46 protein-coding genes, 1 tRNA gene and 2 pseudogenes (1 of these 49 cut by a window edge) are annotated in these 57,671 nt (G+C 37.6%); 24 read left to right on the top strand and 25 right to left on the bottom strand.

Annotated features, from left to right (window positions below; genetic code table 11):
• Nucleotides 1–430 precede the first annotated feature (430 nt).
• The 6 genes from QWU_RS08575 to QWU_RS08550 all read left to right on the top strand — a co-directional run bounded on the left by QWU_RS08575 (nt 431) and on the right by QWU_RS08550 (nt 7,789).
• Entirely contained in the window at nt 431–2,056 is a 1,626-nt protein-coding gene (locus QWU_RS08575) for an ABC transporter substrate-binding protein (RefSeq protein WP_017196595.1), read from the top strand.
• Nucleotides 2,057–2,415: 359 nt separating this feature from the next.
• The gene (locus tag QWU_RS08570) at nt 2,416–4,032 is read left to right on the top strand and encodes an ABC transporter substrate-binding protein (RefSeq protein WP_006590148.1); all 1,617 of its coding nucleotides are present in this window, start codon (nt 2,416–2,418) and stop codon (nt 4,030–4,032) included.
• Nucleotides 4,033–4,136: 104 nt separating this feature from the next.
• Nucleotides 4,137–5,210: an ABC transporter permease gene (locus tag QWU_RS08565; RefSeq protein WP_006590149.1), complete on the top strand. Its 1,074-nt coding sequence runs from the start codon at nt 4,137–4,139 to the stop codon at nt 5,208–5,210.
• A 2-nt stretch (nt 5,211–5,212) separates the two neighbouring features.
• A complete protein-coding gene (locus QWU_RS08560; RefSeq protein WP_006590150.1) occupies nt 5,213–6,142 on the top strand; it encodes an ABC transporter permease in 930 nt (309 codons plus the stop codon).
• Complete coding sequence (locus tag QWU_RS08555) at nt 6,135–7,010, top strand: ABC transporter ATP-binding protein (RefSeq protein ID WP_006590151.1); 876 nt, start codon at nt 6,135–6,137, stop codon at nt 7,008–7,010. Before QWU_RS08560 ends, QWU_RS08555 begins: the two co-directional genes overlap by 8 nt.
• Nucleotides 7,007–7,789 (top strand): ABC transporter ATP-binding protein, encoded by a 783-nt coding sequence (locus QWU_RS08550; RefSeq protein WP_006590152.1) that lies wholly within the window; start codon nt 7,007–7,009, stop codon nt 7,787–7,789. Before QWU_RS08555 ends, QWU_RS08550 begins: the two co-directional genes overlap by 4 nt.
• A 941-nt stretch (nt 7,790–8,730) precedes the next feature.
• Here the strand turns inward: QWU_RS08550 and QWU_RS09515 are convergent.
• Nucleotides 8,731–11,802, bottom strand: coding sequence for an autotransporter outer membrane beta-barrel domain-containing protein (locus QWU_RS09515; protein ID WP_050980790.1), 3,072 nt, complete (start codon nt 11,800–11,802; stop codon nt 8,731–8,733).
• A 413-nt stretch (nt 11,803–12,215) separates the two neighbouring features.
• Nucleotides 12,216–12,289: transfer RNA gene (locus tag QWU_RS08535), tRNA-Met, on the bottom strand.
• Between the two features lie 209 nt (nt 12,290–12,498).
• Here QWU_RS08535 and QWU_RS08530 point away from each other — a divergent pair.
• Complete coding sequence (locus QWU_RS08530) at nt 12,499–13,455, top strand: Gfo/Idh/MocA family protein (protein ID WP_006590155.1); 957 nt, start codon at nt 12,499–12,501, stop codon at nt 13,453–13,455.
• Between the two features lie 49 nt (nt 13,456–13,504).
• The gene (locus QWU_RS08525) at nt 13,505–14,623 is read left to right on the top strand and encodes a DegT/DnrJ/EryC1/StrS family aminotransferase (RefSeq protein WP_006590156.1); all 1,119 of its coding nucleotides are present in this window, start codon (nt 13,505–13,507) and stop codon (nt 14,621–14,623) included.
• A 182-nt stretch (nt 14,624–14,805) separates the two neighbouring features.
• Here the strand turns inward: QWU_RS08525 and QWU_RS08520 are convergent, their stop codons facing one another.
• Together QWU_RS08520 and QWU_RS08515 are read right to left on the bottom strand one after the other, a co-directional pair.
• Entirely contained in the window at nt 14,806–15,456 is a 651-nt protein-coding gene (locus tag QWU_RS08520; protein ID WP_006590157.1) for a hypothetical protein, read from the bottom strand.
• Between the two features lie 26 nt (nt 15,457–15,482).
• Nucleotides 15,483–16,079: a DUF1134 domain-containing protein gene (locus QWU_RS08515; protein ID WP_006590158.1), complete on the bottom strand. Its 597-nt coding sequence runs from the start codon at nt 16,077–16,079 to the stop codon at nt 15,483–15,485.
• 213 nt (nt 16,080–16,292) lie between these two features.
• Between QWU_RS08515 and chpT the strand changes: the two genes are divergently transcribed.
• The gene (chpT, locus tag QWU_RS08510) at nt 16,293–16,931 is read left to right on the top strand and encodes a histidine phosphotransferase ChpT (RefSeq protein ID WP_006590159.1); all 639 of its coding nucleotides are present in this window, start codon (nt 16,293–16,295) and stop codon (nt 16,929–16,931) included.
• A 207-nt stretch (nt 16,932–17,138) separates the two neighbouring features.
• Here chpT and ctrA read toward each other — a convergent pair whose 3' ends face one another.
• Nucleotides 17,139–17,840, bottom strand: coding sequence for a response regulator transcription factor CtrA (gene ctrA / locus QWU_RS08505; RefSeq protein ID WP_006590160.1), 702 nt, complete (start codon nt 17,838–17,840; stop codon nt 17,139–17,141).
• 571 nt (nt 17,841–18,411) lie between these two features.
• Here ctrA and QWU_RS08500 point away from each other — a divergent pair.
• A complete protein-coding gene (locus QWU_RS08500; protein WP_017196592.1) occupies nt 18,412–18,798 on the top strand; it encodes a hypothetical protein in 387 nt (128 codons plus the stop codon).
• Nucleotides 18,799–18,929: 131 nt separating this feature from the next.
• Here the strand turns inward: QWU_RS08500 and sciP are convergent, their stop codons facing one another.
• Entirely contained in the window at nt 18,930–19,205 is a 276-nt protein-coding gene (gene sciP / locus QWU_RS08495) for a CtrA inhibitor SciP (RefSeq protein ID WP_006590162.1), read from the bottom strand.
• A 360-nt stretch (nt 19,206–19,565) separates the two neighbouring features.
• Here sciP and mnmA point away from each other — a divergent pair, with 360 nt between their 5' ends.
• Nucleotides 19,566–20,768: a tRNA 2-thiouridine(34) synthase MnmA gene (mnmA, locus tag QWU_RS08490; protein WP_017196591.1), complete on the top strand. Its 1,203-nt coding sequence runs from the start codon at nt 19,566–19,568 to the stop codon at nt 20,766–20,768.
• A 17-nt stretch (nt 20,769–20,785) separates the two neighbouring features.
• Here mnmA and QWU_RS08485 read toward each other — a convergent pair whose 3' ends face one another.
• Nucleotides 20,786–21,655 carry a TrmH family RNA methyltransferase gene (locus QWU_RS08485; protein ID WP_017196590.1) on the bottom strand — a complete coding sequence of 290 codons (870 nt, stop codon included), beginning with the start codon at nt 21,653–21,655 and terminating at the stop codon, nt 20,786–20,788.
• A 708-nt stretch (nt 21,656–22,363) separates the two neighbouring features.
• On the opposite strand from QWU_RS08485, the gene QWU_RS08480 reads away from it, so the two are divergent.
• Nucleotides 22,364–23,272, top strand: a complete 909-nt coding sequence (locus tag QWU_RS08480) for a cation diffusion facilitator family transporter (protein ID WP_006590165.1) — start codon at nt 22,364–22,366, stop codon at nt 23,270–23,272.
• 368 nt (nt 23,273–23,640) lie between these two features.
• Here QWU_RS08480 and QWU_RS08475 read toward each other — a convergent pair whose 3' ends face one another.
• The 5 genes and pseudogenes from QWU_RS08475 to QWU_RS08450 form a co-directional block, all read right to left on the bottom strand.
• The gene (locus tag QWU_RS08475) at nt 23,641–24,543 is read right to left on the bottom strand and encodes a metallophosphoesterase family protein (protein WP_006590166.1); all 903 of its coding nucleotides are present in this window, start codon (nt 24,541–24,543) and stop codon (nt 23,641–23,643) included.
• A 246-nt stretch (nt 24,544–24,789) separates the two neighbouring features.
• A complete protein-coding gene (locus tag QWU_RS08465) occupies nt 24,790–26,886 on the bottom strand; it encodes a glutamine amidotransferase (protein ID WP_006590167.1) in 2,097 nt (698 codons plus the stop codon).
• Nucleotides 26,883–29,683, bottom strand: a pseudogene (locus tag QWU_RS09510) (DUF4159 domain-containing protein). The gene QWU_RS08465 and the pseudogene QWU_RS09510 overlap by 4 nt, the downstream one beginning before the upstream one ends.
• Entirely contained in the window at nt 29,680–30,591 is a 912-nt protein-coding gene (locus QWU_RS08455; protein WP_006590169.1) for a DUF58 domain-containing protein, read from the bottom strand. Before QWU_RS08455 ends, QWU_RS09510 begins: the two are co-directional and overlap by 4 nt.
• Nucleotides 30,592–30,593: 2 nt before the next feature.
• Entirely contained in the window at nt 30,594–31,625 is a 1,032-nt protein-coding gene (locus QWU_RS08450) for an AAA family ATPase (protein ID WP_006590170.1), read from the bottom strand.
• A 245-nt stretch (nt 31,626–31,870) separates the two neighbouring features.
• Here QWU_RS08450 and QWU_RS08445 point away from each other — a divergent pair, with 245 nt between their 5' ends.
• On the top strand, nt 31,871–33,127 hold the full coding sequence (locus QWU_RS08445; RefSeq protein ID WP_006590171.1) for a CCA tRNA nucleotidyltransferase: 1,257 nt from the start codon (nt 31,871–31,873) through the stop codon (nt 33,125–33,127).
• Nucleotides 33,128–33,433: 306 nt separating this feature from the next.
• Here QWU_RS08445 and QWU_RS08440 read toward each other — a convergent pair whose 3' ends face one another.
• The gene (locus tag QWU_RS08440) at nt 33,434–33,901 is read right to left on the bottom strand and encodes a tRNA (cytidine(34)-2'-O)-methyltransferase (RefSeq protein ID WP_006590172.1); all 468 of its coding nucleotides are present in this window, start codon (nt 33,899–33,901) and stop codon (nt 33,434–33,436) included.
• 629 nt (nt 33,902–34,530) lie between these two features.
• Between QWU_RS08440 and petA the strand changes: the two genes are divergently transcribed.
• The 4 genes from petA to QWU_RS08415 all read left to right on the top strand — a co-directional run bounded on the left by petA (nt 34,531) and on the right by QWU_RS08415 (nt 37,770).
• Nucleotides 34,531–35,079 (top strand): ubiquinol-cytochrome c reductase iron-sulfur subunit, encoded by a 549-nt coding sequence (petA, locus tag QWU_RS08430; protein ID WP_026017347.1) that lies wholly within the window; start codon nt 34,531–34,533, stop codon nt 35,077–35,079.
• Nucleotides 35,080–35,083: 4 nt separating this feature from the next.
• The gene (locus tag QWU_RS08425; RefSeq protein ID WP_006590175.1) at nt 35,084–36,340 is read left to right on the top strand and encodes a cytochrome b; all 1,257 of its coding nucleotides are present in this window, start codon (nt 35,084–35,086) and stop codon (nt 36,338–36,340) included.
• Complete coding sequence (locus QWU_RS08420; protein WP_006590176.1) at nt 36,334–37,212, top strand: cytochrome c1; 879 nt, start codon at nt 36,334–36,336, stop codon at nt 37,210–37,212. The genes QWU_RS08425 and QWU_RS08420 overlap by 7 nt, the downstream gene beginning before the upstream one ends.
• Before the next feature lie 117 nt (nt 37,213–37,329).
• On the top strand, nt 37,330–37,770 hold the full coding sequence (locus QWU_RS08415; RefSeq protein WP_006590177.1) for a PRC-barrel domain-containing protein: 441 nt from the start codon (nt 37,330–37,332) through the stop codon (nt 37,768–37,770).
• Between the two features lie 335 nt (nt 37,771–38,105).
• Here the strand turns inward: QWU_RS08415 and ychF are convergent, their stop codons facing one another.
• Nucleotides 38,106–39,209: a redox-regulated ATPase YchF gene (gene ychF / locus QWU_RS08410; protein WP_017196587.1), complete on the bottom strand. Its 1,104-nt coding sequence runs from the start codon at nt 39,207–39,209 to the stop codon at nt 38,106–38,108.
• 260 nt (nt 39,210–39,469) lie between these two features.
• Between ychF and QWU_RS08405 the strand changes: the two genes are divergently transcribed.
• Entirely contained in the window at nt 39,470–40,213 is a 744-nt protein-coding gene (locus QWU_RS08405) for a L,D-transpeptidase (RefSeq protein WP_006590179.1), read from the top strand.
• 270 nt (nt 40,214–40,483) lie between these two features.
• Here QWU_RS08405 and pth read toward each other — a convergent pair whose 3' ends face one another.
• Nucleotides 40,484–41,062: an aminoacyl-tRNA hydrolase gene (pth, locus tag QWU_RS08400; RefSeq protein ID WP_006590180.1), complete on the bottom strand. Its 579-nt coding sequence runs from the start codon at nt 41,060–41,062 to the stop codon at nt 40,484–40,486.
• Nucleotides 41,063–41,145: 83 nt separating this feature from the next.
• Nucleotides 41,146–41,772, bottom strand: a complete 627-nt coding sequence (locus QWU_RS08395) for a 50S ribosomal protein L25/general stress protein Ctc (RefSeq protein WP_006590181.1) — start codon at nt 41,770–41,772, stop codon at nt 41,146–41,148.
• A gap of 280 nt (nt 41,773–42,052) precedes the next feature.
• Here QWU_RS08395 and QWU_RS08390 point away from each other — a divergent pair, with 280 nt between their 5' ends.
• The gene (locus QWU_RS08390) at nt 42,053–43,552 is read left to right on the top strand and encodes a helicase HerA domain-containing protein (RefSeq protein ID WP_006590182.1); all 1,500 of its coding nucleotides are present in this window, start codon (nt 42,053–42,055) and stop codon (nt 43,550–43,552) included.
• On the opposite strand, the gene QWU_RS08385 is transcribed toward QWU_RS08390, so the two are convergent.
• The 4 genes and pseudogenes from QWU_RS08385 to lgt form a co-directional block, all read right to left on the bottom strand.
• Complete coding sequence (locus QWU_RS08385; protein WP_006590183.1) at nt 43,549–44,481, bottom strand: ribose-phosphate pyrophosphokinase; 933 nt, start codon at nt 44,479–44,481, stop codon at nt 43,549–43,551. The two genes, QWU_RS08390 and QWU_RS08385, sit on opposite strands and share 4 nt — an antisense overlap.
• A 445-nt stretch (nt 44,482–44,926) precedes the next feature.
• Nucleotides 44,927–45,712 carry a peptidoglycan editing factor PgeF gene (pgeF, locus tag QWU_RS08380; RefSeq protein ID WP_006590184.1) on the bottom strand — a complete coding sequence of 262 codons (786 nt, stop codon included), beginning with the start codon at nt 45,710–45,712 and terminating at the stop codon, nt 44,927–44,929.
• 79 nt (nt 45,713–45,791) lie between these two features.
• Nucleotides 45,792–46,870, bottom strand: a pseudogene (locus QWU_RS09505) (class I SAM-dependent methyltransferase).
• Nucleotides 46,845–47,723, bottom strand: coding sequence for a prolipoprotein diacylglyceryl transferase (gene lgt / locus QWU_RS08370; protein WP_006590186.1), 879 nt, complete (start codon nt 47,721–47,723; stop codon nt 46,845–46,847). Before lgt ends, QWU_RS09505 begins: the two are co-directional and overlap by 26 nt.
• Nucleotides 47,724–47,993: 270 nt before the next feature.
• On the opposite strand from lgt, the gene QWU_RS08365 reads away from it, so the two are divergent.
• Together QWU_RS08365 and QWU_RS08360 are read left to right on the top strand one after the other, a co-directional pair.
• On the top strand, nt 47,994–48,257 hold the full coding sequence (locus QWU_RS08365) for an accessory factor UbiK family protein (RefSeq protein WP_006590187.1): 264 nt from the start codon (nt 47,994–47,996) through the stop codon (nt 48,255–48,257).
• Between the two features lie 360 nt (nt 48,258–48,617).
• On the top strand, nt 48,618–49,118 hold the full coding sequence (locus tag QWU_RS08360) for a type III secretion system chaperone family protein (RefSeq protein WP_006590188.1): 501 nt from the start codon (nt 48,618–48,620) through the stop codon (nt 49,116–49,118).
• A gap of 48 nt (nt 49,119–49,166) precedes the next feature.
• Here the strand turns inward: QWU_RS08360 and QWU_RS08355 are convergent, their stop codons facing one another.
• Together QWU_RS08355 and QWU_RS08350 are read right to left on the bottom strand one after the other, a co-directional pair.
• Nucleotides 49,167–50,507 carry an ATP-binding protein gene (locus tag QWU_RS08355; RefSeq protein ID WP_026017346.1) on the bottom strand — a complete coding sequence of 447 codons (1,341 nt, stop codon included), beginning with the start codon at nt 50,505–50,507 and terminating at the stop codon, nt 49,167–49,169.
• Between the two features lie 7 nt (nt 50,508–50,514).
• A complete protein-coding gene (locus QWU_RS08350) occupies nt 50,515–51,219 on the bottom strand; it encodes a response regulator (RefSeq protein ID WP_017196585.1) in 705 nt (234 codons plus the stop codon).
• Between the two features lie 144 nt (nt 51,220–51,363).
• Here QWU_RS08350 and QWU_RS08345 point away from each other — a divergent pair, with 144 nt between their 5' ends.
• Nucleotides 51,364–52,014: an MBL fold metallo-hydrolase gene (locus QWU_RS08345; RefSeq protein WP_006590191.1), complete on the top strand. Its 651-nt coding sequence runs from the start codon at nt 51,364–51,366 to the stop codon at nt 52,012–52,014.
• 63 nt (nt 52,015–52,077) lie between these two features.
• Here the strand turns inward: QWU_RS08345 and QWU_RS08340 are convergent, their stop codons facing one another.
• From QWU_RS08340 to QWU_RS08330, 3 genes are all read right to left on the bottom strand, one after another.
• Complete coding sequence (locus QWU_RS08340) at nt 52,078–52,764, bottom strand: BA14K family protein (RefSeq protein ID WP_006590192.1); 687 nt, start codon at nt 52,762–52,764, stop codon at nt 52,078–52,080.
• 636 nt (nt 52,765–53,400) lie between these two features.
• Nucleotides 53,401–55,719 (bottom strand): excinuclease ABC subunit UvrB, encoded by a 2,319-nt coding sequence (gene uvrB / locus QWU_RS08335; protein WP_017196584.1) that lies wholly within the window; start codon nt 55,717–55,719, stop codon nt 53,401–53,403.
• Between the two features lie 252 nt (nt 55,720–55,971).
• Nucleotides 55,972–56,292: an SH3 domain-containing protein gene (locus tag QWU_RS08330; RefSeq protein ID WP_006590194.1), complete on the bottom strand. Its 321-nt coding sequence runs from the start codon at nt 56,290–56,292 to the stop codon at nt 55,972–55,974.
• Between the two features lie 340 nt (nt 56,293–56,632).
• On the opposite strand from QWU_RS08330, the gene greA reads away from it, so the two are divergent.
• On the top strand, nt 56,633–57,106 hold the full coding sequence (gene greA / locus QWU_RS08325; protein ID WP_006590195.1) for a transcription elongation factor GreA: 474 nt from the start codon (nt 56,633–56,635) through the stop codon (nt 57,104–57,106).
• 6 nt (nt 57,107–57,112) lie between these two features.
• On the top strand, nt 57,113–57,671 hold the 5' portion of the coding sequence (locus QWU_RS08320; protein ID WP_006590196.1) for a glycosyltransferase family 4 protein. 500 nt of this gene lie beyond the right edge of the window; only the first 559 of its 1,059 coding nucleotides appear in the window; it begins with the start codon at nt 57,113–57,115; its stop codon lies off the right edge, out of view.

Below are 57,671 nucleotides of genomic sequence, written 5' to 3'. Positions count from 1 at the left end.
TTTTTATTGGCTACGATCTTTTTGGAAAAATACCTTTTAGAGAGTCAGTATTTCTCATTGCTATTTTATCTCTGTTGACTCATTTAGGAGCATTTATAAATAAGAGAGATTTTCTTTTGTGTTTTAATTTCAATAGGTTAAGCGGTTTTTTATGGGTAGCAAAATTTTAGCGGAGCTGTTTTTTGTGTTTTGCTGCTTTATTCGATTTTGAAATAGCTATAGTTTAATGAGGAGTGCGAAGATATTAGGATGTAGTCTGGTCGGAGGAAGATATATTGTGTGTCTACTATAGTTTAATTAAACTAAAACTCATGTGATGAGTAAGTATATAGTATGGTCAATGTGTATTTATTCAATCTTTGGTGTATAAAATTGCTATGTTATTTCATAATAATTAATTTAATATAATAAATTTTAAAAGGAAAAGTCTATGAACGTAAAAAGAAAAATATTGAAAAGGAGCAGTTCTTTTGTTTCTGCTGTTATTGCACTGGGGATGTTTGTGCAACAAGTTTCAGCGAAAACACCTGCCGATACGCTCGTGATGGCTTGGAATCTCGATGCAATAAGTACATTTGATCCTGCGCAGCTTAATGATGTTTATGCAGCTGAAATTTTTGACAATGTTTGTGATAGTTTGGTCAGTCCGGCTTCGGATGATTCAGCCAAAATGGTTCCTTCTTTGGCAACACATTGGGATGTTTCAGGAGATGATCAAAGTACAGTGCTTACTTTTCATTTGCGCGATAGTTTAAAGTTTAATGATGGTCGTCCTGCTAACGCTCATGATCTTGTTTGGAGCATGAAGCGGATTGTCAAATTGAAGTTGGCTACTGCAGCATCATTTAATGAATATGGGATTACAGAAAAAAACTTTGATTCTGTTATTCAAGCACCGGATGAGAAAACGGTGGTGATGAAATTTGATAAGCCTTATCCAGCAGAGCTTATTCTTAACGATCTCGTTGCGGGTCGTGCTACTGCTTTGCTTGATCGTGAAACGATTATGAAGCACGAAAAAGATGGTGATATGGGAAATAGGTATTTAGCCAGTCATGCGGCTTGTGTTGGTCCTTATCAGATAAGTAGGTGGCGTCCTGGGGAAGCCGCTTTATTGCGTATAAGCTCTAATTATTGGGGTAAAACGCCTAAATTGAAGAAAATTTTAATTCGCCATGTTTCGGAACCTGGAACGCAACGTTTATTGTTACAAAAACACGATATCGATGTTGCACGTGATTTGATACCAGAGGATTTGGTAGATCTCCAAGCAAAAACAGATATTAAAGTTGAAAGAATGTTGGAGCCAACCATGATGTATTGGGGCTTTAATACGACAAATCCAATTTTTTCCAATGAAAAAGTGCGTTTGGCGATGCGCTATCTTATTGATTATGAAGGACTTGGTAAGGGTGTTCTCAAAGGTGTTGGTATTCCACGTGCAAGCTTTATTCCTTTTGGTAATTTTGGAGCTTTGGATGAAAAAGAAGGACAACCCTTTAAACTCGATCTTCAAAAAGCAAAACAGCTTTTAACGGAGGCGGGTTATCCTAAAGGATTTAAGGCCAATTTTTTAGTGGGAAGTTCACATTATGCTTTGCCTATTGCTCAGTCTTTGCAAGATAATGCAAAAAAGGTAGGGGTAAATCTTAAAGTTGAACGTTTGGCAGGTACGCTGTTGTTTTCAAAAGTTTATGCACGTGCTTTTGATACAATTTTTGTTGGATGGAATAGCGATTCTGCTGATCCTCATTCAATGGCTTTGCGTCTTGTTTATAATCCTGATAATCGGTTTGAAGCGAAAAATACAGCTTATCCAAGTTGGCAGCATGGGTATTTTGATGAAGCTATGAATAAAAAGGTGGAAGACGCGTTGTTTGAAAAAGATTCACAAAAACGGGCGCAAATGTATGCTGATTTACAGCGTGAACTTATGCAAAAAGGACCCTATGCTTTTATCTTTCAGAAATATAATGTTGTCGCTATAACGCCTGATGTCAAAAAATGGGTTTGGAATAATGCGTCACGTATTTTTTATAATGCAATTGAAAAATAAATGCATATTAGATGTTATAAAGTACAAAAAGAACGTGATCATAATATGAATAATAAAAATATCCTCCCGCAAGAGTTTTTTAAACTTAAGGTATGAAATTGCGGGGGGCTTTTACCGTATGCTTAAGGTTATTGATAGAAACAGTGGGGTTGATAAGTATGGGAAGTGATAATTTTTTGAGCTTTTTGCTTATCGTGGTACAGATGGTATGAATTTCGGTTATAAGTTAGTGTGTGAGAGATTTGTCTTTGGATGTTTTATTAGTAAAGTTGATAATGCTGTGTTGCTGAGGAGATAAAAAAGATCTCAAAGTATTTTATGTGAGAAAGATAACATAAAATGCAAAGGATAATGCTAAAATGAGAAAAAAAGGAATGTTGAAAAACTTTTGTATTTTGTTAAGCACAATCGGCTTTTTGAATGGGGCTATATCATCAGCATTCAGCACGTCATCTAAAGATACCTTGGTGATGGCATGGAATATTGATTCCATTAGTAGCTTTGATCCAGCTCAAACGGTTGAGGTTGTCACGAGTGAATTGTTGACGAATATTTGCAGCGCATTAGTACAATATGATAAGCATGATCCCACGAAAATTCGTCCTGCTATGGCCCAATCTTGGGATGTTTTAGACGACGGGAAAAGAATTGTTTTTCATCTTCGTGATGACTTAAAATTTGATGATGGAAGAAAGGCAACAGCGCAAGATCTTGCGTGGTCAATGCAACGTATTATTAAATTAGGATTGAGTTATGCTCAATCTTTGATGGATTATGGGTTCACTAAAAATAATGTTGAAACAAATATTCAAGCTCTTGATGATAAAACTTTACAACTGAAGTTGGATAAGCCTTATCCCATCCAACTTATACTGACAGTAATTGGACAGTCTTATGCTTCTGCTTTGCTTGATCGGAAAACAATTGAAGCAGAGAGTATTGACGAGGATATGGGTAATAAATATTTGGCTACGCATTCGGCTTGTGTTGGACCTTATAAATTGGTACGTTGGAGCCCTGGAGAAAAAGTTGTTTTACAAGCAACCAGACATTATTGGGGGGACATCCCTAAAATTAAGCAAATTGTTGTGCAACACGTTGCTGAATCAGCGAGTCAGAGACTTCTTTTGGAAAAAGGTGATGTGGATATAGCGCGTGATCTTTCTTCAGAAGATGTTTTGGATATTGAAAAACAGAAGGGAGCTGTTAGAATTAACCGTGTTTTGCGACCCCAGATTATTTATCTATCGCTGAACAATAAGAATGCAGTTTTTGCTAACGAAAAGGTGAGATTAGCATTTCGTTATTTGATTGATTATAAGGGGCTTGGAAACACCATTTTAAAGGGTATTGCAATTCCACGTGCAAGTTATATGTCATTGGGAATTCCTGGCGCGTTAGATGAAAAAGAGGGATTGCCTTTTAAGTTAGATTTAGAAAAAGCAAAACGTTTGATCCGTGAAGCCGGTTATCCTCAGGGTTTTAAGGTTAATCTTTTAGTTGGCAGCCTTAGTTATATGTCATCTGTTGCGCAGTCTATTCAAGCCAATGCGCGCAAAATTGGTATTGAGCTCACAATTGAAAAAATGGCACAAAATCAATTGTTAAATCGTGTGCGTGGTGGGAATTATGATACTGCTATTATGGGGTGGGGAAGTGCTGATCCTGATGGACATCCAGCTTCCTTAAATCATGTGTTTAATCCTGATCCAACATTTACAAAAAAACACAATATGTATTTGGCGTGGCGTGCTGGGTATTATGATGAAAATGTTAACAAAATGGTGATAAATGCTTTGTTTGAACAAGATCAAAATAAGCGTATTTCACAGTATCGTGCTCTACAGCATTATGTGTTTGAGCATGGTCCTATGGTCTATTTATTTCAGACATATTATACCGTTGGTATGGGACCAGCAGTAAAAAAGTGGGTTTGGAATAGTTTTAGACTTTACTACAATGATGCGGCAAAATAGAGCGTGTTATAAAGAAGAGTGTAGGGCGTGCTTGATGAGGCTTTTCTTTATTATGTAAAAAGGTGTTAGCTTGATGTTTGGTAGCTATGGAGGGGGAGATTATAATGGTTTTGCCATTTTCAGAATCTGAAGGAGTAGTGTTACAAAAGCAGAAAAAATTAGTCGTATGGGACTTTTTTTTCAAGGTATTAAAGTTGCTTATTTCAGTTTTTTTCACGCTGCTTGGTTTGGTAACAATCACCTTTTTTATTGGTCATATGCTTCCTTTAGATCCCGTTCTTGCTATTCTTGGTGATAATATCAGTCAGGAGGCTTATGATGCGATGTTTCATAAGTTGGGTCTTGATAAGCCGTTAATCGTACAGTATTGGAATTATCTTCGTAATATATTTTTGTTTGATTTTGGGGATGCTTTAACCTCGGGGCGTCCTGTCTTAGAAGATATTATGCGTGTGTTTCCAGCAACATTGGAGCTTGCTACAGTTGCTATTGTGATTGGTACGAGTCTTGGTATTCCCTTTGGTGTTTTTGCGGCAATGTATCGCGATTCATTTATTGATTATTTTGTCCGAACTTTTACTCTCTTAAGTTATTCCACTCCAACCTTTTGGCTTGGATTAATGGCGTTATTAATCTTTTATGCTAAGCTTGGTTGGATTGGTGGTCCAGGACGTATTGATTTTATTTATGAATATTCTTTTGAGCCCAAAACAGGATTTTTTCTTTGGGATACTGCTCGTCAGGGACAGTGGGAAGCTTTTGGGAATGCTTTTAGTCATATTATTATGCCTGCTTTAATCTTAGCTTTCGGTGCTATGGCCTATATTAGTCGTATGACTCGTGGGTTTATGATTGAACAGCTTAATCAGGAATATATTATTACTGCGCGTGTGAAGGGGTTATCGTTGGCACGAACGGTTTGGGGACATGCTTTTCGTAATGCTGCAGTTCAGGTTATCACTGTTGTTGCACTTTCGTATGCTTTTTTATTGGAAGGCGCTGTGTTAACAGAGACAGTTTTTGCTTGGCCTGGTTTTGGGCATTACTTGACGAATGCTCTTTTAGCTGGAGATATGAATGCAGTTGTTGGATGTACGCTGCTTATAGGGTTTCTCTTTGTCATTATTAATTTATTTTCTGATTTGCTTTATCGAATTTTTGATCCAAGGACACGTTGAATATGGCAATAATTAATCATCATAAATCGCAATCGTCATTTTCTTTTGGTCGTTGGTTAAATGAATCTGTTCCTCGGTCAGTATTCCAGGCAAATGCACAAAGAATTTATCATGCATGGATTAAATTTTCTCGTAATTTTTCGGCTCTATTTGGTCTGATTATTATTTTTATTATTGTTTTATGTGCTATTTTTGCTCCTTGGATTGCTACTAATGATTTTGTTAGCAATGACCTTACGCATCGATTGCAGCCACCCTCTATGTTACATTATTTAGGAACAGATGAATTAGGGCGGGACATTTTTAGTCGTCTCGTTTTTGGTGCACGTATTACGCTTTATGTTGTTTTTCTCACTACAATTATCGTTGGACCAATAGGACTCATTGTTGGAACTGTCTCTGGCTATATAGGGGGATGGGTTGATACCGTTCTTATGCGTATTGTTGATATTTTTCTTGCTTTTCCAGCTTTGATTTTAGCGCTTGCTTTTTCGGCGGCGTTAGGTCCAGGTATTGAAAATGCATCGATTGCAATTTCAATTGCGGCATGGCCGCCAATAGCGCGTTTGGCACGTGCTGAAACTTTGACAATACGTTCATCCGATTATGTTTCTGCAGTTCGTTTGCAAGGGGCATCTGCTTTACGGATTATTTTATTTCATGTTGCACCGATGTGTATTCCTTCAGTGGTGGTACGCTTAACATTAGATATGTCTGGAATTATTTTGACGGCTGCAGGTCTTGGTTTTTTAGGGCTGGGAGCTCAACTCCCGAGTCCTGAATGGGGAGCAATGCTTTCGACAGGTCGTGAATTTATGATGACAAATTGGTGGTTAGCGGCGATACCAGGTTGTGCAATATTGTTAGCAAGCCTTGCTTTCAATTTGTTGGGTGATGGGCTTCGTGATGTATTGGATCCACGCAATGGTTAAAAAGTTATTAGAGATAGAAGATTTACGTATCGCTTTTCCTACAAGATCTGGCATTTCAGAAGTTGTGCGCGGCGTTAGCTTTTCTATGGGAAAGGAAAAAATTGGAATTGTTGGTGAATCTGGGTCTGGAAAATCGATGACTGGGCGTGCAATACTCAAATTGAGTCCAAGAGCAGCCATTGTTAAAGCTAAAAAAATGCGCTTTGATGATATTAATTTATTGCGTGCAAGTGAACCTCAGATGCGAACTATTCGGGGTAAACGTATTTCAATGATTTTACAGGATCCCAAATATTCACTTAATCCATTAATACGGATTGGAGAACAGATTATGGAGGCTTACCGTATTCATTATCGTGTTTCAAAAGTTGATGCACGGAAGCGGACAATTTCTATGTTGGAGTCTGTTCATATTCGTGATCCAGAACATGTGATGCGCCTTTTTCCTCATGAAATATCAGGTGGTATGGGGCAGCGTGTGATGATTGCGATGATGCTTATTCCTAAACCTGATTTAATCATTGCAGATGAGCCAACTTCTGCGCTTGATATTACAGTAAGACGTCAGGTTTTATCGGTATTGGATGAGCTTGTGACCAAATCTGGAACGGGGCTTATTTTTATTAGTCATGATTTGAATATGATTGCTGATTTTTGTGATCGTGTTTTAGTTATGTATGCAGGTCGTGTGTTAGAAGAATTGCCTGCGTGCGATTTAGCTCGCGCTTGTCATCCTTATACTAAAGCGTTGCTAGCGAGTTTACCACGGCTTGATAATCCTGTTGATGTTTTAGCTGTTCCCGAACGCGATCCTGATTGGTTGCATAACCCTACAATTGTTAATGGTGTTGAAGGAGTTACCTCGTGACCAATTGTAAGAATATCCTCGATGTTTCTAATTTATCTGTGACTTTTGGGCATAATCATAAGGCAGTAACAGTTGTAAAAAATGTCAACTTTTATATTAAGCGCGGTGAAGCTTACGGTTTGATTGGTGAATCAGGATGTGGAAAATCAACCATTTTGAATACATTGGTTGGGCTTATTTCAGATTATAGTGGGCGTTTCATTTTTGATGGAGAAGAAGTTGCAAAGAAAAGAGATAAGAATTTTCTACGCCGTATTCAAATGGTTTTTCAAGATCCTTACGCTTCGCTTCATCCAAGAAAAATGGTTCATACCGTTCTTTCTGAGTCTCTCAAGATCCATGGGATGGATAATCCAAAGGAACGGGTGCGTGATGCTTTAGATTCTGTTGGTTTAAATACTTCATTTCTTTATCGTTATCCGCATGAGTTATCTGGAGGGCAACGTCAGCGTATTGCTCTTGCACGTGCTCTCATTATCGAGCCAGAGGTTTTGTTGCTTGATGAGCCAACATCTGCATTGGATGTGTCGGTACAGGCTGAAATTTTAAATTTGTTAAAATCGTTACGAGAGGAAAAAAAGCTTACTTATTTGATGGTATCCCACGATCTTGCTGTTGTTGCACACATCTGTGAACGTGTTGGAATTATGCATAAAGGGATTATTCTTGAAGAGCTTAGCAATAATGATTTGCGCAATTTACATGCTCAGCATCACTATACGAAGATGTTTTTTGAAGCCAGTATTGAGCCGATTGTTCATAAAGAACAAAGAGCATGATCAATTTTGCAAAAGAGGAAATACAATTTTGTTTATTTTGAAGTTTCTGGAGATGTTTGGTGGCATTTTTAACAGCGAAGGGGGATAATAGGATTTTTTTAGTATGAATTTGCTGGGCAGCGTTTAAGTTATAATATTTAAAATCCTATTAGAATTTCGGTTATGAAATGTACAACTGACTTTAGCATAAATTCTTTGTCCTGGTAGTGTTTTACCGTTTTTTGCTTATCATTTTATGTTCAGCAGTTTTATTTTGGAATTTTGAGTATTAAAATAATAGAAGATAATAATGCCGTATTTTCCGGAAAAGCTTCCCATTATTGTATAATATCGTCTTATTTTTAGTCGTTTTTAAATAGTTTAGACATTATTCATCGAAAAATGCTAAGCTTTGTTCTTTATAAAAATTTTCTCATGATAAATGGCAGCCTTAAAATATTTTGCTGTTTTACCAATGAGGGCATTTGTGATCTCTTTTTTCATGATTCCATAGGATAACAGCGTATCAAGATAAAAGCCATTGTCATATTGTACGATTCCATAAACTGTGAGTAACTATTAATCAATAGTGTTTTTCCCAGCATCTTGCATATCTTTTTGGGTAAAAGAGAGTTGGCTATAGGTTCTAACAAAATCGGGATATGTTGTGGTATTTTGCTCTTTCAGTGCTGTAAAGTTAATATTTCCATGTAAAGCGGTATAACAAAGATAGATATCGCTATAACTATATTTACAAGGAGTTCTTTCAGAGGATAATATTCCCATGCTTTCGTAGGTGTATAAGAAAAGCTGTTGTTTTGTCCTTGTCTTGTTTCTATGGCAAATGTTCTGATATTGGCTAACAATGCATTTTACTCGGTCATATCGGCCAATCTATTATAGAAGAGAGCATCTGGCATGAGCAAATAGCTTTTTATTTATGGCACAACAGCTTTTATTGTTTAGTTACTATCAAGAAGTACTGGCTGTAAGCGAAAATCCCAAAAATTTTTATTTTCTTTTAAAAAGTTTTGTTTAGTATTTGTTTTCCTATGGTTTGATGTTGGTGCATAAGCTTTCAGTATATATTTATAAGGTGAACCACTTATTGTGATATAACCATTTGCGAGTTTAAAAGAATTCTGACTTGCTTTTCCAAAGACTTTAATCAGTGAAAAACCATGTATATCGCTGGGAGTAGAAGTATTTACTTTAATATTGTTCTTTTTTAAATGGTCAGTGACATAAACCAATGTAGTACCTAAAACATCACCATGAATCAGAAGATGGTCAGCTTTTTGTTTGTTTATGGCAGCGCTATCACTCCATTCGATGTTAAAATGAATTTCTGCTTTTCCTTTAGCCTTGTAGACTTTTGTAGTATTAGGTCTGCCAGATCCTATGTGCAACGTGTGATAATGTTCTTCTGTTGGTTCTTTAAAAACAATAGAGCTGTTATTGAGACTAAGGACAGAAATATCAGAGCGTGCTCTTTGAGCAATATCAAGTGATTTTTCATTTTGACTTTTTGCATTTGTGCTTGTTTTTAATATCCATTTCGTATGATTTTGCAAATCAAAGATTGTTTTGAATTTTTTTTCAGTATTTACGCTGCCTTCTAATATGGAATGATCAGCGTTTAATGTAAGAATAAAATTATTTTTTTTAGCTGAATCTTTGGTTACTAGTAAAATATTGGCACGGATTTCTGAATTTTTGAGATTGGCTTTACCAATTGATTCATTTGCATTAATTCCTGTACCGTTTTTAATGTGAAGTTTTGTATTGATTAAATTGATTTCTGACGTTTTATTGTTCTTAGATTTTGCAAATGCTATACCTCTATCTTCTGCTGTGGCAGAAACATCTGTCACATCAATATATCCATTATTATCTACAACAAATGCACTATTTTCGGCAATAACTGTTCCTCCGATCATTTTAATCATTCCGCTATTTTGTGCATAAAGACCGACTACAGCATTCTTAATCGTTGTATTGCCATATAATTCAACTAAACTGCCAACATCTTGGCTTTTTGCACCAGATCCGTTGCTATCTGCCGTTGTTAGAGTGACATTCGTGGCTTTAATATGCCCACCGTTTTCTGTATTTAATGCGGTAGTTTTACCCTTTATGATTCCTCCCGTTATGGTGATGGTAGATTTTGAGTCTTTTACATAGAGCCCACTGTTATCAGATGATGTAATTTGAGCATTGTCAGTTAAAGTAATGATACTACCATTTATAGCAGATATTGCTGCGCTTTTTGCGTTAAATGATCCTCCAGAAACTGTTATTTGAGAATTATCACTTGAAACTATACTATTGATTGCTTGCGGAATGGTTACATTTTCTAAAGTAATGGCACTTTTTCTTGCAATGATTGCATTTAGTAGTGTATTGCCCTTACTACTTAATATCGTTACATCTTTCAGTTTGTTATTGCTCTTATTTTTTAACAAGTGAACACCAGCTTCGGAACTAGTAATGGTTCCTCCGATCATTTTGATTGTGCTATCGTTTTGCGCATCAATTCCGGTTTTAACGTCACTGATTGTTGTATTTCCCAGCAATTCAACCACACTGTTAGGGCCAGAGGCAGCTGCACCAGTAGCTATATCACCGCTATTATTAGTTGATTTTAAAGCAACATTTGTAACCGTAATATGGCCACCTATGTCTGCTTCTAAGGCTGTAAATTTTCCTGTCACGCTTCCTGTTGTCATTGTAATCGTAGATTTTGAGTCTCGTGCATAGAGACCTGCTTCATCATGTGATGTAATTTGAGCATTGTCTGTTAAGGTAATGCTGCTGCCGTTTTGAGCACATATTGTTGCATAGCTTGAATCAAATGATCCTCCAGAGATTGTTATGTTAGAGCGATTATTTGCAATTACGCTGTTGCCTGTTTGAGTCACTTTTACATTTTTTAAAGTGAGTCTACTTTCTTTCTCTAGAAGTATTCCTTTATCTGAATTTTTCTCTTTACCGGTTGATATTGTTACATTTTCTAATTTATTTTCGGCGCTTTTGCTGTTCACTAAGCCAACACCAGTTTTAGAAATTGTAATGGTTCCCCCTATCATTTTAATTACACCACCGTTACTTGCTATAAGTCCAACAGCAGCATTCTTAATCGTTGTATTGCCATATAATTCAATCATACTATTAGCGCTATTAACCCCTGCGCCTATTGTGGGAACATCAGTGACCTCGCTCCCATGTTCATTTGTTGTTAGAGCAACATCTGTGACCTTAATATGTCCACCGTTTTCTGCGATCAACGCTAATTCTCCAGATACTTTTCCTCCCGTCATTGTGATGGTAGAATGTAAACCATTTGTATAGAGCCCTTTGCCATTTGATGATGATGATGTAACTTGAATGTTACTTTTTTTACTACTAGTTAAAGTAATGTTGCTGCCGTTTCCAGAATATACCCCTACGTCTTTTCCTTCAAATGATCCTCCAACAATTGTTATTTGAGATTGATTATATGCAGCTATACCGTTTTTTGCTTGTGTAACGGTTATATTTTCTAAAGTGAGATTACTTTCTTTGTCAGTAACTATTCCTGTAATAAGAGTTTTTTTATTTTTACTGCTTGATATTTTTACATTTTTTAGCTTGTTTTTATCACTCTTGCTGTTCGAGAAGCTAGCGCCTATGTGAGAAACTGTAATGGTCCCACCTATCATTTTCAGTGTAGCACCATCTTTTGCTTCAAGACCATATAAAATGTCGGAAGCAGTTCCTTTAATTGTTGTGTCATCCAGTAATTCAATCGCAGTGTTAGAGCCTTCAGCTGTTATAGCGTATACATTGTGACTTAGGTTTGAGTGTGTTACTGTTAAATGCTTACCGACGATTTTACTACCGTTTTTTGCATGAAGTGTATCATAGGTTTCTCCATATATTGTTACTGTTTTTCCATCAGAAACTTTAAGAGATTTAGCGTATGCACTGAGTTGAGTATTAAACAGCACAATCATTACTGTTGCTATAGATGACAAAAGGAATTTTTTATACACAAACACTCTCCTTTTAAAGTCCCCAATATTCATTTCCCCACAGTCTTCAAAAGAAGAAAAGAAAATAGATATTGCTTTTCTTTTAATAATGTATAACTTTAATATTTTTTTGTCAAAATTTAAGTAAAATTTATTTTAAATACACAATATTTAAGTTAGATAGTAATGTATTTTTAGTTAATGTAATTTAAAAGTAAGTTCTTTATATGTAGTGTAAATAGTTTTTTTCATAAGATCTTTATTGATGCTAATATTTATTGGTTTATGATTAGAAAAATACACGAATAGCAAAGACAGTAAAAAATGAGAGAAGGCTTTGAGAATCCCTTTTTTGGAAAAATAAACTGCTGCAAAACCTAGTAGCAAATTATATAAAATCTACCGACAAACTACAACTACTTTGAAAAAAACGGTAGCGGAGGAGGGATTTGAACCCCCGACACAAGGATTATGATTCCTCTGCTCTAACCTACTGAGCTACTCCGCCAAAACTAATAAATAGGGTCAAAACTAATAAATAGGGTCAAAACTGATAAATAGGATTGCAATCTATCTCATCTTTTGCGGATATAAGAGGTAGAATAGTAAGATGTCAAGCATCGTTTTTAAGCTTTTTGCTTGTCATTCTATTTTATCCTCGATATGGAGTATAGGAAAATGTAATTTTTATATGATGAGGTAAGGTAAGGCATAAAAATGGTGCCACGTGTAGCGGTTTTAGGATGCGGTCATTGGGGTGGGAATCATATACGAACACTTCAACGTCTTGGGGCTTTAGCAGCAGTTTCTGATATTGATAGTGATCGTGCTGCAAGTTTTGCAGATATGTACGGCGTTGATGTTATTGCGCCTGATGATCTTTTTACACGTAACGATATTGATGCGCTAGTGTTAGCACTGCCTCCGCAATTTCACACAGAAAATGTTTTGCGCGCTGTTAAAAATGGTAAAGATGTTTTGGTTGAAAAACCAATTGCTTTGAATGTTGCGGATGCTGAACATCAAGTGCAAGTTGCTCGCCAATGTGGACGGATTTTAATGGTGGGGCATATTTTACGCTTTCATCCTGCTTTTGAAAAAATGTGTGCATTGGTAGAACAAGGAGAATTGGGGGAGGTGCGTTATATTTATTCTCACCGGTTAGGCTTTGGAAAATTTCATACACAAAGCGACGCTTTATGGGATCTTGCGCCTCATGATCTCACGATGATTTTGGCTTTGACGGGATGTGAACCTTCTGAGATTCGGGGTGAGGGGGCTGCAGTTATTGGTCAGTGTTCTGATTTTGCTCATATTCATATGACTTTTCCCAATGCTATTCGTAGCCATCTTTTTACTTCACGCTTGTGTCCTTATCGTGAAAGGCGTTTAACTATTGTTGGAACAAAAGCTATGCTGGTTTTTGATGATATGGAACCATGGAATCATAAATTGGCGCTGCATCGTTTTGCTGTTTGGAAGGAGAATCAACAGTGGGGTTTTAGCACCGATACGCCAGATTATATTGATGTGTGTGAAGATTTGCCGCTTACTTGTGAATTGCAGCATTTCCTTCATTGTATTGAAACACGTCAATCACCCCGCACAAATGGTGATGATGCTGTTGCTGTTTTACGGATTTTAACTGCTGCTCATGTCAATTATGAGAGATAAAAGAGATAGGTAGCGCTTTTGCATTATTGTGATAATTAACGGAGTTAATATGCAATTTATCGATCTTGGAGCGCAGCGTGCGCGTATTGAAGACAAAATTAATTCTGCAATTGCGCATGTGGTCGCTAGTGGTCAGTATATTTTGGGACCAAAAGTAACAGAGTTTGAAGAGCGCTTAGCAGAATATCTTGGTGTTAAGCATGTGGTTGCCTGTGCTAATGGAACCGATGCCTTAAAGATGCCTCTTATGGCGAAAGATATCGGCCCAGGAGATGCTGTTTTTTGTCCTAGCTTCACGTTTTCTGCAACTGCTGAAGTTGTCGCTTTGGTGGGAGCAGAACCTGTCTTTGTGGATGTTTTGCCTGATACGTTCAATATTGATGTTGAAAAACTTTGTGAAGCAATCGAAATGATTAAACAAGAGGGACGTCTTAAACCAAAGGCCATTATTGCTGTTGATTTGTTTGGCCTTCCTGCTGATTACGCGAAAATTTCGCAGGTGGCGGCAAAGGAAAATCTTTTTGTCATTGAAGATGCAGCTCAATCGATGGGGGGAAGAAACGGTAATACAATGTGTGGCGCTTTTGGCGATGTGGCTGCAACAAGTTTTTATCCTGCAAAACCATTGGGGTGTTATGGTGATGGAGGCGCTATGATGACCAATGATGATCATTTGGCAGAACTTTTACGTTCAATTCTCTTTCATGGTAAAGGTGAAACTCAATATGATAATATGCGTATTGGTATGAATTCACGTTTAGATACTATTCAAGCTGCAATTTTGCTAGAAAAGTTTGTTATCTTTGAAGAAGAGATGGAAAAGCGTGTAGAAATTGCGCAATATTATTCCGATCATTTGCGAGATATTGTTGCAGTCCCAGAAGTAGGAGAGAATGTTCGTTGTGCTTATGCACAATATACACTTAAAGTGAAAGAACGTGACGGGTTAAAGGACTATTTACAGAATAATTCTATTCCTACGATGATTTATTATAAAACATCATTGCATCAACAGCCCGCTTATAAAAATTTTCCTTATGTAAAAGGCTCTCTTTCTGTTTCGCAATCTTTAGGTTGTCATGTTTTAAGTTTGCCAATGCATCCTTATTTGGAGAAAAATGATCAAGATATGATTATCCAAAAAATAAGGGATTTTTATCGTTCTTGAAGAAATATTTTTACCTTTAAAACTACTGAACAAGAGAGCATTATGAGAGTTGTTTTGTTAAGGGATGTAAAGACTTATTTTATGTTTTTTCGTTTCAAGATTATAATAAGAATGTTTTTGTTAAAGGTGTACAGCCGACCTTTAATAATCTAGCTGTTCTTTTAAGTTGTTTTAAAGGACACTTATGTAAGAGGTGTTTTTTTCGCGTAGGTTATTTTTTGGCAAATACGTGATGCTAAATCGTTTTTGCTTTTGGAATTTTTGACCAATGCGTTGATAGGAGATGCGTCGCCTTCTTCTAGTGCTATTTGAGCAGCTAATGTTGCTGCTAATTCCTTCGTTTCCTCACGCAGTTCATCTAAGAGTTGTTTATTTTCTATAGAGTTTGGATCATTAGTTGAAATTTTTTGTAAACGTTGCTGATAATGTACAATTTTTTCACGCATAGTTTTAATTTCCCTGATGAAATTATTTGTTGCGACAAGATTTTGTTTGGTTGCAATAGCTTCGTTGGAGGAGGTGGGGGCGTTTTGCGTAGAGAGATATAATTGATAAAGCCGTTTTGTTGTTTGACTCAGTCGTATTTTTTGTTGCGCGTATTTTTTTTGTAAAGATTCATATTTTTGTTCATTGTGTGCAAGTTCTACAGCGTGTTGTGCACAGAGAAAATCATAATTTGCTTGTATTTCAGTGAGTGATAACGGAATTTGTGCAGAAACATCCTTATGCGCAAAATAAACAGCTCTACGCCAGATAAGAGGGGCAAAAAGCACTAGTAACCAAGAAGTAGAGGCAACTCCAAGAATAAAAAAAAGAAATGATTGAATAAACATAAATCCCCTTTTCAATAAAACTCCGTTTAAAATGGATTCCATGTTGGTTTGGGCGTTAATTTTAAATATCCTACATTAATACCAAGGCGCGCACCAATACCTGTGCGTATTGGAATAAGTAAGACATTGTGGCGTCTTAAAACATGAAAACCGACACCTGCAATTAAATAGGCCGAACCTGAAAGACCACCATAGCGCCCCCATAAATTATTTATATTATTAAGATCGTAAACTAAAATCATGAGACGGGAACCTTGGCCACCAAAGTCCCATCCTACAGAAGGACCTTGCCAAAAAACCTTATGGTGTCCGTAGATTTTTGTAAAAAGTGTTCCCTCACCATAGGTTAATCCAGCAAAAAAGGCGCCTGAAGCTTCTTCTCCTAAAATATAGGCATTTGGGTATCCATATTGTGAGAAGATATTTTGGATTGCTGCTGCTAAGCCACTAGTCGTTTTTCCAAAAAAAATATGACCAGAATCGATAATTTCTTGCAAAGAATAATGGGGTACATTTCGTTCTATCGGTCGAGATTGAACATTTACAGTGTTTATGGTGACAAATAAAAGGAAAATGAGAGCTATAATATTTTTGTACCAACGTATTAGAAGCAAGAGAGCCATGAAAATTTTCCCTTTTATTAGTTACAAATGAAATTATAATATTAGAATTCTCATTCTATTCAAATAAAAAATAAGATGTAAGATTTTTTAAATTTTCGCATTGTTTCTGAAAAAAATTAGCGTGATTATTAAAGTTTTTTCTCTCTATGCATGAGATGTTAAGAGTTTTGTTTTAAAAGGAAGCTTTTTAAATCTTAGGAGTTCTCAATAACTATGACATGCGCTGTTTCTTTAAAGCCTACAGATCTTGCTGCTTTGCTTTGTAGTCGTATTTGCCATGATTTGATTTCACCTGTTGGGGCTATTCAAAATGCTATGGAGCTTTATGATGAGGGAGGGGCTGAAGAAGATGCTTTGCAATTGGTTCGTTGTTCCGTTGCTAGTGCTTCTGCACGTCTACAATTTGCACGATTAGCGTTTGGTTTTGTAGGGTCTAGCGGGGGACAAATAGATACACGTTCGGCTGAACAAGTGGCCCAACAATATATGAAGGAAGAAAAGGCAATTTTAAAGTGGCAAGCTCCCTCTTTGCTTTTACCAAAAAATGAGGTGAAATTTTTGCTTAATTTGTTATTGATTGCAAACACAACGGTTTCTCGTGGAGGAGAAATTATTGTTATGATTTTGCAGGATGAAAGTAAACGTTCTTTTCGATTTGAAATCAGTGGTAAAACTCTTCGTATTCCGGCTCATTTTACTGCTTTATGTAATGGAGAAATTCAGGAAGAATTGATTGATGCGCATATCATCCAATTTTATTACACGCTGTTACTTGCTCAAATGACAGAGATGAAAATAAATATCAAAGAAACTGAATGTTGTGTTATTTTAGAAAGTACGAAAGAACTTTGAATAAGATAAAAATGCTGAAACCGTATTTGGAAAAGATGGATGAAATGGTCTCTGTAAGTGGTAAGAATATATCCTTAAAAGGGAGGGTTACGTTTTTAAAAATTTTAAACACTCTGTGAAGAGATCTCTAGTATACAAACTTCTTGTAATAGGGAAAAATCTCGGCCCGCTACACTCCGAGATTTTATAAATGTGCATTTTCACAGCTTAAGCGGTTTTACGTACGTCTTCTTCAATTGGATCACGTAACACATAACCACGTCCCCAAACTGTATCAATGTAGTTTACACGAGAAGAGACAGCTTCCAATTTTTTCCGTAGTTTGCAGATAAAAACATCAATAATTTTTAGTTCTGGTTCATCCATTCCACCGTAGAGATGATTGAGAAACATTTCTTTGGTGAGTGTTGTACCTTTGCGTAGAGAGAGAAGTTCTAGCATCTGATATTCCTTACCGGTTAAATGAACAGGATGCCCAGCAACTTCAACGGTTTTTGCGTCAAGATTAACGGTGAGATCACCGGTAACAATAACGGATTGCGCATGTCCTTTCGAGCGACGAACAACTGCATGAATCCGCGCAATAAGTTCATCCTTGTGGAAAGGTTTCGTCATATAATCATCTGCACCAAAGCCAAAACCACGTACCTTATCTTCAATAGCATTCATACCAGAAAGGATAAGAACAGGGGTTTTTATTTTTGCCAACCTTAAAGTCCGTAGGACATCATAGCCTGACATATCGGGCAAATTTAAATCGAGCAAGATGATATCGTAATCATAAAGCTTTCCTAAATCAACTCCTTCTTCACCTAAATCAGTGATATAAACATTAAAGTTTGCTGACTTTAGCATAAGCTCAATGCTTTGAGTCATTGCTTTATCATCTTCAATTAATAATACGCGCATTTTAGATCCCTCACTTTGCTCCTTACGAATCAGAAGAAGCACCTTACATTTTATAGCAGCTGGCAAAACCACTGTTTATAAAATACATTGATGAAATCAAACACTTAAATAATATAAAGTGTTTATGAATATTTCAGTAGTACGCGCAACAATCACCACCGAATTCCCCACTATCCATGAAAGTGGTTAACAAAATATTTTTATTTTGAAAGAGGTTAAAAATTTTTTAAGAAAATAACATATTTTTTAACTTTATAAAGAAATTAAAGCGCTTTTTCCACTAAATTTTAACTTTAAGAAAGTTTTGTAAAAGATTACTTTGGTTTCTTTTTTAAAATTTCATTGTTTGTTTACTGAGCTTTAAACCTCTTTGCTCTATAGTAGAAGTGAAGAGTGAAGAAATAGTTATTTTTTTAAGCAGGTTTTGTTCGTAGGCGCTTTGAGGAAAAACAGAAAATGATAATGGTAAATTTTAAAATGGATTGTTTTTGTCAAAGAAAGTGTAACTAACAGTATATGTATAAGAGTGCGAATGTGAATTTTGAGTTGGCGTAATCAAGGAGTAGTAAGTATGAAGCCACGAGAAAGTATGGTGCGGTTAAGGATGTTTCAAATGCGTGGGAAGCGTCGTGAAATTGCACAGCTTGAGATGATGATTGCAGAATTTGAGCGAATGGTTTTAGAGCTAGAAGCGCAAATTATCCATGAAGAACGTAAATCTGGAAACCATGATGTTCACCATTTTGCATATTCCGCTTTGGCTCGTGCAGCACGGCAAAGACGCGATAATCTTGTAAATTCGATTCGTGATTTGCAGCTTCAAAAAACGAATGCTGAAGTGATTCTTCATGAAATCAATGGAGAGTTGCAACGTGCACAGCTTTTTGAGGTACGGGAAAAGAAAGCATTAACGGATGATAAGAGCGTTTTCATTCAATCTCATTCAATGACTGGTTAATAAAAGCTGTCGTTTAGAGATAAATATTTTGAAATATATATGGGCTAAAGTATAAAAAACAGCCAAACTTTTGTTGAATTTGGCTGTTCTAAAAGTGTTTTAAGCTGTTATCGAATTATTATCATTGGCAATTAGTGCCTGTAATGTTGGATTCTGGTGGTGCGTAATCCGGCTAAACCGTGTTCATCAATTAAACTTTGCCACGAAAGAAATTCTTCTACGGTCAAAGTATAACGTTGGCACGCCTCATCAAGACTTAACAATCCACCTCTGACAGCTGCAACAACTTCAGCTTTGCGACGGATTACCCAACGCCTTGTTGTTTTTGGCGGTAGGTCAGCAATTGTAAGTGGACTTCCATCTGGCCCAATAACATATTTCATTTGTGCTTTTATTAGATTAGACATTACTATTCTCTACCTTGAGTCAAGGATTTGATTCGTTTGTAAAACATGAGATTTAAAAAAGAGCTAAACGGGTTGAAAAAAATTAATAAAATAAGCCTGCAGATAAAATATCCTGCAAAGTTAAGCGTGTAAAATCGTTTTTTACAACGTTTTGGTTCGATTTTTTAAAGAAAAAAGGATTTTGTTTGTGCCTTATTTCCATCACTCTTTTTTGTTTGCAGTCACTTTTAAGTAGAGTAGTGCTATTGGTTGTAGAAAGGGTAAAAAAACAATATAAGAGAATAATGAATAGCATAATAGCAATAAATAGCACTCAGAAGGTCATCAACGAATAGCAATCCACAAATAGAGAATGAATATATGTTTTTGAATAGTCTTGATTTGCCAGGACCACCTGAGAGTTCCCGTATCGTTGTAGCGATGTCGGGGGGAGTTGATTCATCGGTTGTTGCAGGCCTTTTGAAAAAGGAAGGGTATAATGTTATTGGCATTACATTGCAGCTTTATGATCATGGTGCTGCAGTACATCGGGTGGGGGCATGTTGTGCTGGACAAGATATTGAAGATGCGCGCCGTGTCGCAGAAACATTAGGAATACCTCATTATGTTCTTGACTATGAAAAGCGATTTCGTGAAGCTGTGATTGATCCTTTTGCAGAAAGTTATGCACATGGTGAGACGCCTGTACCATGTGTCGCGTGCAATCAGACTGTAAAGTTTGCTGATTTATTAGTGACTGCGCGCCAGTTAGGTGCGGATGCTTTAGCAACGGGGCATTATATTCGTTCACGTTCTCATGGGGCACATCGGGCACTTTTTCGTCCTTTGGACGCTGATCGTGATCAGAGTTATTTTCTTTTTGCAACAACACAGGAGCAGATTGATTATTTGCGTTTTCCCCTTGGAGATCTTCCAAAAATGCGTGTTCGTGAAATAGCGGCAGAAATGGGCTTTGTAGTTGCTAATAAGCATGATAGCCAAGATATTTGTTTTGTTCCACAAGGAAAATATTCTGATGTTATCGCAAAACTGCGTCCAGAAGCAGCCACTCCTGGGGCTATTGTGCATATTGATGGACAGATTTTAGGAAAACATGCAGGAATTGTTAATTATACTGTTGGGCAACGTCGTGGTATTGGTGTTGCAACAGGAAAAGCGCTTTACGTGGTTTATCTCGATGTGGAAAATGCGCGCGTTATTGTCGGACCACGTGAAATGTTGGAAACGCATAAGCTCTTTTTGCGTGATGTAAATTGGCTGGGTGATGAGTCCTTAGACAGTTTTCCTACCGATGGCATTGAGGTAGCTGTAAAAGTTCGTTCAACACGTCCTCCTCATCTTGCTCGTTTGCATTATCAAGAAGGTGTTTTTTCTGTTGACTTATTAGAACGTGAAAATGCTGTTGCACCAGGACAGGCTTGTGTTCTTTATGATGGAAATCATGATGCGGCACGTGTTCTTGGGGGAGGGTTTGTAAGCCGTTCAGAACGTGCTGCTGATACTGAGGTGATGTTGAAGCGCCTGTTATGCAATCTGAAAACAAAAACTGCTGTTTCTTCCTAATTTACAACAACGATTTTTTATAAATAATAACCTGTGTTATGGATTTTTTTATGGTTTTCGGGAGTGTTTTCTTTAGAAAGTTTATCGAAATCGCTGAAATGGGCAAGTGCAATGCCTGAAGCTGTAGCAACGTTAAGACTGTCGAAACCATAAGCCATAGGAATGCATAAGGTTTCTGTTTTTTGTAATACATGGGTTGGTAACCCATCACCTTCTGTTCCTAAAATAAGCGCTATCCTTTTTTGGGGGTGTGCGTGTTTTAGTGTGTATGGGGCAGAGGGAGAAAGTGCATAGAGATGGAAATCTGCAGCGTTTAGAGTTGCTATAATATCATGAATATCAGCACCTTGCGTGTAAGGTACTTCGAGAGCAGCACCAGCAGAAACTCTGATTGATTTACGGTAAAGCGGATCACATGAGGTTTTATCAATAATAATACCATTACTAGCAAAGGCAGCTGCATTGCGAAAAATGCTCCCCATATTATCATGATTCGAAATACCACATAAAACTAAAATCAAAGCTTTTGTCGGAAGGTCTTGTAAAAAATTTTGTAATGATGGGAGCATTTTGCGTTTTCCGATACCAAGTATACCGCGATGAACGTGAAAACCGATGATATTGTCCATGATGTTCTGCGAAACGCAGTAAATAGGGCATGTAGGTTGTGTTTTTTCTAAAAGGGGCATAAGTCTGGGAAGACGTTCTACCACTATGAGCAGTGAAAGAGCAGAAAATTCTTTCGAATTTAGTAATGCCGATAATATAACTTTACCTTCAGCTATAAATTGGTGTCGTCGTCCAACAAGATCTTTTTCACGGATGTTGTGATAGTCTTTCAAATGTGGATCATCAGTTTCATAGATTGTTGTAATATTTAAATGCATATGGGAGTTTTAATATTTTTTTAAGAAAGATAAAAAATTCCATTATTTTAAAACTTATACTAGAAATCATGTTGACATAATACAACCATTGATATATATCGATAATACCGAGTGCGGTACAATATAGTTGTTTTCGTATCGGGTGCAGGGCCTTAGGTCCCCGCTATTTCCTAAGCTCTGCATGCCCTTAAGTTTTAAGGGAAAAGAATCTGGGTCCCCAATGCCCAGATTCTTTTTTTAGGAAATAATGGTTTCTCTTTTTTATTTCTGAAAAGCATTTTCAAGTTGTTTTCGTAGTTGTATTTTTTGATAGAGTTGAGATGTAAAGTTGCAGTAAAATGCTTAAGCGCTCTTTTTATTGTGTACAATGATGTTGATATATTACGTAATTTTAGTTTTACAAAAAATGGATAACAATAATAGCTGTTTTTTCACTTATGGGAGCAAGTGCTATGAAGTTATTTAAAAATTGATGAGATAATATCGCTTGGTTGTTTAAAAAGCGCTTTTTGTTTGTTGTTGGGCGATATTCACATTCTTTTATTTGCTATGTTGTGTAACAGGGGTGGTACTGAAATGACAAGGCGGGCTGTAAGATTCATTTATGATATTATAAAGCTTCTATGATATTGTGGGACTATTGAGAGTATATCAAAAATACATAAGGGACTATTTCCTTATTTCATAAAGAAGAATGGGCGTGGTTATATGGGTGCCAGAATCAATATACAAAGCTTAACTGTATACTCTATCTTCGTTGCATGTATTGTTTTTGCTTTGAAATATTGGGCATATGATATCACTGGTTCAGTTGCGCTTTATTCTGATGCATTGGAATCAATTGTTAATATACTTGCCTCATTAGCAGCATGGTGGGCTGTAAAAGTTAGTATGAAACCGGCAGATCACAATCACCCTTTTGGGCATCATAAGGCAGAATATTTTTCTGCGATTCTTGAAGGAATCTTGATCATTGTTGCTGCAATTATCATTTTGAGAGAAGCATGGATGGCTCTCTCAACCGTTAAATTATTGCAAAATCCAGGAATATGGCTCGTTATTCATCTTCTTGCCAGTGTTATAAATTGCATGTGGGGCTGGATTTTGATTCATCAGGGAAAAATGCATCGTTCGCCAGCTCTTAAAGCTGATGGAATGCATTTTATCACAGATGTTTTTACCTCACTTGCTATTTTAATTGGTTTGCTTGCTGGTTTCTTCAGTGGCTGGGGGATTTTAGATCCAATTTTAGCAATCATTGTTGCCATCAATATTCTTTTGCAGGGTTGGAAAGTCATTAACAGTGCTATTCAAGGTTTAATGGATGTTGGAGTTAAATTGAATGAAACTGTGCGGATTCGTGAGCTTATTTCTGCAAATGCACATGGTGCACTTGAAGTACATGATCTGCTTACGCGTGTTGCTGGTAGAGTAACTTTTATAGAGTTTCATTTGGTTGTGCCAGCTGTAATGTCGGTTGGAGAAGCCCATAAAATTTGCGATAAAATCGAAGCTGCCCTGCAAAAAGAATTTGATAATGTGCGTATTTCTATTCATGTCGAGCCTGAAGAAGAGGCAAAATTACCTCTAGGCACAACGGTGATTCCTTTTATATGAAAAAATTTCTTAGATTACTTATCAGATGCATACAATATTGTTCTTTGGGGTAGGGTATATTGATGTATCTTAAAAATACAATGGTTTTCTCTTTTTGCTTTACGTTTTGTTTTGTATAAATGAGAACGAAAGAGTAAAGTGAAAAAAATACTCAGAATATAATTTGCCAAGTAAGCTTGTAAAATCACTTAAATGATATGTGTGGAGAGCTTTTTGAAAAGAAATCAATCTGTTATCAGCTTTATGGTTAAGAATCTTTGCTCTCATAGGTGAGGTAGAAGAAAAATTGTTTTTGAAAGAATTATAAAGCAAAATATATTGTCATTTTAGGTTATTTTGATAACTTTTTGATTGTGTTGATAAAGTGTTTAAAGATCAATTATTTCAGTACAGGCTATCTCATTTTTTTGATTGATAAGGCTATGGCGTTGCAGTTGGCAATGCCACTGAGAGCTGTCTCCATCAATGGCAAATAAGTTAAAGCTTGCAGGTGGTTTTTTATCACCAAAAGCTTGTGATGCAGAAGAAATACCAACAATAGGAATTTCCCCCGTGGTTCCTTGAATGGTTATCAGTGTGGAGAGATGGGTATGTCCATGAAGAACGAGTTCACAGCCGTGATGTTTAATAATATTTAGAAAACGCTCAATACCCCATAATTTTTTATGCCAAGAGGCTGCATGATGAAAGGGAGGGTGATGGATTATAACAACACGAAAAAGATTACGTGTTGCTGCTTCATTTAAAAGTTGTGATAAAAATTGCGCTTGTCTATTGCCAAAATAACCGGAAGCAAGAAAAGGTGGTGTCGCAATGGCTGAGGAAGCACCTATAATAGCAACATTATTGCGAATACGCATATAAGGAAAGGGAAGGGCATGTTTTTGAGGGAAATCACCTTCTATCCAAGGTTTGAAAACACTACAGGCTTTTTGAAAAGCTCCACGGACGTAGGCATCATGATTGCCAAATGTTAAAGAAATATTTTGCGGTCTTCCTTGGTTAAGTAACCAATAACGTGCTTGTTCAAATTCTTTATCAAGAGCAAGATTGACAAGATCACCAGAGATGACCAAATGATCTGGATGTATCTTTTTCAAGCTGTTCATTAAAATTTCTAGGACATTTGTTGCCATTTGGTTCTTACGTTTTTTTTGCCAATTAAGATAGCCGGTAAGACGTTTGCCACAAAGTTCAAAGAGAGAAGGTTGCGGTAGTGGTGCAAGATGGACATCCGATATATGGGCAAGGTAAAACATAGTTGTTAGCATAACGTTGAAAATGATTTAGGCAATCAAAAATCGTATAGGACAAGCGGAGGTATTTTGAGGGTAAAAAAAATTGTAAAATGCAAAAAAATTGGTCAAAAAGAGAAAGCTTTTGGGAAATTCATGCTTCATTGGTTTTTGCATGATAAAGGGATGGCATGATATTCTACATTGTTCTTTATCTTATTGGTGTATATTTTGGTAGAATGTACTCCTATTTTAAAATTGTGCCTTAAACTTTAGGGCTTTTTAACGGCTTTCACGGTACCACATGCTGTTCAACAGTAAAAGACAAGCAAGGAGTGCAAAGAAACCAGAAAAGATTGGAAAAGAGGAAGTATTGATTAAACGGGTTTCTGTTGCATCTTTTAGAACAATTGCACGAGGGAGGGGGGATATTGTGTTTGTTTGTGATTGAATCAGCTTGAGTGGAGGAAGATGAATACCTCCTTTTTCTGTATTGTGTAAACGTGCGATATGACCGCCAGTGTGTTTAATAATAGGGGCTAGTTTTTCTTTCGTTGAAATTAAGTCAAACAATTCGAGATTATTATGTATCCCTACAGAAGAGAGCGTTGTTAACTCACCGTTTTTAATGGTAAAAATTCCTGTCTCATCAGTCTTAATTGTTGCTGTAAAAACACCTTCTTGCTTTTTTGTAAGAGTGATATTTTCTTTTTTCTTTGAGGGAAAAGTTATTTCGGCTGGTTCTGGATGTTCTTTGAGTGTTTGGCGACGAATGGTTAAATGATGATGGGCGCTGGTGGCAGTTAATTTTTCTTCTTCAAGTTCTGGTTCTTTCATAAGCCAATGGGCAATGCGGCGATAAAGGGCTGCGTAAGGTCCTCCACCTTCGAAACCTCTTGCCCAAAGCCAACTTTCATCGGAAAGTAACATACCCACACGTCCCTTACCCACGTGGGAAAGAAGTAAAAGTGGTTGTTCATCTGCACCTTTCATGAGAACTGTACCTTTGTGTGCATCTTGAATAGCAATTTGTCGTAGCCAACGTCCCCACTGGGAGGCTGGAAGGTTAAGTGTTGCAAGGTCTTTTGTGACAGGATGGCGTTCACCTTCTTTGGTTAACTTTGGGCGAAAAGGTTTTTCAAGAATAGTACCATTGGGTAATGCAGGTAGGACACTTATTAAAGGGGTTTTGGCGAGTGAGTTTTGTTGGGTAAATTCAGGCCCTGTTACCATTAGCAATGCACCGCCTTTTTGTACATATTGAGCGATATAGTCATAATAGATTAATGGGAGAACAGAAGAATGTTGATAGCCATCAAGGATGATGAGATCAAAATTATCAATCTCTTCAACAAAGAGTTTTCTTGTAGGAAAAACTACAAGAGATAATTGGCTTAAAGGCGTATTATCTGCTTTGTTTGGAGGACGCAAAATCGTAAAGTGAATAAGATCAATATTGGAGTCCCCTTTTAAAAGATCACGCCATGTTCGTTCCCCATTATAAGGGGCACCTGAAATAAGGAGGACGCGTAAATTCTCTCTAATACCTTCAATAATAGCTATGGCGCGGTTGTTCTCAGAACTTAATTCTTCTTTGTAGGCATTCGTGGTAACTTGGATAATATTTTTTTCAGTATGTGGAAGCGTGATGTCAGTTTGAAAAATAATGCCAGGGGTTACAAAATAATGACCAATTTCTTGCCCGTTAATGCTTACAGTAATATTGGCTTGCGATGGTATGGATTCTGGGCGCTGTCCTTTATCTTCTACCAAGATAGAGAGCATTTGTGGTTTATTGACAAGAGCAAAGCGAGGAGGAGAAATAAATTTGACTCGACGGTCAAATTCATCGGATTTTCCCGTTATAAGCGCATTGAGTGGCGCTGTATGGTGCAGCTCTGAAATGTCAGGAATGTCATGAACTTGTCCATCGGTGATAAAAATTGTGCCAGCATAGCGTGACGGTGGGATATCAGAGGTAGCCTGTGTTAAAGCATGAAACAAATTTGTTGAAGGTGCATATTGATTATCAGCAAGTTTCCCAGCATCAATAAAACGTGGTTCAAATTGTGGGTAATGTGCCAATGCCTTTGTAAGTTTTGCGCTTGCCTCATCACTATCATTGGTTCGTGTGCCAAATGTTTGGCTTTGGCTGCGATCAATGACAATGCCTATGGTGCTTTTAAGTGGTTCGCGCTGCTCTTTTATGAACATTGGGTTAAGCAGTGCAAGGATGAGTGAGAGCAATGCCATAAGGCGTAATAAAGATCCTTGATGCTGTGTAATAAGGCTGATTGTGGCAAAAAGGATAGATATCCCTCCTAAGAAAAGAAACCAAGAAAGAGGTAAAAAAGGCTGAAAAGTCAAGGATGTTATCATTGCCTTCTCTCTCTTTTAAAACGTTCTAAAAGTGCTGGAACATGTATTTGATCTGCTTTATAATTGCCTGTAAGCACATAGATAACTATATTTAATCCTGCACGAAATGCCCATAGACGCTGCATGGGATCATTGGGAATAAGCGGGTATTTCCACATACCTTTTTCATCTAGTGCCCAAGCACCGGCAAAGTTATTTCCTGTGATCAGGAGAGAACTTACATTGTCACCAGACCCAAGAGAATTTTTATTGTTTTTATTGCTTGATGCTGCTGCAACCCACAAAGGAGAACCGCGATAAAGTCCCGGAAAATCTGGCATAATATAAAAAGAACGCGCAATCACATGATCCATTGATGCTGGTTCAATGGCAGGAATGTTTAATCCTTTTAAGATGGTTTGTAGTCTTTGCGTTTCTGGGGTAGCATTTCTTTCAAGATTAAGATTGGTGTTTATTTGGTCACGTGTGTCAAATAAAATTGTGCCTCCATGCTTCATAAAGTTGTTTATTTTTTCAAGTCCCTTTTGCGATGGTACGGGAGTATTCGCACCAATGGGCCAATAAATGAGAGGATAGAAGGCAAGCTCATCTTTATCGAGATCAAGTGCTATCACAGAGCTTGGCGAGAGCATTGTACGTTCTGCAATAAATTTGCTTAAGGCTTCTAGACCACTTTTACTTGTTGTATCAATTTCATGATTATTTGTTATAATGTAAGCGAGATGTGTTGCCCCTGCTGCTTGTACTATACTTTCATGAGGGTTTTCTGTGTTTTGTGCGTGAAGGGTTGGAGTCTGTGAAAAGAAGCTCATGAGAGCTATTATAAGGGGGAAAAAAGAAGCATATTGCTGCGACGGGGAAGAAAAAGAGCTCCTCCTATCCATAAAGCTAAAAAATTGTCAAAAGCAAAGAGTAACATGGCTAATCCTAAAAGTGGACCAATAAGATGTTTTTCTTTTGTGTCGTAAGATAAAGGCTTTTTTCTTAAAGAGCGCAATGGTAATTGTTTTATCAAGTGTGATGAAGAATTTAACAAATTAAGTGCATAAAAATTATTTTTTACGCCGTAAAGTCCAGGAGGAGTACGATAGGAAGGAAAAGCTGCGTGTTTTGTATCGAGAATCAGTGGAGTAACATAAGGGGGTGGTGTTTGTAATTGTCCATCGGCGGTTATTGTTCGCCAAGGATTTTGTATAGTTGTTTCTTTTTTTATTTGTGTTGGATTTGTGTTTTCATAGGCACTTACTGTGATCAATTTTTGTAACATTTGTGCAAAAAAGACGGAAAGAGGAAGATTAGACCAGGTGGGATCGGGGGCAATGTGAATAAGAATAAGCGTTCCTTTGCCGCGTTCTGATGCTGTAATAAGGGGGGTTCCATCAGAGAGACTAAGCCATGTTTTTGCAAAAAGATCTGGATTTGGTTCTGCTAGGATTTGGCGTGAAACGGTAATATCTTCTGGAAAGGGAAGATCAGAGAAAAGGCTATTTTTTGCAAATGGTGCAAGTTTTTGCGGTTTTGTCCAAGACATAATACTGCCAAGCGAACGTTTACCAGGACGCAAGGTTACTGGTAGTAGGCTATCATAATGTTCTGTGCTACTCAGATTTTCTCCCGCAAAACGGATCAGCGTTCCTCCTTTATTGACAAAGTCAGAAAGTTTTTTTTCTGCTTTTTTTGATATGTTCACAATATCGCCCATAATAAAAACAGAAGGATTTTGTTTGAGTAAGTTATCAATATCCATTGATAACTCTCTTCCACCAGCTGTTATAAGCTGTGTATGATCCTGTAATGCTTTGATAATGTAGTAAAACGGAGAGAGTAAAGGCTGTGCCATTTCATTGGTATTTGGTGAGAGAAGAGCAACACGGTTTACTCTCTTATGATTGTCCACTAAGAAGATCGCTGCAGCGTGGGCTTGGTTGCTTATTTTTATCCAAGCGATATCATTGCGCAGTTCAAGTGGTACATTAAAAGGAACGAGCGCTGCTATCTCTCCTTCTTGGAAGTTTGTGGTAAATTGACCAAGGAGTTGGTTATTTGCATCGTAAAGCTCCAGCGTGGTTGGAGTGTTACCGTGTGTTGTTGAACGGATAACGCGTGCTGCCATATTGCCATTGTTATTTTCTATGGATGTTATGCCGGTTAGAGGGGAAATATCAGCTATGTACCATAGGAATGTTTCTGGCTTCAATTGTTCAAGAAGTCTAAAAGCTTGATCATCTTCCTTTGTTTGTAAACCATCGCTTAAGTAAGCAATATCGAGAGGTTTTCCTTTGGTTTTTTCAATAAGTCTTTTTATTGCCTGCACACGATTGACAGGCCAAGGGCGGGGTTGCAAATTTCTTAAATGCTGTTTTATGATCTTTGCAGGAAGGGGACCTTGGGAGTCATCATTTTCGGCTGTGGCAAGAAAATAAATGTCTTTCTGGTGTTTTTCTGCTTGAGCAAGAAGGGTTTCGGCAATTGAAATGCGCTTTTTCCACTCTTTTGCAGATGCCCATCCATTATCAATAATGAGGGTAAGTGGTTGAGAGCCGGAAAGTATAATAGGCTGTTGATTCCAAGTGGGGCGTGCTAAAGCGATAATGATGAGCGCCGCTATCGTTAAGCGTAATAACAGTAACCACCAAGGTGTATGCTTTGCTGTTTTTTGTTGGCTGGTTGCTTTTGGTAGGAAACGCAAAGGGGAAAACAGCTCTCTACGTGGGGAGGGAGGTGTTATTCGCAACAACCACCAAATGATTGGCAGGGATAAAAGTCCTAGTAACAAAAAGGGAGAAGCAAAACTCAAAGTGGCCTCCTGACGTGAGAAGGAGATTCTCCTATTTTGTTTGCAAGGTGCAAAATGGTTTCTGTTAATGCTTTATTTGTTGTACTTACATGATAGGTCCATCCTTGGCGTAAACAAAAATTTGCTAATTCTTGTCGCCTTGCTTGGTACAGCTTGCAATAGTGTTCACGAAGATTTTCTGCCTTTCCAAAAATGTACTTTTCTTTTGTTTCGGGATCAAAAAATTCTGTACAACCTTTGTAGGGAAATTTCTCTTCTGCTGGATCAGCAATTTCAATTAAATGTACAGTAACCTGTTTTGTCGACAAAATTGTTAAATGTTGAATAATTTTTTCAGGAGGATCAAGAAAATCGCTTATTATGATAGCATGTGAAAAACGCGTAATTGTTGAAAAATTTGGCAATGGATTTTCATTTTGATGATTTGCCAAAGCGAGCGCCATGCGCTCTATGATATTGGATGCTATGGTAGGAGGCATGAGGTTGGGAATAGCAATATGTTCGCCACTTTGTGCAAGAAGTAATGCCAATGCAAGGGTAAGAATAATAGCATAATCACCTTTAGAGATTTTAGAAAAGCGCGAACAATAATGCATAGATGCACTTTGATCAGGCCAAAGCCAAATTGTTTGTGTCATTTGCCATTCATGTTCGCGTAGGTAAGTATGTTCATCACGTGCCGAGCGACGCCAATCAATGCGCGTAACAGATTCCCCTGCAACATAAGGGCGGAATTGCCAAAAATTTTCTCCGCTTCCACGTTTGCGTTGTCCATGCCATCCGGTGATCAGTGTATTGGCGATCCGATGTGCTTGTAGAAGAAAATACGGCATTTTTGCAGTATCTTCATGCAATTTTCTCGCAAGCAATATAGGAGGGGTTTTTAAAACTTTTTTGCCAATGGCCATTTCTAAATAACGTCTTTCACAAGATTATTGATAATATCTTTTATGGTTATCTCTTCAGCACGGGCAGAAAAATTGAGCGCCATACGGTGTTGTAATACGGGGTAGGCTAACACTTTGATATCGTCAAGTGAGGGCGCTAAGCGCCCATAATAAAGTGCACGGGCACGGGCACAAAGAGAAAGTGCTTGTGATGCCCGTGGCCCAGGGCCCCAAGCAACATAAGTGTTGGCAAGAGTATTGTCTTTGTGAGGGCGCGCTGAACGGACGATTTTTAAAATGGCTTCTACAACATTTTCTGAGATTGGCATTTTCCGAACGATATTTTGGATTTTTTGCAGTTTTTGTGCTGATAAAATCGGTTTTGCATTTTGTTGCTTTTCTTTGGTTGTTTCTAAAATGATACGGCGTTCTGTTGTGAGATCAGGATAATCAATATCAATTTGCATAAAAAAGCGATCCAATTGTGCTTCAGGAAGTGGGTAGGTTCCTTCCTGCTCAAAAGGATTTTGGGTTGCAAGCACATGAAAAGGTTGTGGTAAGTCATAACGGATACCAGCAACGGTGACATGATACTCTTGCATGGCTTGTAAAAGGGCTGATTGCGTGCGTGGAGAGGCACGATTAATTTCATCCGCCATGAGAAGTTGAGTAAAAATAGGTCCTTGAAGATAGCGGAAAGAACGGTTCCCACTTTTATCGGAATCCATAATTTCAGAACCGATAATATCTGATGGCATGAGGTCTGGGGTAAATTGGATGCGCTTTTCATCCAGTCCCAATACTGTTCCTAAAGTTTCTACAAGACGCGTTTTTGCCAGTCCTGGAGCACCGACAAGAAGGGCATGTCCACCAGAAAAAATTGTTATTAAGGCATATTCAATCGCATGATTTTGCCCAAAAATAACTTTGTCAATTTCTGTTTGCAGAATACCCAATTCTTTATGCGTGTTATCAATATCATCAATAATCCCTTGGGCTTCATTATTGGTATTGGCCTTTTTTATAGAATTGGATGGCATATCATGTTGACTCATAATTTTTTCCTTAAGGCATTTGTAGCAAAATCAATAATTTTCTCTGCATGATAATGAATATTTTATGATTTGTAGCAGAAAATGAAAAGAAAAGAAGCGTAATATGCTGTTTTTTATATTCGTATATGTGCAGATTACTCTATTTGGAACAAACAGATTTGTGGTGTAAGGGATGTATGGGGAATATTATTTTCATGAAAATGTTTATTAAAGGCGAAGAAGACGATTTTTGAAAGGTTAAAAGCTTGAGCATAAAACAAAATTTCAAACAGGTTGCGTGGTTGCAACATGATGATATCCAAACACTGCTTCGCATTTTGTCTTTGGAAGGTGAAGAGGCGCGTATTGTGGGGGGAGCAGTGCGTAATCAGTTGTTAGGTCAGCCTATTTGCGATATCGATATTGCGACAACCTGTTTGCCACAGCAGGTTATAGTGCGGGTAGAAAAGGCAGGATTTAAAGCTATTCCTACAGGTGTTGCATTTGGTACAGTCATGGTGGTTTCTCCATCATGTTCTTATGAGGTAACAACGCTTCGTTCTGATGTTGAAACAGATGGTCGTCATGCAAAAGTGGTATTTGGTCGTGATTGGCAAAAAGATGCAGAACGGCGCGATTTTACCATTAATGCACTTTATTGTGATGCTGCTGGATTCCTCTATGATGATGTAGGAGGTTTGAAGGATATTGCTAGCCGTACAGTTCGTTTTATTGGTATTGCAGAAAATCGTATTCGGGAAGATTATTTGCGTATTTTGCGTTTTTTTCGCTTTTTTGCCTGGTATGGTATGGGGCGACCTGATGTACAAGGATTGAAAGCATGCGCTTGTTTAAAAGACGGTCTGCAAAAACTTTCTGCTGAGCGTATTTGGGTAGAGATGAAAAAACTTCTCACAGCTGTAGACCCGACGCGTGCTCTTTTGTGGATGCGACAAAGTGGGATTTTGACACGCATTTTTCCTGAAACAGAAAGGTGGGGTATTGATACAATTCACTCCTTGGTAAAAACAGAACAGGCTCTTGGTTGGAAAGCTGATCCGTTGTTACGGTTAGAAAGTCTTCTTCCTCCTGATCCTATACGTCTGCATGAAATGGCGCGGCGTTTGCGTTTATCCCATAAAGAAACAACGCGGTTAAAGGAGTGGGCGGAGTTGGAAATGATTAACCACAATTGTTCAGATAGTTTTGTGCAGAAACTGATTTATTTTCATGGACGACAGCCGGTTTTAGATCAATTATCTTTGTCTGTGGCGATTACACATGGTGCTGTTTTGGAGGAACGCGAGGCTTTACAAAACTCAGCAAATTATATCAGGCTTTATAAACTTGCTCAAAAGTGGCAGATTCCCACTTTTCCTATTAATGGAAAGGATTTAATGAAAAAAGGTTTTTCTAAAGGAGTGTTGTTGGGCAAAAAGCTTAAAGAGCTAGAGGCGCTGTGGATTGAAAGTGGATTTCTTATGGATCGTCATACATTATTAGAAAAAGTAAATTTATCATAAAGATTTTTGCTAAGATACTTTTTCTTTTTTAGTATAATTGTTTATAACTATTTAGTTGTTGGCAGTAAAAATGGTGCGGTAAGGTATTATTGGTTTCAATGTTTATTCAATTCTACATCATTTTTTCTGATGATTTGTAAAATTTTTCTATAGCTTATTCCAGAAATATAATTGAAAAAGGTCTTATCTTAGAAAGATATGATGATTTCGCTTTGTTTAAAAACAGTTAACTTTGTATAGAATATTGGCATTTTAATTAATATATTGAATCTTTTAAGGAGGATTTTTTATTTTATTTATAAAGTTTTATTTATTTTCATAATAACCAATTTGGCGTAGTGCTTCTCCTGTTGTTATGGCGACACTCATGGCAAGATTTAGAGAGCGCGCGTGTGTTTGCATAGGAATTTTCAATGCGTAGTCAACGGCTTCATGAACGTAATAGGGAACTCCTGCCGATTCACGACCAAAAAGTAAGACATCATCTTTTTGATAGCATATTCGCGTATAGCATATTTTTGCTTTTGTACTTAAAAGCAAAAGACGACGGTTCGAATGTCTCATAGTGTTGATAAAATGTTGCCAATCAATATGTTTTTCTAATGAGGCATATTCAAGATAATCCAATCCCGCTCGCTTAAGACTGCGATCCGACAGATTAAAGCCGGCTGGTTCAATAATGTGAACATGTAAACCAAAACAGGCACTAAGACGTAAAATTGTTCCAGTATTACCTGCAATATCAGGTTGAAAAAGTGCAATATGAAGTGTCATATTTTATATAGTATGATTTTTTCTTTGTGTTTGTAAAGAAGCATGGAGAGCTTTTTCAAAAGATATCATTAAGAAGTATGCAGTTTTTGCAATTATGTGTTTTGGATTTTAGAGAGCAATTATATATCCAAATTTATTGTGAGATGCATAGAGTATGAGCCGTAAAAATATTCATAGTTCTCGCGTTTAGAGACGAATGCTGATCATAAAGCAGATTGAATGTAAAATTTAGCCTTATTTGTAAAGCTTAATTGTGGAAGGGGTTTGTGTAAATCGTTTCTTGAGAGACTTTGATGTTGTGTGTATTGGTTAGATGGTAAAATATTAGAATATTGTTTGAGTTGAATGAATGACGTGGTTTTGTAAGGGGGAGGATAAAGTAAGAGCGAGGAATAACTTTGATGATATATTCCTCTTGTGAAATTGTACTTGAGAGCTTGAATAAAAAATTTCAATCTGAAAACGCAAAGAGTAAAAAAGAAAGGATATTGAAAAAAGCAGGGAAAAGAGAAAATTATACAGATGATAAGAAAGTTTTTATAGTTTGGAGATTTCAATGATCGAGGATTGTGTCATAAGAAATGGTATGATAGAAATTATTTTAGTGAATGGGCTCTTTAGTTAAGATAATGAGTGAGCAGACGAGGCGGGATTTTCTGTTTTTGCTGACAGGTGTGACAGGGACTGTTGGGATGGGGATTGTTGCGTGGCCTTTTATCCACCAGTTGCGTCCAGATGGGGCTGTTTTGGCAGCTTCTTCTGTAGAGGTAGATCTTTCTGGTATTGAAGAGGGGATGTCGATAACGGTTAAGTGGCGAGGACAGCCTGTTGTTATCCGTAATCGTACTGCAAAAGAAATCGCTGAAGCGCGCGCTACAAAATTGAGCGTTCTTAAGGATCGTCAGGCACGCAATCCTAATGTTGAAGGTGAAAAAGAAGCAACGGATTTTGCTCGTTCAGCAGGGAAAGGGCGTGAGAATTGGCTTATTCTCATTAATCTTTGTACGCATCTAGGTTGTGTGACACTTGATCAATCAGGGAAATTTGGCGGGTGGCTATGTCCATGTCATGGGTCTGTTTATGATACGGCAGGAAGAGTGCGCTCAGGACCTGCTAACTATAATCTCGCCATTCCACCTTATAAGTTCCTTTCTGATACTTTGTTGAAAATAGGATAAAGTAATGGCAAAATTTCCTCCTTATTTTCCAAAAAGTGCTCTTGCGCGCTGGTTTGATAAGCGTTTGCCCTTGCCCCGTTTTCTTTATAATGCATTTGTTGTTTTTCCTGTTCCGCGTAATTTGAATTATTTTTATACATTTGGCGGTATTTTGACTGTTATGCTTTTATCGCAGCTTTTGACCGGGATTGTATTATCATTGCATTATGTACCAGATGTTCATTTAGCTTTTGAAACAGGTGAACGATTTAGACGTGAGGGGCATTTTGGTTGGCTTTTTCGTCCATGGCATTGTGTCGGATCGTCATTCTTTTTTATTGCTGTTTATATCCATTTAGCGCGCGGGCTTTATTATGGTTCTTATAAGAATATGCGCGAAATCGTTTGGGTTACGGGCATTTTCATTTATATTATCATGATGGCAATAGCATTTTTTGGTTATGTGCTGGTTTGGGGAATGATGTCTGTTTCTGCTGCTTCAGTGGTTGCTGGCCTTTTGAAAGCCATTCCTTTGGTAGGAACCTGGTTGCATGAAACATTTCTTGGTGGTTATAGTGTTGGACAACCAACATTGAATCGTTTTTATGTTTTTCATTATTTGTTGTCATTCGTGTTGCTTTTTTTTGTGGGGGTTCATATTTTCGCAATCCATCAAGTAGGGCAAGGAAATCCAACTGGCCTTAAAATACAATCGGATGAGGAAATTGTTCCTTTTGCACCCTATGCGCTTATTAAAGATATTTTTGCCATTACTATTTTTTTAATCTTTTTTGCTTGGTTTTTGTTTTATATGCCTGATTACATGGGCCAGACTGAAAATTATACTGTTGCTGATCCTTTAAAGGCACCTCTTCGTGTGGTCCCAGAATGGTATTTTTTGCCTTTTTATGCCATGCTGCGTGCCATAACTTTTAATATTGGTGCTTTGTCATCAACTTCTTTAGGGGTTATTCTCCTCGCAGGTTCTATCTTCATTTTGATTTTTGTTCCATGGTTAGATCGCTCTAAAATATGTTCTGCAAGATATCGGCCTATTTATAAAATTTTCTTTTGGGGATTCATTGCTGACGTTGTTTTTCTTGGCTATCTTGGTTCAAGAGAAATTAGTGATAGCGTTCTTTTATGGACGCAATTGGCTACGGTTTATTATTTTGTATTTTTTCTGATTGTTTTGCCTGTTCTCCCTATTTTTGAAAAGAGTTATCCTTTGCCCTCTTCAATTACTGAAGATATAAAACAGAAAAAAAATAAATTATGGTAAATGCTTTTATCAGATTGATTGTTATAGCTATAATAAGCTTTTCTTCTCATAGTATGGCCAGTAGTGTTGCTGATAAAGGGAAGGTATTTGTTTCTTTCCCTTTATATGTTCCTAAAAAACAAGAGTGGAGCTTTTCTGGGCCATTTGGACTTTATGATAAAGCACAATTGCGGCGCGGATTAAAGGTTTATAAACAGGTTTGCTCCAGTTGCCACGGGTTAAAATATGTAGCTTTTCGCGATTTAAAAGCTCTTGGCTATGATCAAGAACAGATTAAGGCTTTGGCGGGGCAATATGAAGTCTCTGATGGTCCGAATAGAGAAGGCCAGTTATTTAAACGTTCTGGGGTTGCGACAGATTATTTCCCTTCCCCCTTTGCTTCTGAAGAAGAAGCAAGATTTATTCTTAATGGTGCTTATCCTCCAGATTTATCATTAATGGCGCGTGCGCGTGCTGTATCTTTGCCGTTTCCTGCGATTATTTCTGATGTGTTGACTTATTATAATACTGCTGGTCCAGATTATATTACAGCTCTTTTAACGGGATATCAGAAAGCACCAGAGAACACAAAAATCGCTGATGGTTTTTGGTATAATCCTTATTTTATTGCCGGTAATTCTTTAACTATGGCACCTCCCTTGAGTGATGGTGTTGTTTCTTATGACGATGGAACTCCTGAGACAGTTGAACGTTATGCGCGTGATGTTTCTGCTTTTTTGATGTGGGCTGCTGATCCTCATATGGAAATTCGTAAAAAAACTGGTTTTCGTGTTATCTTATTTTTAATTATTTTTGGAGGGTTTGTTTATATTTTAAAAGCCCATATTTGGCATAATTTAGAAGAAAAATTGAAAGAGAAGGTAAAAGATTAGAAGAAAAAAGTTATTTGAACTTTTCTTGAAAAAGTATAAAGAGTGTAAGGAACAATTCTGGTTATGATGCATTGATACTTTATAAAGTAAAAGCAAAGTAAGAACGGAGATGTTAAAATGAAGAAAATTGCCTATACTACTCTTATATCAGTTTTGATGGCTTCTAGTACTTATGCTCAGTCTTTTGAGGTGCTTTCTAAACCTGAAATAATTTCTTCAACAGGTATTGTTCAGGTGGGCTCAGATATGTCTGCGCGTTATGTTACACCTTTAGCAACGGATTTTGTTGCTTCAAGTCTTATTGGGGCGAATGTCTACAATATAGAAAATGAAAATATTGGCGAAGTAAAAGATATTATCCTGCGTGAAAATAACATTGCTGGGTTTGTTGTTGCTGTTGGTGGTTTCCTTGGCATAGGGGAGAGTTATGTGGTTGTTTCTCCAGAAACAATCCAGATGACAAATGATTATGGTAAGTGGAAGCTTATTACGAATGCAACAAAGGATTCTTTGAGAGAAGCTCCAACATTTAAATATGAAGGATATTGGGCACGCTAACTTCGTATTTCTATTTTTTTATCGATAAAACAGTTGCTATCATAATATATGATGGCGCTGTTTTTTGTGCAGAAAATTTTACAAGAATTTTTAGGCACGAAGCTATTTTCATTTTTTAAGATCTCAAAGGAAAATCGAGATTAAATCTAATAATTGCGATGAGGTTAGGAACTTAACGATTTAAATTTGTTTAGCAGTTAGCAAAATACTTTCAAACAGAATATTTAATTCTTGAGGCTTTATAAAAGAGATATTGGCAAATCATTCCCCCTTCTTTTTTAAGAAAAAGACAATATGTTCTTAAAAGATAAAAAAATTTAAGAGAGATCAGAATATTAAGTATTATGTTTAAACAACATGATATCGCCGTCTTGCACAACATATTCTTTACCTTCATCGCGGGCTTTGCCTGCTTCTTTTGCGCCGTTTTCTCCCCCTAAAGCGATATAATCTTCGTAGCTTATAGTTTGAGCACGAATGAAACCACGTTCAAAATCTGAATGGATAACACCAGCTGCTTGGGGTGCTTTTGTGCCACGTATGATTGTCCAAGCGCGTGTTTCCTTAGGACCACAGGTAAAATAAGTAATGAGGTCTAGCAAAGAGTAGCCAGCACGAATAAGGCGATTTAAACTTGGTTCAAAGAGCTCTAAGGCATGAAGATATTCTAAAGCCTCTGCATCATTAAGTTGTGTGATTTCAGCTTCGATAGAAGCAGAAATGATAATGCTTTGAGCATTTTGCTCTGTTGCCATTTTTTTTACCGTTTGGGTCAAACTATTTCCGTGGGCAGCATCATTTTCATTGACATTGCATATATAAAGGACGGGTTTAGAAGTGAGAAGGTTTAAATTCTCAAGAGTGCGACGTTCATCGGAAGAGATATCTTTAAGCAATAATCGGACAGGATTTCCTTTTTGCAGTAAATTTAATGCCGCTTCCATAATGGGCAGAATTGTGAGAGCTTCTTTGTCTTTTCCAATTGCACGTTTACGAATTTGTACGATACGCCGCTCTACACTTTCGAGATCAGCAAGCATAAGTTCTGTTTCAACAGTTATGGCATCAGAAATAGGATCAATGCGTCCTTCTACATGGGTAATATCCTCATCTTGAAAACAGCGTAAAACGTGAATAATGGCATCAACCTCACGGATATTGGCTAAAAATTTATTGCCTAAACCTTCACCTTTTGAAGCGCCACGTACAAGTCCAGCAATATCAACAAAACTGATGCGTGTGGGAATGATTTCTTTTGAACCAGCAATGGAAGCAATTTTTTCTATCCGCAAATCTGGAACAGCAACTTCACCAGTATTGGGTTCGATTGTACAAAAAGGATAATTAGCAGCTTGTGCTGTAGCTGTTTTTGTTAATGCATTAAAAAGGGTGGATTTACCAACATTAGGTAATCCTACAATACCGCATTTAAAACCCATGAATCCTCTGCTTTTCTATTGATTTAATGATTAAGATAACGCTACTTTTTGCGTTTTTATAGCATATTTTGAGAAGAGTGATAGTCTCTGTTGCTATAGAGAAGAAAAAAACTATGTTAAGAAAATGATTGTCCTTTTTTGATCAAATTTTAAAATTTTTTACCTTCATGGTAAGAAAATTTCAAATTAACGTTAATAATGTGCTAAGTTTTTTACAGTATGCAGATCTGCATAAAGAATTAATCGGAGAAAGTAGAAGAGTGTTATCTCGTCGTGCCTTTTTAATTGCTGCGCCTTTGGCTTTGGTTGGATGTGTTACGCGCCAATCAGAAATGTTATCTGTTGCTTCTCAGCAAGTTCGATACATTCCAGCAGAAATGCAGGCCTTGTATGGTCCTGTAACAAATGAGCCTTATTTATTGCCTGCTATTGATCTTTCAACAATTGATCCAAAATTTTGGCGTCAAAGAGTAATTTATTATACATCTTATCCACCTGGGACATTAGTTGTAGATACGCAGGAATGTTTTCTTTACCTTATTGGTGAAAATGGAAGCGCTTTGCGTTACGGTATTGGAGTTGGTAAGGAAGGGCTAGCATTTGAAGGTGAAGGAATTATACAGCGCAAGCGTCGATGGCCAAGTTGGGTTCCTACGGCGGCAATGATGGCGAGAGAACCAGAACGTTATGGACATTTGGGGAAAGGGATGCCCCCGGGAGCTGATAATCCATTAGGAGCACGTGCACTTTATCTTTTCAAAAATGGGCAGGATACACTCTTCCGCATTCATGGTTCGCATGAATCGTGGTCAATTGGTCGTGCTATTTCAAGTGGGTGTATCCGTTTACTTAATCAAGATATTATTGATCTTTATGATCGTGTCCCTGTTGGTTCGCGTGTTGTGGTGGTGCAAAACAATGCAAGTGTACCTCGCGTATTAAGTCAACAATCCAATATTTATGATCCCTTAGAGTCCACTATTACGCCGAGTGAATTGTTTTAATTAAAATGTGATTGAACCTTTATGAATCGTGCTCCTATTGGCTTCTATATAGTGATCTTGTAAAATTATGGGAGGGCTTCTAAGGCTTTAAGTTAACAATTAAGTATGGATAACAAAGTTAACTTTTAATCCAAATAGATTTCTAAAAACGCTAAAGAGGATGGTGTTGGCTTTTCTATTCACTTAATCTTCTTCTTCTAAAGAGGGATTATGTGTAAGAATTGTACAGAACAATGTGGTTTATTCTATTTTATGGATAAAGAGTTGCTATTATAGATTTTTGTTGCTCATTGTTTGTAAGATTTCATTTATAAAGAGTCCTTTATCACCCTTTATAAGGGTAGCAATGTTTTTTGCAATTGCCTGCAAAAGAATAGGTAACCATTCTTGATCAGATTTTGCAAAATTTCCCAAAACATGTTGGTGAATGAGCTCTTTAGAAATAGGACGTCCAACCCCTAAACGTATACGGTAATAGTCAATACCGCAATGGGCATCAATAGATTTTACACCATTATGCCCATTATTTCCTCCCCCGATTTTTATACGAACTTCTCCTGGTGGTAAGTCTAATTCATCATGAATAATAATCAAATTCTTCACATCTAATTTATAAAATCGTAAAGCTTCGCCAATAGCTTGGCCGGAGAGATTCATAAAAGTTTGAGGTTTCACCAGAAAAACTTTTTCACCATTTATGAGACCATTGGAGATTTCGGCTTGAAATTTTTTCGACCACGGAGAAAAAGACAAAGATTGGTAAATTGCGTCAATAGCCATGAAACCTATATTATGGCGGTTATTTTGGTATTGTGAACCAGGATTGCCAAGACCAGCAATAAGCCACATGTGCGCCTTCAGTAAAGTGTGAGGGGATTATTAAATATCTCAATAAATTAAGGCGGGGAAAACTCCCGCCTGCTAATGATGTATTAACTTTTTGCGTTTTCTTCACTATCTTCTTGTTCAGGAGTTTCATCACTAACATCCATGCCAGCAGGAGCCGCAATGGTTGCAATGGTAAAGTCTCGATCTTGAATGACTGGTGTTACATCCTTTGGTAGTTGTACTGCTGAAATATGGATGGAATCACCAATAGAGTAGCTAGAAAGGTCAATTTCAATCGCTTCAGGGATAGCATTCGCTGGAGCGGTACATTCAATTTCGTGACGAACAATATTGAGAACTCCACCTTTTTTAAGCCCAGGAGCTGTATCTTCATTGAGAAAGTGTACAGGGATATTTACTTCCACAACAGATTTTGCTGAAATGCGCAGAAAATCTACATGTAAGGGGAAATCACGTACAGGATCTAATTGGTAATCTTTTGGGAGAACCATAATTTTTTCTTTACCAATTGTAATCGTTGCAACGGTAGTACGAAAACCACCAGCGTGAATTTTATAAAAAATTTCTTTATAGGGAACTGTGATTGCCAAAGGTGGTTGTTTTTCACCATAAATGACAGCAGGTATGAGACCATTGCGGCGAAGTTCACGGGAGGACCCCTTACCAACCCGCTCGCGTATTTCGGCCTTAAGAGTGTAGCTTTTGCTCATAATTTAAGTCCTTTTACATGACTGGAGATTCATAAAAAACAACAACAGTTTTTGTATGAATATGAAGATATGCGCTAGACAATAGCGATTGCTTCATTCTACGTTGCCTCCAAGGGTGTCTACGCAGAAGCTCTTTCTATAATTCAAACTCTTCACAGATGCAAGAGTTGTGGGAAAAATTGATGATTTCTACCGTTTAGAGAGAGGAAATGTTACAAGCATGATTTATTTAGAGAATAAATCTGAGCCAATATATTCAAAATGAAATACTGGAGATGTTATGAAGGTTGAGATCGCTTTGGGTGAGATGGCAGAATATAATGCTTTGCGTAAATCTGTGCCAGCATGCATTGATTTGGAAGAATTATTGGCGACACGTCTTCTTGTGCAGGGTAATTCTGGTTCAGGAAAATCACATCTTCTTCGACGCCTTCTTGAACAAAGTGCCTCATGGGTACAACATTGTGTGATTGATCCAGAGGGTGATTTTGTCACTTTGGCAGATAAATTTGGTCATGTTATTGTTGAGGCTCAACGCAGCGAACTAGAACTGACTCGTATTGCTCAGCGTATTCGCCAACATAGGGTTTCGGTGGTATTCAATCTTGAGGGTTTGGATACGGAACAACAGATGCGTGCTGTGGGAGCCTTTCTTGGCGCATTGTTTGATGTGGAACGTGATTATTGGTATCCCATGCTTGTGGTGGTTGATGAAGCACAATTATTTGCTCCAGCAGCGGCGGGAGAAGTTTCTGATGAAGCGCGTAAAATTTCTCTTGGTGCCATGACAAATCTTATGTGTCGAGGGCGAAAACGTGGTCTTGCTGGTGTTATCGCGACACAGCGTTTGGCTAAGCTTGCCAAAAATGTTGCTGCTGAAGCGTCAAATTTTCTAATGGGACGGACTTTTTTAGATATTGATATGATGCGCGCTGCTGATCTTTTAGGAATGGAGCGTCGCCAAGCAGAAATGTTTAGAGATCTTGAGCGGGGACATTTTGTAGCTTTAGGGCCCGCTTTATCAAGGCGTTCTTTGCGGATTATTATTGGTCCTGTTGAAACATTGGCGCGTTCTTCTAGCCCTAAATTAATGCCTCTGCCAACAGAGCGAGTAGATGCAAAAGAACTTGTTTTTACTGCTTCGCCAGAGGAAGTTTTAATTCCATTTAAACAATCACGAGAGCCAGCACAAGAAAAATCAATTCATGAGATGTTAGAAGAGGCCGTGCATAAAAAACAAGAATTGCTGCAAGAAAACCCAAATTTATTTCCTGAACTTTCTGTTGTTGAGCGAGATGGCCAAGTAGAACGTGTTATTCGAGAAATTCTTGATGATCCTGAGGCTTTTTATCGTTCTACGGCGGTACTTTATCAAGATTTCTTGGTGCGTTGTCGTATTCATGGTCTTTCGGGAGATCCTTTGAGTCTTTCGCAATTTCGACGCAAACTAGCTGTTGCGCAAGCTTGTGTTGACGAAGAAACGGCTATGAGTGAAAATTGGAAACGTCTTTTGCAACTATCAGAAAGTTTAGAAGATGATGTTCAAGGTGTTTTTTTGAATGTAGCGCAGGCTGCTTTGGGCGGAAAACCTTGCCCATCGGATGCATTTTTAGCGCGACTTTACGGAAGCCATTCTCTAAGTCGTGCACGCCGACTCTTAAGCTATTTTGAAGAGCGCGGCTTTATTGTTATTCATACATATCTTAATGGTCAACGCATTATCGCTTTCCCTGATCTTGGCGTGAAAACAGCACCAGGAGATCCTAAGCAACCCGTTTAACCAAATAAACTTGAGACAGATTGTTCTGCTGCTGTTCTGGCGATTGCTTCGCCAATCAGATCGGCAATTGGTAAAACGCGAATATTATGCGCCTTTTCAATTGTTTGTGTTGGCATAATTGAATCTGTAATAACCAATTCTTTCATCTCTGAGTTGGTAATACGCTCAATAGCATTTCCAGAAAGAACACCATGTGTGATGTAAGCTGTAACACTATTGGCACCGTGTTTTAGGAGAGCACTTGCTGCATTGCATAGTGTTCCACCGGAATCAACAATATCATCAAGCAAAAGACAGTCTTTTCCAGAGACATCTCCGATGATATTCATAACTTCTGATTCACCAGGGCGTTCGCGACGTTTATCAACGATAGCGAGCAAACTATTCAAGCGTTTAGCGAGTGAGCGGGCACGTACTACACCACCAACATCGGGGGAAACAACAATAACATTTTCAAGAGGATAGTGCATTTTGACATCGCGAGCAATAACTGGAACGGCATAAAGGTTGTCTGTAGGGATATCAAAAAAACCTTGAATCTGTCCAGCATGAAGATCCAATGTTAAAACACGGTGGGCGCCTGCTTCAGTAATGAGGTTGGCAACAAGTTTTGCAGAAATAGGGGTACGTGGTCCAGGTTTACGATCTTGGCGGGCATAACCAAAATAGGGAATAACGGCCGTGATACGGCGCGCAGAAGAGCGACGAAGAGCATCAATCATAATGAGCAATTCCATTAAATGATCGTTGGCTGGATAGGATGTGGATTGCAGAACAAAGACATCTTGCCCCCGTACATTTTCATGCAATTCTACGAAAATTTCTTGGTCAGCAAAGCGTTTTACGGTTGCTTTTCCTAAGGGAATATTTAAATAATTTGTAACATCTTCAGCAAGGCGTGGATTAGAATTGCCGCAGAAAAGCTTCATAGTGGAACCTCTGAGTCGTTACGGTAGAATTATGATAGGCTTTTTAACTTCTTATTATCAGATTGCAAGGAAACAATTATAAAAGCATTACAATTTTTTCTTTTATTGTTAAAGAGGTGTGTTTTTTTGTTTTGAAAATTCAGTTTTTTATCCATGAGGTCAAGAAATATATTGATTAAACTTTTTTTCTTATGCTTTATAAAACAATGTGGATATGGTTTTTTGTATATTAAAGAATTAGAGAAGAGTTCATGTTTAAAAAAATTGTTTTAAATTTAGCCTTTACAGGCAAATCTTGGAGACTAGAATCCTAGCTCCTTTGCACTTTTAAAGAAAACCATTTTTGATAAAAAGCACAATATTTCCAGCGAGATTGTTGTTTTATCGAAAGCAAGAATTTTGTTTTGGAGTTTTTGCTATTCTCTTAAGGAAAAAAAGCCTAATTTTATCTCGTCAGCATAATAGCAGAAAATTGTCGCCCATCGCTAGGTTCATTGCGGTGTATAGCGCGCCGATAGGAAAAAAAGCGCTGTTCATCTTTGTAGGTGCAAAGTTTTAAACAAGAAGCATGAATTCCTGATTCTTTTAGTTTATTGATGATGAATGCCCACAGATTAAAGTGAAAATGATTTGTTTTATCTATTTTTAGAAAATATTTTTGAAACTTGCTATGATAATCAATAAATTGATTGTAAAACTCATCTGTGACTTCATAGTGGCAAGGACCAATACAAGGGCCAAGAACTGCTGTTATTGATTGTCTTTTGGCTCCTTGCTCTTCCATAACAGTAATTGTTTTTTCTATAATTCCCTTTAAGCTTCCTCGCCAGCCAGCATGTGCTGCAGCGATGACACCTGCTTGTGGATCAGCAAACAAAACTGGTCCGCAATCTGCTGTAAGAATACCAATTGCAAGTCCTGGCATAGTGGTAACAAGGGAATCTACTTCGGGAGGCTTATCAATGAAAGCTTGATGAACCACGACAACTTCACAAGAGTGGATTTGATTGACCGTGACTAAATTTTGTACTTCGGCACCAAAATAATTGGCGATCAAAATACGATTTTGTGTGATATATTCAGATTTATCATTTAAACTTTGTTCAGCATTAAGGCTTGGATAAAAGCTTTTTGAAACACCGTTTTGACGGGTAAAAAAGCCGTGTTTTATTCCATGGGCGTGTAAAGCAGAAAGACTTTTTGCAAGGATGGGGGGAGAAACAGGATTCATAAAAATTCCTTATAGGAGTGGTTGTTTTCAAAGGGAAAATAGTGAGTGAGAGATGTGTATTTGTTAATATTTATAGTCATCAAAATCTAGGTGGTACAGATATATTTTTATTACTTATATGTAAGACTTTAAATAATTTGCCCATTTGATCTGGACCAGCTAATCGCTCGATATCTTGGCGGATTTTGTTTTGCAATGTAGTATCTTTGTCTGATCCAAGCTGTTTTGCACGTTCTAGCAGTCCCATTTTTAAAAGAAAGTCTCCTTGTTCTAAGATTTCAACAAAACAGCCTTGTTCAAGGGCTATTTTTTTAAAAAGGAAAAATTAACATGGGATGTTAAATCGTGTTGACCTGGAGCATCAAAAACATCACGGAATTTATGTCTTGAGAGTGCTTGCAATGTATCGCCAAAGGCAAGGTCATCAGCACCATAATCAATAAGCAAAGCAGAACCTGTTACGTGTACTAAGTGATTGCTGATTTGTTGCATAAATTGATGCCGTGAGGGCGCATGTTCAAAAATTGTTCCATTAGGAACTTTAGAACAATAGGATTGTAAACAAGAAGAGGAAAGTTTACGCGGATCAGCAATAAATGTAAGGCCTCCCTCCTGATTAATTGTGATGCGGCGCTCTCTCCATTCTCCATCGATTTTAATATATTGGTTGATGGGGAGAGTATCTAAAAACTCATTGGCAATGAAAAAGAGAGGCTTTTTAGGGATTTGATCAAAGTTTTTAATACTATGGATTTGTTTCTGATAAGGTGCAAGAGATCTTTTTTGTTCTTTTGCGAGTTTTTCACTTATTTCAATAAGGAAAATTTCAGCAGCATTAAATGCTGTTGTGGATAATTTTTGCATGGTGCGTAAAATGTCATCCATCAAAGTTCCACGTCCTGGTCCTATTTCAGCGAGAATAAAAGGGTGAGGGCAGCCATGGGCTTTCCAATTTGCAAGGAGCCAAATGCCAATCATTTCTCCGAATAATTGACTTATTTCAGGTGCCGTTATGAAATCACCGGTGCGTCCAAAAGGTGTTTGTGTTTGATAATAGCCAAATTGAGGATCTGTGAGCGCTAATGTCATATATTGACTGACAGTAATTGGCCCATGAAATGCGATGATTTCCTTAATTTTTTCTTTGAGGGATGTCATTTTTGGTAGATTTGTCTTTAAATGCTTGAGCGAGGAGATAAAATCCTAAAAGGAGCATGGGAAGAGATAAAGCCATGCCATAGGTAAAGCCTGTAGAATGGAAAAGAGTAGAAAACCATTCTGGATCTTCTTGAGGAGCACGGTAAACTTCTGAGATGCTGCGTGCTATTGCATAACCTATAATAAATACTCCTGACACGGTACCGCGGCGCTTTAATGCTTTGAAAGCAAAAATAACAATGAAGAGAATTATGAAGAGAAGAAATCCTTCCATAAATGCTTCATAAAGTTGGCTTGGATGGCGTGGTAAATAGTAAGGATCTAGGGGAAAACAAACTGCCCAAGGTTGTGTGGTAACGTTGCCCCATAATTCTTGATTGATGAAGTTACATATCCGTACAATGCAGATACCGATAGGTGCACCGGCAGCAATGATATCAAACATTGCTCGTATGTTGATGTTATTTTTACGAGCAAACAAAATCATTGCAATGATAATGCCAATGAGACCACCATGAAAAGACATTCCCCCATCCCACACTGCGATGATAGCACTTGGATGGTTAAAGTAATAAATAGGATCCCATACAAACACTTGTCCTAGACGGCCACCAACAACAACACTAATGGCAGACCAGACAACAAAATCTCCAATTGTCTGGTTACTCATGGGAGGGTGATTTGCGTACCATAGAGATGTTTTTTTTAATAATTTTTGCGCATACCACCAAGCAAAAAGAATACCTATTATGTACCCAAGTCCGTACCAGTGGAGAGATAGGGAGCCTAAACGGACGATTACCGGATCAAGAAAAGATGGAAAAGCAATGGCTGGACAGACAAGATTGTTCATGAGTTACATTCTATAAATTACCTGACGGTCAGAAATGACAGATGAATGCACAATGGTCAAGCGGGGGGAGTGATAGCTTTCCACTGGATTTTCATATTAAAATTTTATGATGGTAAAAAGAGTGTAAAGGACTGAAAACAAAATCTGTATCGCAGAATTTATAGGGGATAGGTAAAATCTGTAGGGTAAAAGGAACAAATACAGTATCTAAATGTTATGAAAATACACTATAATGCGTGTGTCAATAATTAAAACTTAAGGAAAAACGTTATGCGTAATGGATCAAACCGTATTCTTGATGAATTGGCAAAATTAGCAACGGATGCTGCTGACTTTGCGCAAGCTATACGACGTGAAGCTGGAACAGCTTTTCGTTTGCAGGCTGAAAAAATAGCAAATAAACTTGATCTTGTCTCACGCGAAGAATTTGAAACCTTTAAGGAGATGGTACTGAAAGCGCATACTGACAATGCGGATTTTAAAAGGCGTCTTGATGATTTGGAAAAAAACACAGACACAGAAGAAGTAAAATAATTTCTATAAAAAAATATCCCCAATTTTTCAACGTTATGCGTACGACTAAAAAATGCTTAATCTTGAGTCTGTTAGAATAAAATGTTCTTTTATTTCTGGTTTGTTTTTTGTAAAAAGGATATTTTTTTTAAGCGAAGGGCTGGTGCTGTGAGATTGTATCAATACACTGAAAAAAATTAGTGATTCGTTTTATAATTATCAGGTTGTCCTAAGGAGTATGATTGTATTCTGAGGGCCGCGTGTATTGTTGATGTTTTTGTGTGCTTGTTTGGTGTAAAGGCTTCAATCGTAGAAAAATATTGTTACAGTTGAGGTGCTTTGTATGTTGTTGATAACATTTAAAGATGATTGAGGATTATAATGAGGCTTGCATTTTGCGCCACAGAAAGAGAAGAGCACCCTGTTGACTTTATCGAACAGATTGCTTGTAAGTATGACTGGTCGTTTGAGCGGGATGCACAAGATGAAATTCGTGTTTGTGTAGAAGGAAAACGGGCAAATTATCGCCTTGCTTTTTCATGGATGGAAGAGCAGGAGGCGCTTCATTTAGCTTGTGCATTTGATCTTTCTATTGAAAATGCTCGAACAGCAGAAGTGCATCGCTTATTGCTGGCAATTAATGAAAGATTGTTACTGGGACATTTTGATTATTGGCGAGGAAATAATTCTGTTATTTATAGGCAAGGGCTTCTTTTGGCTGGTGGAGCACATCCGTCTCATATACAAGTTGAAACATTGTTGATACACGCCTTGAAAATTTGTGAAAGTCATTATGTTGCATTTCAAATGGTTGCTTGGCGTGGGGAAAGTGCTTATAAAGCACTACAGTATACTTTGTTTGAAACTATAGGGAATGCTTGAATTCGCAAATTTTGTTGTGTTTTTTTAAGATGAGTTGTGAAATCTTGTTTAGAGGGGGATATCAATAATAGCGCGCAAGCCCCCTAGAGGACTGTCATCTAATTGAATGTTGCCTCCGTGGCTACGTGCTATGTCTTGGGCAATAGAAAGGCCAAGTCCTGTTCCACTTGCATCTTGATTGCGCGCTTTGTCCAGTCTAAAGAATGGCTTAAAGACTTCTGTACGCATATTTTTGTGAATGCCAGGTCCATCATCATCAATCGTTAATATAAAGGATTCTTGTTGGGATATAGCTGTTAGCTTGATAGTTTTAGCATAATAAAATGCGTTTAATACAAGATTACTAACTAGGCGTGTAAAGGCACGTGGGCGCACTTGTATTTGTGTGGGACCTTCAATGGTATAAGAAAATTGACGTTTGTGAAGATAAGCATCGGTGGAGAATTTTTGCATAAGAGCATTGAGGTTAAAGGTTTTAACACTTTCACTTCCTTCACCACGGGCAAAAGCAAGATAGCCCTCTAACATATTTTGCATATCGCTTACATCTTGTTCAAGCGGTTTAATATCAAAATCAGTATTTGTTAATGCTAGTTGGAGTTTAAAACGTGTTAGAATTGTTCTTAAATCATGACTTACACCTGAGAGCATCATGGTACGTTGTTCGATTTGACGTTCAATTCGTTCACGCATACGTAAAAAAGCAATGCCAGCACGGCGGACTTCATCAGCCCCTTGTGGTTGAAATCCTTCTGGTAAAGGACGTCCGCGTCCAAAACTTTCTGCTGCTTCAGCCAATTGTTGAATTGGTTTGATTTGATTGCGCAGGAAGTAAATTGCTATCAGCAATAAAACAAGCGCTGTTCCCACCATCCAGCTTAAAAAAATTGCGGTATTGGAAGCATAAGCTTGGCTGCGTGGCGCAAAGACGCGTAAGATAGCATGACCAAGGTGGATGCGGATTTCGACAAGATCAGAATCACCTACTGTGTCAATCCAGAAAGGGCGGTTAATTTGTCGTGTGATTTCTTCACTAAGAAAATAATCAAGAATTGCAAAAAATGGTTTAGGTCCTAGAGGAGGAAGAGAGACAGGGGGAAGAATAGCAATGTTTAACCCCATACGTTGTTGTGCAATACGCTTGATATCCTCATAGTTATTTTGTTGCGGATATGTTTCAATGATATCGATAATGGCTGAAATATCATGGACAACAGCGGTTGAAAGGCGCTCGGTTACCATTTGCCAATGACGTTCCATAAAAACGTAAGCTGTCACTGTTTGCAGGAGGACCATAGGAGCAATAATAATGATCAAAGAGCGCGCATAAAGCCGTTTAGGCATTTTCTTTGTCAACCATAGGACAAATTTTCTTGAGGATTTGATCATGGTATGCTTATTCAATGGAAAGTTTGTAACCTATTCCTCGTACGGTTTGGAGCCATATAGGGAGTGCTGGATTTTTTTCTATCTTACGGCGAAGGCGGTTAATTTGTACGTCAATAGCACGTTCACCGATATTTTGATCATCTATCGCAAATTTATGACGTGGAATGATATCGCCTGCATTTTCGGCAAAAATAACCATCATTTTTTGTTCTTTATCTGTCAATTTAATAACTTCTCCTCCTTTTTTAAGTTCGCGTCGTGCAATAGAAAATATATATGGTCCAAACACGATTTGTTCGATTTTAGGTTGATTTAGTGGAAAACCACGTCGTAAAATAGCATTGATACGAAGAAGAAGTTCACGGGGGGCAAACGGCTTAGCAAGATAATCATCAGCACCTGCTTCTAAACCATGGATGCGGTTGTCTGTTTCTGATAAAGCTGTAAGCATAAGAATTGGGACATCCTTTGTTTGACGAAGTGAGGTGGTGAGATCAATACCGTTTTCTCCAGGCATCATGATATCAACTATAAGAAGATCAAAATCTATGCTTGTCAGCTGTCGTCTTGCTTCATCAGCATTTGCCGAAACTGAAACACGAAATCCATTTTTAATGAGAAATTGAAATAAAAGATTGCGAATTCGGGTGTCATCATCAATTACAAGAAGGTGGGGCGCATCGTCACACAAAACTCGAACTTGATTGGCCATTCTTCAAAACCTTGACAAAAATTTAGTTTTACAAAATTCAAGTTTACATAAGTTGCATAAAACTGTCGAGCAAGCTATTTTACTCTTTAAAGAAGAAAAGGCACTTTCATAAGTTTGAGAAAGTTTTACTTTGAAAAGGATATCATGAGTAATTTTAATACGCATATTATTCCAGTTACACCTTTTCAACAAAATTGCACGTTGCTTTTTGATAGTGAACAAAAAGTTGGGGTTTTAGTTGATCCTGGTGGTGATTGGTTTCGTGTTCAAGAAGTGATCAAAAAGATGGGTATTATTGTTGAGGCCATTTGGATAACACATGGTCATTTTGATCATGTAGGTGCAGCAATGCAAGCTAAAGAAGCCCTTGATGTTAAAATTATTGGTTCACACTATGGTGATAAGCCTGTGATGGAAGCTGTGAGAGAGAGTGCAAAAAACTACGGCATTACTGATGTGCGCGTTTGTATGCCTGATCAATGGTTAGAAGATGGTGAGTGTGTCCATTTTGCTGGACATGCGTTCAATGTTTTTCACACACCAGGACATTCTCCTGGTCATGTTATTTATTTTAATGAAAAAGAACGTTTCGCTTTATTGGGTGATGTCCTTTTTCGTGGTTCTATTGGACGTACGGATTTTCCATTCTGTTCTCATGAAGAATTAATGAAATCTCTTAAAGAAAAAGTTTTGCCTTTAGGTGATGATGTTCGTTTTATCTGTGGACATGGGCCAGGGAGTCACTTAGGTTATGAACGTCAGTGGAACCCTTTTCTTCAAGAGCTTAACAAATAACCGAAAAAAATTTAAAATGTTTTTTCGGTTATTTAAAATTTCTTTAGTGGAGGGTTGTAGAAGTTAATTTATTGGGGCATAACAAAAATGTTCTAAACCATTCCGGTCTCGAAAAGTGCCTGTTTCAGGGTTGAACGAGCGGTATTTTTTCTTGCAATAGTTAAGCCAATTAGATACCGATGACTGCTGGAGTGGCTCATACTCTACCGTTTGCTGTACTTGATAAACCCTTTGATTTTGCGGAACTTCTTGATAAATTATCTGATTTTGTGGTGCCATTTGGTAAACAACTTGTGGTTGTTCTGGTTTTTTAAAAATTGTACCAATAATCGTACCAGTTGCAAGACCGAGAATACCCGCTGCTAAAACATCTCCTGAATTGTTATGATTCACATGGTGCTCATGTATATGGTGGTGTGTGGTTTTTTTGTGTTCAATATAATGAAATGTTTTGTGTTCAACATGATGATTTTTCTGTTCACGTCTTCTATGATTCACATGATGGCGGGGGTGATTATCAAAAGAGAAGTTAGCATCTATACTTCTTTGTACACTCTTCATTTGATCATCTATTCTTTTTTCTACACTCTTCATTTGATCATCTATTCTTTTTTCCGTATCTCTCATTGTTTTTGTGATAATATCTTCACCATAACTCAATTGTATATCTGCAAGCGCTACATCTAATGGCGCTAAAACTATTGCCATTGATATCACTGATAATACCCCAGATTTGATCATTTTTTTCATAGTAATGCTCCTTAAGTATAGGTAAATTCGTACTTTTTTCCCCATTCTATGCGTGTAAAACTGAACACAGTCTGAATGATTTTAGACTTTATTTTGACAAAACGAATAAAAAGACATTTGATTGAGTATAAATCATGGCATAAAATCATGACAAAAATTTGCTTAGAATAATATAGTCTGTTTCGCTTAATATATAAGGATTTCAAATATAACTGACAACAACGTGAATAAGAGATATTATTCTTATATTAGAGATCTATATTAGCAGGATAAATTCTTCTTTTATTTACATGCTTTATAGAGAATGTTGTCTTGTTTAATGGTTTTATAAGTGGCTTATGTTCTGCATTGCACCATATAGAGTGGTTTTCGAGACATGAAAACATGTACCTTTTATTGGGTTGTTGCTAATTTAGGGTTGAGAGACGTTTTTAAATTGTTTTATAGTTTTTCATTAGAGCAGCCCGATTGTTTGAGAAAACAATGAGGAAAAAATTTTCTTACATTGTTCATTTTTTCAATTGTGGCAGCCTTGATGTTTAAGGTGTTCATTTTGCGGAATAATGTTTCTTACTATCATCTTATAAAGATTTTAGAAAAATACAGTTTTGTAGATACTTTGAGAGCTTCCGATTATTAGTTGGGCGGAATTTTGCTTTGTTTTTTTGTTGTTGTCTTAAAAATGTTTTGGTGAGATCTGCTTTTGCTCTTTTGATTTTTCAAAATACCAGTGTCCATTGTTGGCCCCATGTGATCAAAATCTGGCTTTGTAAAAAGATTTGATTGTATCACGAGCTCATGGGTGGATTGTTCGCTGTGATATGTTAAGGGATTCTCCGCGATTTCTAGTTCTATCTGTTTTAATTGTTTGATTTCATCACGAAGTCTTGCTGCTTCTTCAAAGTTGAGATCAGCTGCTGCTGTACGCATTAATTTTTCTAGAGATTGAATATGAATTGCCAAATTATCGCCAACCATATTATTCTGCCTGATAAAATCAGGAATATCTATGGAAGTATAATGATTTTTATCTCCTGCATTGAGAATATCGTCAATATTTTTTTTGATACTCGTTGGTGTAATATGATGTTCTTCATTATAGGCTATTTGTTTTTGTCGACGTCTTTGCGTTTCTTGCAGGGCTCGTTCTATAGAGCCAGTAATGGTATCTGCATAAAGAATCACGTGACCATCTACGTTGCGTGCAGCACGTCCTATTGTTTGTACGAGTGAAGTTTCGGAGCGCAAAAAACCCTCTTTGTCGGCATCTAGAATGGCAACAAAACCACATTCTGGAATATCCAAGCCTTCTCGAAGCAGGTTGATGCCGATGAGGACGTCGAAGGTGCCAAGCCGCAGATCACGAAGAATTTCAATACGCTCTAATGTATCAATATCAGAATGCATATAACGTACCCGAATACCTTGTTCGTGTAGATATTCTGTCAAATCTTCAGCCATACGCTTGGTTAGTACGGTTACTAAGGTACGGTAGCCTTTTTGGATTGTTTTACGAATTTCACTTACAACATCATCAACTTGGGTTGAAGCTTTGCGCACTTGTGTTGGTGGATCAACAAGCCCTGTTGGGCGAATAATTTGTTCAGCGAAAACGCCGTGAGATTGTTCTATTTCCCAGCGTCCAGGTGTTGCCGAGACAGCAATGGTTTGTGGGCGCATGGCATCCCATTCTTCAAAGCGTAAGGGACGATTGTCCATACAAGAAGGTAGGCGAAATCCATATTCTGCTAGAGTAGCTTTTCTTCTAAAGTCACCTCGATACATGCCACCAATTTGAGGAATAGTGACATGGCTTTCATCGATAAAAACGAGAGCATTGTTTGGAATATATTCGAACAAAGTTGGCGGTGGTTCTCCGGGTTTTCGTCCTGTTAAGTAGCGTGAATAATTTTCAATTCCAGCGCATGAACCAGTTGTTTCTAACATTTCTAAATCAAATATTGTACGCTGTTCTAAACGTTGCGCTTCTAAAAGGCGTCCAGCTGCATTCAATTCATTAAGCCGTTGAACCAGTTCCATTTTAATAGCTTTCATAGCTTGTTTTAATGTTGGTCGCGGCATTACATAATGCGAATTAGCATAAATTTTAATGGATTGTAGGTCGCCCGTTTTTTGTCCGGTGAGAGGATCAAATTCAGTAATTGTTTCTACTTCATCGCCAAAGAGTGAGATACGCCAGGCACGATCTTCAAGATGGGCAGGGAAAACTTCGATTGTATCTCCTCGGACACGAAAAGAACCGCGAATAAAGTTCATATCTTGTCGATAATAATGTTGAGAAACTAAATCAGCTAAGAATTGTCGTTGATTGAGTTTGTCTCCTTCTTTTATTTGCAAGGTCATAGCAGTATAGGTTTCTACCGAACCAATCCCATAGATACAAGATACAGATGCAACAATAATAACGTCATCACGTTCAAGGATAGCGCGTGTGGCAGCATGGCGCATACGATCTATTTGTTCATTAATAGAAGATTCTTTTTCGATATAAGTATCAGAGCGTGCAACGTAGGCTTCTGGTTGATAATAGTCATAGTAAGAAACAAAATATTCAACGGCATTATGAGGAAAAAAGCTTTTAAATTCTCCGTAAAGTTGTGCGGCAAGCGTTTTATTTGGTGCTAAAATGAGGGCTGGGCGCTGAGTCTTTTCAATAATTTTAGCCATTGTATAGGTTTTTCCTGATCCGGTAACACCTAAAAGTACTTGTGTCCGTTCATTTTTTTCAATTCCTTCAACGAGAATTTTTATTGCTTGAGGTTGATCTCCTGCTGCTTTAAAGGAGGTTTCGAGTTGAAATGGAATACCACCTTCTGATTTTTCAGGATGAATAGGGCGATGAGGTGTCCATAATGCACCATTCTTAAAAAGAGGATTGCCTGAGGCAATCAGAGCAGAAAGAGCTTCTACTGTTGCTGTGACACCATTTTTCATTGTTACATCCTTTTACAGAAGTTTTCGTAATTTTAAAGGAAATACCCAATTTTACATCTATATCGTGATAACGGCAAAATGTTACTGAAAAACTTTGTTTTGGAGAATTAAATATTTCATCTATTTCTCAAATTTTGAATAGAGAATGACCTTTTTGAGTGTGCTGATATTTTGAGGTTTTTGCTGTACGTATTTTCTTTTGTGTTATGGTAATTTTTTATAGAGGATTGGTTATAATATTCACCATGATTGTTATGGAGAATAACTGTATATGCTACGATTTATTCCTGAAAATACTGTGTATGTGTGATAAAGAGCATTGCTATCTTTAAATGCGAGATAACGAGATGATACCCAACCTGTTTGGGTTTTATATTTGATATGGCACCATGTTCCTTTACAGGTCTGAACAAATACCGCTTCTCCTGCAGGAATTAAACCACGAAGTGCATGCTTGGTGCTTGGCCCTGTTCTAAGATTAAGGTTTCTTGTGACAAAAGCATCTGCAGCTCCGGATACTGCTGTGGCTGGAAAGAGGAGGATAAATACAAAAAAAATTGTTAAATTTTTCATTTTTCTGCAGAGGATTCCTTTAGAAATTTTACTTCATTTTCTCTTCATATCATACAAGCTTTTTTTATTCTAAGTTATGATAAAATAGAAAGAAATACAATTCTTTCTTCTTTGGCTGCTTAATGGGTAGAAGAGAAGCTTGACATGAGTGAGCATGAAAATATCAGATAGTTTAAAACATAATTGGTGAATGCTTTGTTTTCTTTTTTATTTTTATATGGAAAACAGGGATGCTGTACTATATAATAGGGTGGATTGTGGTTTTCGGATTCCAAAAGTTATTTTGGAAGCCGTTTTTTGTATTTTATTGAACCTTCCGTGTAACAGAAAGGGACGGGTTATGGAAAAAGTTCCGATGACTACAGCTGGTTTTGAGAGTCTTAAAGAAGAGTTGCGTTGGCGTCAACAACAGGAGCGTCCACGGATTATTGAAGCAATTTCTGAAGCGCGTGCGCATGGTGATTTGTCAGAAAATGCTGAGTATCACGCTGCGAAAGAGGCGCAAAGTCATAATGAGGGGCGTATAAATGAGCTTGAGGATTATATTGCGCGAGCAGAAGTTATTAATGTTTCTCGTCTTTCAGGCGATAAAATTAAGTTTGGTGCTACCATTAAGCTTTTGGATGAGGACACTGAAGAAAAAAAGGTTTATCAAATCGTTGGTGATCAAGAAGCTGATGTAAAGACTGGTAAAATCTCTATTTCCTCACCTATTGCACGTGCTCTCATTGGTAAGCAAGAAGGGGATGTCATTGAGGTAAATGCACCAGGGGGAGCGCATAATTACGAGATTATTAAGGTCCAATATATCTAAATTATTATGCGTGTGCTTTTGCAAGAAACAGAGATTATTGCTCCTCACTTTAAAAAGCGTTTGTCCGGAGTAACATCTACAGTTATTCAGCTTATTCCATTACAACGAGAACAAGGGGTGCGTATATCAACTTTTGGGTTTGGACTCCCAGAGAGTTTGCCAGCTCTTGCCTTTAAAGATCTTTTCGGGCTTTGGAAAAGCCCGAGAGATAAGCCGTTTCGTATTTGGCATGCTCGGCGCAATATTGAGATGCTCTGTGGCATTTTTTTGCGCGATGTTTTGCAAATGAAGCTTAAACTCGTTTTTACGTCTGCTTCTCAACGTCACCATAAGTCTTTTACTAAATGGTTAATTCGGCGTATGGATAGGGTGATTGCTACTAGTGTAAAGACGGGATCTTATTTAGAGGTGCCCTATAAAGTTATTATGCATGGCATAGATATTAGGCATTTTTCACCACCTAAAATCCCTGATGATAATTTTTCTTCGTCAGGACTTCCTGGAAAATATGCGGTAGGGTGTTTTGGACGTGTGCGCTCCTCAAAGGGTACTGATTTGTTTGTGG

This window comes from Bartonella birtlesii IBS 325 (assembly GCF_000273375.1).
GTDB classification, from domain to species: Bacteria; Pseudomonadota; Alphaproteobacteria; order Rhizobiales; family Rhizobiaceae; genus Bartonella; species Bartonella birtlesii.
Note: the sequence above shows the minus strand (reverse complement) of the source record. Positions and strands in the feature narration are given on the sequence as shown.

Bases quoted from the DNA above. Each gene is read 5' to 3' on its own strand.
- QWU_RS08575 (WP_017196595.1), top strand. From the start codon at position 431: ATGAACGTAAAAAGAAAAATATTGAAAAGGAGCAGTTCTTTTGTTTCT.
- QWU_RS08570 (WP_006590148.1), top strand. From the start codon at position 2,416: ATGAGAAAAAAAGGAATGTTGAAAAACTTTTGTATTTTGTTAAGCACA.
- QWU_RS08565 (WP_006590149.1), top strand. From the start codon at position 4,137: ATGGTTTTGCCATTTTCAGAATCTGAAGGAGTAGTGTTACAAAAGCAG.
- QWU_RS08560 (WP_006590150.1), top strand. From the start codon at position 5,213: ATGGCAATAATTAATCATCATAAATCGCAATCGTCATTTTCTTTTGGT.
- QWU_RS08555 (WP_006590151.1), top strand. From the start codon at position 6,135: ATGGTTAAAAAGTTATTAGAGATAGAAGATTTACGTATCGCTTTTCCT.
- QWU_RS08530 (WP_006590155.1), top strand. From the start codon at position 12,499: ATGGTGCCACGTGTAGCGGTTTTAGGATGCGGTCATTGGGGTGGGAAT.
- QWU_RS08525 (WP_006590156.1), top strand. From the start codon at position 13,505: ATGCAATTTATCGATCTTGGAGCGCAGCGTGCGCGTATTGAAGACAAA.
- QWU_RS08520 (WP_006590157.1), bottom strand. From the start codon at position 15,456: ATGTTTATTCAATCATTTCTTTTTTTTATTCTTGGAGTTGCCTCTACT.
- QWU_RS08515 (WP_006590158.1), bottom strand. From the start codon at position 16,079: ATGGCTCTCTTGCTTCTAATACGTTGGTACAAAAATATTATAGCTCTC.
- chpT (WP_006590159.1), top strand. From the start codon at position 16,293: ATGACATGCGCTGTTTCTTTAAAGCCTACAGATCTTGCTGCTTTGCTT.
- ctrA (WP_006590160.1), bottom strand. From the start codon at position 17,840: ATGCGCGTATTATTAATTGAAGATGATAAAGCAATGACTCAAAGCATT.
- QWU_RS08500 (WP_017196592.1), top strand. From the start codon at position 18,412: ATGAAGCCACGAGAAAGTATGGTGCGGTTAAGGATGTTTCAAATGCGT.
- sciP (WP_006590162.1), bottom strand. From the start codon at position 19,205: ATGTCTAATCTAATAAAAGCACAAATGAAATATGTTATTGGGCCAGAT.
- mnmA (WP_017196591.1), top strand. From the start codon at position 19,566: ATGTTTTTGAATAGTCTTGATTTGCCAGGACCACCTGAGAGTTCCCGT.
- QWU_RS08485 (WP_017196590.1), bottom strand. From the start codon at position 21,655: ATGCATTTAAATATTACAACAATCTATGAAACTGATGATCCACATTTG.
- QWU_RS08480 (WP_006590165.1), top strand. From the start codon at position 22,364: ATGGGTGCCAGAATCAATATACAAAGCTTAACTGTATACTCTATCTTC.
- QWU_RS08475 (WP_006590166.1), bottom strand. From the start codon at position 24,543: ATGCTAACAACTATGTTTTACCTTGCCCATATATCGGATGTCCATCTT.
- QWU_RS08465 (WP_006590167.1), bottom strand. From the start codon at position 26,886: ATGATAACATCCTTGACTTTTCAGCCTTTTTTACCTCTTTCTTGGTTT.
- QWU_RS08455 (WP_006590169.1), bottom strand. From the start codon at position 30,591: ATGGCCATTGGCAAAAAAGTTTTAAAAACCCCTCCTATATTGCTTGCG.
- QWU_RS08450 (WP_006590170.1), bottom strand. From the start codon at position 31,625: ATGAGTCAACATGATATGCCATCCAATTCTATAAAAAAGGCCAATACC.
- QWU_RS08440 (WP_006590172.1), bottom strand. From the start codon at position 33,901: ATGACACTTCATATTGCACTTTTTCAACCTGATATTGCAGGTAATACT.
- petA (WP_026017347.1), top strand. From the start codon at position 34,531: ATGAGTGAGCAGACGAGGCGGGATTTTCTGTTTTTGCTGACAGGTGTG.
- QWU_RS08425 (WP_006590175.1), top strand. From the start codon at position 35,084: ATGGCAAAATTTCCTCCTTATTTTCCAAAAAGTGCTCTTGCGCGCTGG.
- QWU_RS08420 (WP_006590176.1), top strand. From the start codon at position 36,334: ATGGTAAATGCTTTTATCAGATTGATTGTTATAGCTATAATAAGCTTT.
- QWU_RS08415 (WP_006590177.1), top strand. From the start codon at position 37,330: ATGAAGAAAATTGCCTATACTACTCTTATATCAGTTTTGATGGCTTCT.
- ychF (WP_017196587.1), bottom strand. From the start codon at position 39,209: ATGGGTTTTAAATGCGGTATTGTAGGATTACCTAATGTTGGTAAATCC.
- pth (WP_006590180.1), bottom strand. From the start codon at position 41,062: ATGTGGCTTATTGCTGGTCTTGGCAATCCTGGTTCACAATACCAAAAT.
- QWU_RS08395 (WP_006590181.1), bottom strand. From the start codon at position 41,772: ATGAGCAAAAGCTACACTCTTAAGGCCGAAATACGCGAGCGGGTTGGT.
- QWU_RS08390 (WP_006590182.1), top strand. From the start codon at position 42,053: ATGAAGGTTGAGATCGCTTTGGGTGAGATGGCAGAATATAATGCTTTG.
- QWU_RS08385 (WP_006590183.1), bottom strand. From the start codon at position 44,481: ATGAAGCTTTTCTGCGGCAATTCTAATCCACGCCTTGCTGAAGATGTT.
- pgeF (WP_006590184.1), bottom strand. From the start codon at position 45,712: ATGAATCCTGTTTCTCCCCCCATCCTTGCAAAAAGTCTTTCTGCTTTA.
- lgt (WP_006590186.1), bottom strand. From the start codon at position 47,723: ATGAACAATCTTGTCTGTCCAGCCATTGCTTTTCCATCTTTTCTTGAT.
- QWU_RS08365 (WP_006590187.1), top strand. From the start codon at position 47,994: ATGCGTAATGGATCAAACCGTATTCTTGATGAATTGGCAAAATTAGCA.
- QWU_RS08360 (WP_006590188.1), top strand. From the start codon at position 48,618: ATGAGGCTTGCATTTTGCGCCACAGAAAGAGAAGAGCACCCTGTTGAC.
- QWU_RS08355 (WP_026017346.1), bottom strand. From the start codon at position 50,507: ATGATCAAATCCTCAAGAAAATTTGTCCTATGGTTGACAAAGAAAATG.
- QWU_RS08350 (WP_017196585.1), bottom strand. From the start codon at position 51,219: ATGGCCAATCAAGTTCGAGTTTTGTGTGACGATGCGCCCCACCTTCTT.
- QWU_RS08345 (WP_006590191.1), top strand. From the start codon at position 51,364: ATGAGTAATTTTAATACGCATATTATTCCAGTTACACCTTTTCAACAA.
- QWU_RS08340 (WP_006590192.1), bottom strand. From the start codon at position 52,764: ATGAAAAAAATGATCAAATCTGGGGTATTATCAGTGATATCAATGGCA.
- uvrB (WP_017196584.1), bottom strand. From the start codon at position 55,719: ATGAAAAATGGTGTCACAGCAACAGTAGAAGCTCTTTCTGCTCTGATT.
- QWU_RS08330 (WP_006590194.1), bottom strand. From the start codon at position 56,292: ATGAAAAATTTAACAATTTTTTTTGTATTTATCCTCCTCTTTCCAGCC.
- greA (WP_006590195.1), top strand. From the start codon at position 56,633: ATGGAAAAAGTTCCGATGACTACAGCTGGTTTTGAGAGTCTTAAAGAA.